Origin of the sequence: Sporosarcina sp. P32b (assembly GCF_002743335.1) — a bacterium.
Taxonomy (GTDB): domain Bacteria; phylum Bacillota; class Bacilli; order Bacillales_A; family Planococcaceae; genus Sporosarcina.
The window spans coordinates 1-57,671 of the sequence record NZ_PDZB01000011.1 but is presented as its reverse complement, the minus strand read 5'-3'; the positions used below and the strand labels follow the sequence as shown (position 1 = coordinate 57,671).

At 39.1% G+C, this 57,671-nt stretch carries 57 protein-coding genes and 2 riboswitches (1 of these 59 running past the window's edge); of the genes, 21 read left to right on the top strand and 36 right to left on the bottom strand.

The features are described 5' to 3' along the window. The 4 genes from CSV64_RS09395 to CSV64_RS09380 all read right to left on the bottom strand — a co-directional run. Positions 1-1,070, bottom strand: partial view of an MFS transporter gene (locus CSV64_RS09395; RefSeq protein ID WP_099634368.1) — the 5' portion only. 103 nt of this gene lie to the left of the window's left edge; the window shows 1,070 of its 1,173 coding nt (coding positions 1-1,070); the start codon lies at positions 1,068-1,070; the stop codon falls past the left edge of the window. A 94-nt stretch (positions 1,071-1,164) separates the two neighbouring features. Then, a complete protein-coding gene (gene msrA, locus CSV64_RS09390) occupies positions 1,165-1,830 on the bottom strand; it encodes a peptide-methionine (S)-S-oxide reductase MsrA (protein ID WP_099634367.1) in 666 nt (221 codons plus the stop codon). A 92-nt stretch (positions 1,831-1,922) separates the two neighbouring features. Continuing rightward, positions 1,923-2,477, bottom strand: a complete 555-nt coding sequence (locus CSV64_RS09385; protein ID WP_099634366.1) for a GNAT family N-acetyltransferase — start codon at positions 2,475-2,477, stop codon at positions 1,923-1,925. Between the two features lie 49 nt (positions 2,478-2,526). Beyond that, entirely contained in the window at positions 2,527-3,165 is a 639-nt protein-coding gene (locus CSV64_RS09380) for a pentapeptide repeat-containing protein (RefSeq protein ID WP_099634365.1), read from the bottom strand. An 82-nt stretch (positions 3,166-3,247) separates the two neighbouring features. Here CSV64_RS09380 and CSV64_RS09375 point away from each other — a divergent pair, with 82 nt between their 5' ends. Beyond that, positions 3,248-3,736 carry a DinB family protein gene (locus CSV64_RS09375; RefSeq protein WP_099634364.1) on the top strand — a complete coding sequence of 163 codons (489 nt, stop codon included), beginning with the start codon at positions 3,248-3,250 and terminating at the stop codon, positions 3,734-3,736. Between the two features lie 45 nt (positions 3,737-3,781). On the opposite strand, the gene ytvA is transcribed toward CSV64_RS09375, so the two are convergent. The 6 genes from ytvA to CSV64_RS09345 all read right to left on the bottom strand — a co-directional run bounded on the left by ytvA (position 3,782) and on the right by CSV64_RS09345 (position 10,587). Further along, the gene (ytvA, locus tag CSV64_RS09370) at positions 3,782-4,564 is read right to left on the bottom strand and encodes a YtvA family blue-light photoreceptor (protein WP_099634363.1); all 783 of its coding nucleotides are present in this window, start codon (positions 4,562-4,564) and stop codon (positions 3,782-3,784) included. Positions 4,565-4,707: 143 nt separating this feature from the next. Next, complete coding sequence (locus tag CSV64_RS09365; RefSeq protein ID WP_099634362.1) at positions 4,708-5,640, bottom strand: ABC transporter ATP-binding protein; 933 nt, start codon at positions 5,638-5,640, stop codon at positions 4,708-4,710. Beyond that, positions 5,640-6,704 (bottom strand): ABC transporter ATP-binding protein, encoded by a 1,065-nt coding sequence (locus tag CSV64_RS09360; protein WP_099634361.1) that lies wholly within the window; start codon positions 6,702-6,704, stop codon positions 5,640-5,642. Before CSV64_RS09360 ends, CSV64_RS09365 begins: the two co-directional genes overlap by 1 nt. Before the next feature lie 15 nt (positions 6,705-6,719). Further along, positions 6,720-7,745: an oligopeptide ABC transporter permease gene (gene opp3C, locus CSV64_RS09355; protein WP_099634360.1), complete on the bottom strand. Its 1,026-nt coding sequence runs from the start codon at positions 7,743-7,745 to the stop codon at positions 6,720-6,722. Continuing rightward, positions 7,745-8,677, bottom strand: coding sequence for an oligopeptide ABC transporter permease (opp3b, locus tag CSV64_RS09350; RefSeq protein WP_099634359.1), 933 nt, complete (start codon positions 8,675-8,677; stop codon positions 7,745-7,747). Before opp3b ends, opp3C begins: the two co-directional genes overlap by 1 nt. 170 nt (positions 8,678-8,847) lie before the next feature. After that, a complete protein-coding gene (locus CSV64_RS09345) occupies positions 8,848-10,587 on the bottom strand; it encodes a peptide ABC transporter substrate-binding protein (protein WP_099634358.1) in 1,740 nt (579 codons plus the stop codon). A gap of 190 nt (positions 10,588-10,777) precedes the next feature. Between CSV64_RS09345 and CSV64_RS09340 the strand changes: the two genes are divergently transcribed. Beyond that, positions 10,778-11,122, top strand: coding sequence for a DUF3899 domain-containing protein (locus CSV64_RS09340; RefSeq protein WP_099634357.1), 345 nt, complete (start codon positions 10,778-10,780; stop codon positions 11,120-11,122). Positions 11,123-11,230: 108 nt separating this feature from the next. On the opposite strand, the gene CSV64_RS09335 is transcribed toward CSV64_RS09340, so the two are convergent. After that, the gene (locus tag CSV64_RS09335; protein WP_099634356.1) at positions 11,231-11,785 is read right to left on the bottom strand and encodes a YusW family protein; all 555 of its coding nucleotides are present in this window, start codon (positions 11,783-11,785) and stop codon (positions 11,231-11,233) included. Between the two features lie 115 nt (positions 11,786-11,900). On the opposite strand from CSV64_RS09335, the gene CSV64_RS09330 reads away from it, so the two are divergent. Continuing rightward, entirely contained in the window at positions 11,901-12,800 is a 900-nt protein-coding gene (locus CSV64_RS09330) for a catalase (protein ID WP_099634355.1), read from the top strand. A 317-nt stretch (positions 12,801-13,117) separates the two neighbouring features. Continuing rightward, on the top strand, positions 13,118-14,524 hold the full coding sequence (locus CSV64_RS09325; protein ID WP_099634354.1) for a purine-cytosine permease family protein: 1,407 nt from the start codon (positions 13,118-13,120) through the stop codon (positions 14,522-14,524). A gap of 71 nt (positions 14,525-14,595) precedes the next feature. Here the strand turns inward: CSV64_RS09325 and CSV64_RS09320 are convergent, their stop codons facing one another. From CSV64_RS09320 to CSV64_RS09305, 4 genes are all read right to left on the bottom strand, one after another. Beyond that, positions 14,596-16,020 carry a glycosyltransferase family 2 protein gene (locus tag CSV64_RS09320; RefSeq protein WP_099634353.1) on the bottom strand — a complete coding sequence of 475 codons (1,425 nt, stop codon included), beginning with the start codon at positions 16,018-16,020 and terminating at the stop codon, positions 14,596-14,598. Between the two features lie 4 nt (positions 16,021-16,024). Next, the gene (locus tag CSV64_RS09315; RefSeq protein ID WP_099634352.1) at positions 16,025-17,062 is read right to left on the bottom strand and encodes a HEAT repeat domain-containing protein; all 1,038 of its coding nucleotides are present in this window, start codon (positions 17,060-17,062) and stop codon (positions 16,025-16,027) included. Beyond that, the gene (locus CSV64_RS09310; RefSeq protein ID WP_158233029.1) at positions 17,055-17,900 is read right to left on the bottom strand and encodes a response regulator; all 846 of its coding nucleotides are present in this window, start codon (positions 17,898-17,900) and stop codon (positions 17,055-17,057) included. Before CSV64_RS09310 ends, CSV64_RS09315 begins: the two co-directional genes overlap by 8 nt. A gap of 206 nt (positions 17,901-18,106) precedes the next feature. Beyond that, positions 18,107-19,192 (bottom strand): hypothetical protein, encoded by a 1,086-nt coding sequence (locus tag CSV64_RS09305; RefSeq protein ID WP_143565200.1) that lies wholly within the window; start codon positions 19,190-19,192, stop codon positions 18,107-18,109. Positions 19,193-19,409: 217 nt separating this feature from the next. Between CSV64_RS09305 and CSV64_RS09300 the strand changes: the two genes are divergently transcribed. Further along, positions 19,410-20,294, top strand: a complete 885-nt coding sequence (locus CSV64_RS09300) for an amidase (RefSeq protein ID WP_099634349.1) — start codon at positions 19,410-19,412, stop codon at positions 20,292-20,294. Between the two features lie 73 nt (positions 20,295-20,367). Here CSV64_RS09300 and CSV64_RS09295 read toward each other — a convergent pair whose 3' ends face one another. Continuing rightward, positions 20,368-20,880 (bottom strand): flavin reductase family protein, encoded by a 513-nt coding sequence (locus CSV64_RS09295; RefSeq protein WP_099634348.1) that lies wholly within the window; start codon positions 20,878-20,880, stop codon positions 20,368-20,370. 292 nt (positions 20,881-21,172) lie between these two features. Here CSV64_RS09295 and CSV64_RS09290 point away from each other — a divergent pair, with 292 nt between their 5' ends. The 3 genes from CSV64_RS09290 (at position 21,173) to CSV64_RS09280 (ending at position 24,281) form a co-directional block, all read left to right on the top strand. Continuing rightward, on the top strand, positions 21,173-21,475 hold the full coding sequence (locus tag CSV64_RS09290) for a hypothetical protein (protein WP_099634347.1): 303 nt from the start codon (positions 21,173-21,175) through the stop codon (positions 21,473-21,475). A gap of 209 nt (positions 21,476-21,684) precedes the next feature. After that, complete coding sequence (locus CSV64_RS09285) at positions 21,685-22,518, top strand: gluconate 2-dehydrogenase subunit 3 family protein (RefSeq protein ID WP_233190434.1); 834 nt, start codon at positions 21,685-21,687, stop codon at positions 22,516-22,518. Positions 22,519-22,535: 17 nt separating this feature from the next. Beyond that, positions 22,536-24,281 (top strand): GMC family oxidoreductase, encoded by a 1,746-nt coding sequence (locus CSV64_RS09280; RefSeq protein ID WP_099634345.1) that lies wholly within the window; start codon positions 22,536-22,538, stop codon positions 24,279-24,281. Between the two features lie 94 nt (positions 24,282-24,375). Here the strand turns inward: CSV64_RS09280 and CSV64_RS09275 are convergent, their stop codons facing one another. After that, positions 24,376-25,812: an NAD(P)H-binding protein gene (locus CSV64_RS09275; RefSeq protein ID WP_099634344.1), complete on the bottom strand. Its 1,437-nt coding sequence runs from the start codon at positions 25,810-25,812 to the stop codon at positions 24,376-24,378. Positions 25,813-26,011: 199 nt separating this feature from the next. Between CSV64_RS09275 and CSV64_RS09270 the strand changes: the two genes are divergently transcribed. From CSV64_RS09270 to CSV64_RS09255, 4 genes are all read left to right on the top strand, one after another. Further along, positions 26,012-26,572, top strand: coding sequence for a TetR/AcrR family transcriptional regulator (locus tag CSV64_RS09270; protein WP_099634343.1), 561 nt, complete (start codon positions 26,012-26,014; stop codon positions 26,570-26,572). A 60-nt stretch (positions 26,573-26,632) separates the two neighbouring features. Continuing rightward, the gene (locus tag CSV64_RS09265) at positions 26,633-27,097 is read left to right on the top strand and encodes a GNAT family N-acetyltransferase (protein WP_099634342.1); all 465 of its coding nucleotides are present in this window, start codon (positions 26,633-26,635) and stop codon (positions 27,095-27,097) included. Then, positions 27,094-28,440 (top strand): MATE family efflux transporter, encoded by a 1,347-nt coding sequence (locus CSV64_RS09260; protein ID WP_099634341.1) that lies wholly within the window; start codon positions 27,094-27,096, stop codon positions 28,438-28,440. The genes CSV64_RS09265 and CSV64_RS09260 overlap by 4 nt, the downstream gene beginning before the upstream one ends. Positions 28,441-28,537: 97 nt before the next feature. Next, a riboswitch (cobalamin riboswitch) is annotated at positions 28,538-28,728 on the top strand. Positions 28,729-28,980: 252 nt separating this feature from the next. Then, positions 28,981-29,202, top strand: coding sequence for a hypothetical protein (locus tag CSV64_RS09255; protein ID WP_099634340.1), 222 nt, complete (start codon positions 28,981-28,983; stop codon positions 29,200-29,202). Between the two features lie 50 nt (positions 29,203-29,252). Here the strand turns inward: CSV64_RS09255 and CSV64_RS09250 are convergent, their stop codons facing one another. The 8 genes from CSV64_RS09250 to CSV64_RS09215 all read right to left on the bottom strand — a co-directional run bounded on the left by CSV64_RS09250 (position 29,253) and on the right by CSV64_RS09215 (position 38,926). Beyond that, on the bottom strand, positions 29,253-31,196 hold the full coding sequence (locus CSV64_RS09250; protein ID WP_099634339.1) for an ABC transporter permease: 1,944 nt from the start codon (positions 31,194-31,196) through the stop codon (positions 29,253-29,255). Next, positions 31,186-31,947 carry an ABC transporter ATP-binding protein gene (locus CSV64_RS09245; RefSeq protein WP_099634338.1) on the bottom strand — a complete coding sequence of 254 codons (762 nt, stop codon included), beginning with the start codon at positions 31,945-31,947 and terminating at the stop codon, positions 31,186-31,188. The genes CSV64_RS09250 and CSV64_RS09245 overlap by 11 nt, the downstream gene beginning before the upstream one ends. A 103-nt stretch (positions 31,948-32,050) precedes the next feature. Beyond that, positions 32,051-33,055 carry a sensor histidine kinase gene (locus CSV64_RS09240; protein WP_099634337.1) on the bottom strand — a complete coding sequence of 335 codons (1,005 nt, stop codon included), beginning with the start codon at positions 33,053-33,055 and terminating at the stop codon, positions 32,051-32,053. Then, positions 33,052-33,741 (bottom strand): response regulator transcription factor, encoded by a 690-nt coding sequence (locus CSV64_RS09235; RefSeq protein ID WP_099634405.1) that lies wholly within the window; start codon positions 33,739-33,741, stop codon positions 33,052-33,054. Before CSV64_RS09235 ends, CSV64_RS09240 begins: the two co-directional genes overlap by 4 nt. A gap of 106 nt (positions 33,742-33,847) precedes the next feature. Then, on the bottom strand, positions 33,848-34,627 hold the full coding sequence (locus CSV64_RS09230; protein ID WP_099634336.1) for a YqhG family protein: 780 nt from the start codon (positions 34,625-34,627) through the stop codon (positions 33,848-33,850). Between the two features lie 13 nt (positions 34,628-34,640). Continuing rightward, positions 34,641-36,173, bottom strand: a complete 1,533-nt coding sequence (locus CSV64_RS09225; RefSeq protein ID WP_099634335.1) for a DEAD/DEAH box helicase — start codon at positions 36,171-36,173, stop codon at positions 34,641-34,643. A 107-nt stretch (positions 36,174-36,280) separates the two neighbouring features. Further along, positions 36,281-37,726, bottom strand: coding sequence for a vWA domain-containing protein (locus CSV64_RS09220; RefSeq protein ID WP_099634334.1), 1,446 nt, complete (start codon positions 37,724-37,726; stop codon positions 36,281-36,283). A gap of 15 nt (positions 37,727-37,741) precedes the next feature. Beyond that, a complete protein-coding gene (locus CSV64_RS09215; protein ID WP_099634333.1) occupies positions 37,742-38,926 on the bottom strand; it encodes an AAA family ATPase in 1,185 nt (394 codons plus the stop codon). A 360-nt stretch (positions 38,927-39,286) separates the two neighbouring features. Between CSV64_RS09215 and CSV64_RS09210 the strand changes: the two genes are divergently transcribed. Next, positions 39,287-39,568, top strand: coding sequence for an amphi-Trp domain-containing protein (locus tag CSV64_RS09210; RefSeq protein WP_099634332.1), 282 nt, complete (start codon positions 39,287-39,289; stop codon positions 39,566-39,568). A gap of 71 nt (positions 39,569-39,639) precedes the next feature. On the opposite strand, the gene nadX is transcribed toward CSV64_RS09210, so the two are convergent. Beyond that, positions 39,640-40,422 carry an aspartate dehydrogenase gene (gene nadX, locus CSV64_RS09205; RefSeq protein WP_099634331.1) on the bottom strand — a complete coding sequence of 261 codons (783 nt, stop codon included), beginning with the start codon at positions 40,420-40,422 and terminating at the stop codon, positions 39,640-39,642. 144 nt (positions 40,423-40,566) lie between these two features. Between nadX and CSV64_RS09200 the strand changes: the two genes are divergently transcribed. The 3 genes from CSV64_RS09200 to CSV64_RS09190 all read left to right on the top strand — a co-directional run bounded on the left by CSV64_RS09200 (position 40,567) and on the right by CSV64_RS09190 (position 42,914). After that, positions 40,567-41,343 carry a DUF2935 domain-containing protein gene (locus tag CSV64_RS09200; RefSeq protein WP_099634330.1) on the top strand — a complete coding sequence of 259 codons (777 nt, stop codon included), beginning with the start codon at positions 40,567-40,569 and terminating at the stop codon, positions 41,341-41,343. Positions 41,344-41,464: 121 nt separating this feature from the next. Then, positions 41,465-41,974, top strand: coding sequence for a sigma-70 family RNA polymerase sigma factor (locus tag CSV64_RS09195; protein WP_099634329.1), 510 nt, complete (start codon positions 41,465-41,467; stop codon positions 41,972-41,974). Next, positions 41,967-42,914 carry a hypothetical protein gene (locus CSV64_RS09190; RefSeq protein WP_099634328.1) on the top strand — a complete coding sequence of 316 codons (948 nt, stop codon included), beginning with the start codon at positions 41,967-41,969 and terminating at the stop codon, positions 42,912-42,914. The genes CSV64_RS09195 and CSV64_RS09190 overlap by 8 nt, the downstream gene beginning before the upstream one ends. 102 nt (positions 42,915-43,016) lie before the next feature. On the opposite strand, the gene CSV64_RS09185 is transcribed toward CSV64_RS09190, so the two are convergent. Both CSV64_RS09185 and CSV64_RS09180 read right to left on the bottom strand, forming a co-directional pair. After that, complete coding sequence (locus tag CSV64_RS09185) at positions 43,017-43,430, bottom strand: universal stress protein (RefSeq protein ID WP_099634327.1); 414 nt, start codon at positions 43,428-43,430, stop codon at positions 43,017-43,019. A gap of 13 nt (positions 43,431-43,443) precedes the next feature. Beyond that, positions 43,444-44,853 carry a SulP family inorganic anion transporter gene (locus CSV64_RS09180; protein WP_099634326.1) on the bottom strand — a complete coding sequence of 470 codons (1,410 nt, stop codon included), beginning with the start codon at positions 44,851-44,853 and terminating at the stop codon, positions 43,444-43,446. A gap of 105 nt (positions 44,854-44,958) precedes the next feature. Here CSV64_RS09180 and CSV64_RS09175 point away from each other — a divergent pair, with 105 nt between their 5' ends. Beyond that, positions 44,959-45,516, top strand: coding sequence for a recombinase family protein (locus CSV64_RS09175; RefSeq protein ID WP_099634325.1), 558 nt, complete (start codon positions 44,959-44,961; stop codon positions 45,514-45,516). A gap of 220 nt (positions 45,517-45,736) precedes the next feature. On the opposite strand, the gene CSV64_RS09170 is transcribed toward CSV64_RS09175, so the two are convergent. Both CSV64_RS09170 and CSV64_RS09165 read right to left on the bottom strand, forming a co-directional pair. Beyond that, the gene (locus CSV64_RS09170; RefSeq protein WP_099634324.1) at positions 45,737-47,245 is read right to left on the bottom strand and encodes a multicopper oxidase family protein; all 1,509 of its coding nucleotides are present in this window, start codon (positions 47,243-47,245) and stop codon (positions 45,737-45,739) included. Positions 47,246-47,449: 204 nt separating this feature from the next. After that, positions 47,450-48,022 carry an exonuclease domain-containing protein gene (locus CSV64_RS09165; protein ID WP_099634323.1) on the bottom strand — a complete coding sequence of 191 codons (573 nt, stop codon included), beginning with the start codon at positions 48,020-48,022 and terminating at the stop codon, positions 47,450-47,452. 187 nt (positions 48,023-48,209) lie between these two features. Continuing rightward, positions 48,210-48,321: riboswitch (TPP riboswitch) on the top strand. An 82-nt stretch (positions 48,322-48,403) separates the two neighbouring features. Here CSV64_RS09165 and CSV64_RS09160 point away from each other — a divergent pair. The 3 genes from CSV64_RS09160 to CSV64_RS09150 are packed head-to-tail and all read left to right on the top strand — an operon-like array spanning position 48,404 to position 51,209. Further along, positions 48,404-48,973: an ECF transporter S component gene (locus CSV64_RS09160; RefSeq protein WP_099634322.1), complete on the top strand. Its 570-nt coding sequence runs from the start codon at positions 48,404-48,406 to the stop codon at positions 48,971-48,973. Positions 48,974-48,994: 21 nt separating this feature from the next. Next, a complete protein-coding gene (locus tag CSV64_RS09155; RefSeq protein WP_099634321.1) occupies positions 48,995-50,461 on the top strand; it encodes an ABC transporter ATP-binding protein in 1,467 nt (488 codons plus the stop codon). Then, positions 50,439-51,209 carry an energy-coupling factor transporter transmembrane component T family protein gene (locus CSV64_RS09150; RefSeq protein WP_099634320.1) on the top strand — a complete coding sequence of 257 codons (771 nt, stop codon included), beginning with the start codon at positions 50,439-50,441 and terminating at the stop codon, positions 51,207-51,209. The genes CSV64_RS09155 and CSV64_RS09150 overlap by 23 nt, the downstream gene beginning before the upstream one ends. A 72-nt stretch (positions 51,210-51,281) precedes the next feature. On the opposite strand, the gene CSV64_RS09145 is transcribed toward CSV64_RS09150, so the two are convergent. The 5 genes from CSV64_RS09145 to CSV64_RS09125 all read right to left on the bottom strand — a co-directional run bounded on the left by CSV64_RS09145 (position 51,282) and on the right by CSV64_RS09125 (position 54,557). Beyond that, positions 51,282-51,716 carry a DUF6526 family protein gene (locus CSV64_RS09145; protein ID WP_099634319.1) on the bottom strand — a complete coding sequence of 145 codons (435 nt, stop codon included), beginning with the start codon at positions 51,714-51,716 and terminating at the stop codon, positions 51,282-51,284. Between the two features lie 187 nt (positions 51,717-51,903). Continuing rightward, the gene (locus CSV64_RS09140) at positions 51,904-52,314 is read right to left on the bottom strand and encodes a universal stress protein (RefSeq protein ID WP_099634318.1); all 411 of its coding nucleotides are present in this window, start codon (positions 52,312-52,314) and stop codon (positions 51,904-51,906) included. Between the two features lie 267 nt (positions 52,315-52,581). Next, positions 52,582-52,995 carry a universal stress protein gene (locus tag CSV64_RS09135; protein WP_099634317.1) on the bottom strand — a complete coding sequence of 138 codons (414 nt, stop codon included), beginning with the start codon at positions 52,993-52,995 and terminating at the stop codon, positions 52,582-52,584. A 186-nt stretch (positions 52,996-53,181) separates the two neighbouring features. Beyond that, positions 53,182-53,733 carry a biotin transporter BioY gene (locus CSV64_RS09130; protein WP_099634316.1) on the bottom strand — a complete coding sequence of 184 codons (552 nt, stop codon included), beginning with the start codon at positions 53,731-53,733 and terminating at the stop codon, positions 53,182-53,184. A gap of 296 nt (positions 53,734-54,029) precedes the next feature. Further along, entirely contained in the window at positions 54,030-54,557 is a 528-nt protein-coding gene (locus CSV64_RS09125; RefSeq protein ID WP_255397638.1) for a TetR/AcrR family transcriptional regulator, read from the bottom strand. A 473-nt stretch (positions 54,558-55,030) separates the two neighbouring features. Between CSV64_RS09125 and CSV64_RS09120 the strand changes: the two genes are divergently transcribed. After that, positions 55,031-56,284 (top strand): dicarboxylate/amino acid:cation symporter, encoded by a 1,254-nt coding sequence (locus tag CSV64_RS09120; RefSeq protein WP_099634314.1) that lies wholly within the window; start codon positions 55,031-55,033, stop codon positions 56,282-56,284. Positions 56,285-56,352: 68 nt separating this feature from the next. On the opposite strand, the gene CSV64_RS09115 is transcribed toward CSV64_RS09120, so the two are convergent. After that, a complete protein-coding gene (locus CSV64_RS09115) occupies positions 56,353-57,456 on the bottom strand; it encodes a threonine synthase (RefSeq protein WP_099634313.1) in 1,104 nt (367 codons plus the stop codon). Between the last annotated feature and the right edge of the window lie 215 nt (positions 57,457-57,671).

The window sequence follows — 57,671 nt, the reverse complement described above, 5'->3', positions numbered from 1 at the left end:
TCAACATCAAATAAGGCACCACCGATGATTGGACCGAATACATTTCCAATACTCGTGAACATCGAGTTCATGCCACCGACAAATCCTTGTTCATTTCCCGCGATTTTCGATAAATAGGAAGTTGCTGCCGGTCGTATCAAGTCAAACCCTACGAAAATAATCATGGTAACAGCCAGGACGGAAAAATAACTTTGCACGAACGTTGTCAGAAAAACTAAAATGGACGAAAAGACTAAACAGAAAAAGATTAGACGTTTCTCCCCTATCGTTCTCGCAAGCTTGTCGAATAACATTACTTGAGCAACTGCTCCGAGCAAGCCGCCCCCTGTAATGATGATCGCAATATCTTTCGGCGTGAATCCAAACTTATGATCAACGAACAAACTGAAAATCGATTCAAATGAAGCGAGTCCGAAAGATAAAATCAATATAATAATAAAAACGATAAAATAATGACGTGCAAAAATACGCTTCAATCCAGGTTTAGTTGTATCCTCCGCTACCGCTTCTTGATAACGTTCCGGTTCATGCAATGCAATAAGGGAAAAGATCGCCGCAATCAAAGCCAGTCCTCCTGCAAAGAAGAAAGGAACCCGTGTACCGTATGTTGCTAAAAATCCGCCCACCCCTGGACCTAATATAAATCCTGTAGATATGGCAGCAGACATAAAGCCTAATGCCTTAGAGCGAGTTTCCATCGTTGTAATATCTGCAATAAAGGCAGTAACAGCTGGCATAATGAAAGCCGCACTAATTCCACCTAAAATTCGGGATGCAAATAGGACGGGCAACGTTTGTCCAATACCAAATAAAAATTCGGAAGAACTAAAAATGATTAATCCAACGACAATCATCTTTTTTCGACCAAATGTATCTACCCATCTCCCTGAAAATGGTGAAACAAACAACTGGGCCATCGCAAATGTTGCGACCATATAGCCAACTACCGTCCCCGATATATGTAATTCATTCATTAATCTTGGCATGACAGGTATAACTAATCCAATTCCCAAAAACGCAATTAGTAAATTGGTTAGTAGCAAACCTAACGTGATAGTTTCCTTTTTCATCTACTCTCTCCTACGCTCATTCTAAGTTGATATTGGAATATCATAGCAACCACTGTATAAAGTTACAAGAAGAATTGATTCAGTATTCACTGCTTCACCATTTTAATCTCATGAACTTTTCAATGAGTTGTTGCTGGGCATTTTCCTGTAATGGCCAGCTTTTAATTTCAGTCACGATTTGATCACGTGTGCCAAATCCTTTGACGAATCCATTTAATCTCGCTGCAAATGTCGAATGGATCAGTGACTCTTCAGAAGGATACAAGGAATGCAACTTCTCCAAGACATTCGGATAACGCCTCAAATAATATTTCTGATGGCGGTCTTCAGCTAGTGTGAAATGACTTAATGGTGTGATTTCGGTTTCAATTGGTTCACCAAGCTCTTTCTCCATTTCACCCTTTACTAAATCTATTATCTGTTTTTGTTGCTGGTTATGATAACGCAACGAAGAAACATATTGTTGCCCTCTATATTGATCACGATTTGGATAGTGGTTACGCCAAAAATATTGTAGTATTTCTCCATAAGAAATATTTGTCGGATCATAATCGATTTCGACAGTTTCAGTATGATCTTCCATCGTCTTGTATGTTGGTGCAGCCGTTGTCCCACCTGTGTAACCTACTCGTGTTCTTATAACGCCTGACAAGCTACCAAAACGTGCTTCAGGACCCCAAAAACATCCCATTCCAAATGTCGCAGTTTCCAATCTTCTGTTCTTCGTTAGCTCTTTATCAATTTCAATAGTAGTTAGCATAACGATTCACCCCTTTATGTTAATTGTACTATAACCAAAATATGATGATAAAAAACAGAGTCCATTTTAAAAAGGACTCTGCACTAAACGCTTTATGATTTCTCACATTTTTTCCACTCATCTTCTAACATTCCATATACGATTAAATCATGATAATGATCATATAAAAACTCTCCGTCACGAATGACTCCTTCTTTCATAAATCCTAATCGTTCAGGAATTGCCTGACTTCTTATATTGCCCGTAGCACACCGAATTTCTACGCGGTGGAGATCATATTCTTCAAATGCATAGTCAACCAATGAGGATACTACCGCAGTCATAATTCCTTTCCCCTGATAATCTTGAGCAAGCCAATAGCCAATACTCGTTTGCCTATTTGTATAGTTTACTGTATGGAATCCTGCAAAACCTGCCAGATGCCCTTTATACATAATACCCGCCTGGAATCCATCTTCATCAGCGAATTGTTGCAACCAAGAATGAATGATTGGACCATACTGATCCGCTTCCGTCATAGAATCAACCCACGGTAACCACTCACGTAAGTGTTCCCTTGATCCATTCACAACAGCAAATAATTCTTCTGCGTCTTTCTGTCCCACTAGTTTTAATGAAATATCCTCTGTTACTTGAAGCATAAACATAGCATAGCTCCTTTAATTGAAGTTATTTTTAGCACCTAGTCTATTTGCTTTATTCATCCCGAATATCTAATCCCAACATGGAAGCGAATTGAATTGCTTGTAAAGAAGATACGACACAACCATCCAATTCTTTCATAGATACTGTCATGCTCTCAAATTCTGAAGTTTTGATCTCCACTCCTTTTAGAGGTGTCTCATCAAAACTTGCAGAGTCCAAATTACATTTTAGGAAATATGTATGTTTCAGTTTACAATCGAAGAAATCTGCATCTCTCACTTGGCAGTTCTCGAAACTCACTCTTTCCCATCTTGCATGAACAAATGCAGAAAGGTTGCAAATACACTCCTCAAATAACACATCCGTAAATCGGGCATTTGTGAAATTGACACCAAGCATTTTACAATTATGAAAACTCACTCGGTGAATACTTATACCCGTCAAGTCTGCATTGGAAAAATCACAGTTTTCAAATCGAACATCTGTACCAAATAGCTCTGGTAGAAAAGCACCTTGAAAACTGGAATTCTTAATGAGCATGCTTGTTAATTGTGCACGTTCTATTGTTTGCCCATCTATTCGTGAATCAATAATACTTGCATTTTGTAGGAATGGATCCTCCTCGTGTAGTAAGTCTTGTAACTGTACCGTCGTTAAACGGTTGGGTATTTTAGGTTGATTTATTTTCATTTTTTCAAACTCCTATTCTTCAAGCTTTTTCAAAAGATTTATTGACTAACGAGTGGTATTATAATAAAAAGGGGTGACCATTATGGAAATTAATGATCAAGCACGTAAAGAGCTTTTAGCACAAGTAGAATACCTAACAGATGAAGTGATTAATAGACAACCCGCTGAAGACAGGTGGTCCATTAAACAAATTTTACAGCATTTATATTTAATGGAAGGTAGCGTTGCTAAAACTATTCAGATTAAGCTTGCTGCCGAAGACCAAAACATTACGATAGATAAGCCAATTCAACTCACTGTTGATCGTTCTAATAAAATAGAGGCACCCGATTTTGTGACACCAACTTTAGAATATTCTACTCTCCATGACTTGAAAAGCAAGCTCACAGCTACCCACTCGACTTTACACGATGTAGCTGAAAACGCAACGGAAGATCAATTAGCAGTAAAGTCTTATCCGCACCCTGTTTTTGGCGAAATGAGTCTTACACAATGGATTCCCTTTGTCGGCTATCATGAACAACGCCATATTGAACAAATAAAAGAAGTAAAACAACAACTCGGTATCTGATAAAGACCTCTACCATAACCTTTCGTTATGGTAGAGGTCTTTTCTCTATCGCTGAATATGGAAAATGGCTTGCTGTATACTTGAGAAGGTTTTTAATACTTGCTGAGGATCTTTAGCTGTTGCTAATTTATGTGCAAGAACCGGTGTGATGCCAGTAATATAAAGCTGACAACCCATAAGCTTCAGCACTTGCTGTATCTCTAGCAATCGATCAATAGAAGTTCCTTGTTGCCAATATAAACCTGTTATATCAATCATCACATGATCTACTTCATTTGAGTGAACGTAATCACTCAGTTTCGTAATCAATAGATTAAATCGTTCTTCCGTCATTTGACCAATTAATGAAACAGCCGCCAAATTATCATAAATTCTCATGATAGGTAACATTAATTGTTCTATTTCATAATCTTTCGTATGCAACTCTTCTATTTGTCTGTATTGTACTGAAACATCAGTTTGCGTACCAATACAATATGGTACATTATCAATTATAATTGGACGAAGATTAAGTCGATTCCAAAATAGGGTACCGTCTTTTTTATAATTTTTCAATACAATCGTCAAAGGCACTCTTTCTGAAACAGCCCTTCTGATCTTTGATACTGTAGTTGGATCTGTGTCTTTACCTTGAAGAAATCTACAATTACGTCCAAGTATTTCTTCTTGAGTATACCCTGTCAACGTTTCGAAAGTTTTGTTAGCAAAAATTATCGGATTATCCTCTTTTGAAGCATCTGTTACTAAAGCTCCCACTCTACTTCCATTAATAATCTCTTCCATCAATTGTCTTTGAACTGCTTGTGTTAATTTCTTGATTTCAATCACACCCTATCAATTCGAATGGTCTCTATTATTCCAATAGTAGCACAATATTCAATGTAACATACAAAACATCAGGACAACTATTGGAATTAATTTGATAGAAAAGAAAATCCCTCTGACACATACATAGTCAGAGGGATATCATCTTATACCCGTGCAGCTTGCATCTCAGCGAATTCTTTCTCTGAACATAATACAAAGTGTTCAGGAGCAACTTCACGAAACTCAACTTTTTCATCCGATCCATATTGATGGTCTTTTGGATTATATGGATGGCGTACTCGGGAACGTTCATAAATTGGATCTGGTAGTGGAATCGCTGACAGCAACGATTTTGTATAAGCATGCATTGGATTTCTATATAATTCATCCGCAGGAGCCATTTCCACCAGTTTACCAAAGTACATCACGCCAATACGATCGGAAATGTATTTAACCATCGATAAATCATGAGCGATGAATAAATACGTCAGTCCTTTTTCTTCCTGTAGTTCTTTTAATAAGTTGACGACTTGTGCTTGAATAGAAACGTCTAGCGCAGAGATCGGTTCATCTGCAATGATGAACTCAGGGTCTACAGCTAATGCACGTGCAATTCCTATACGCTGACGCTGACCACCTGAGAACTCGTGCGGATAACGCTCAGCATGTTCACGGTTTAAACCAACAGTCTCAAGCAAATCAATTACTCGTTGCTTCCGCTCCGTTTTGCCTTTTACTAGACCATGTATATCTAATCCTTCTGCAATTATATCCAAAACTTTCATCCGTGGATTCAATGAAGCATAAGGATCTTGGAAAATCATTTGCATTTTTCTATTCAATGCGTGATTTTCCTTTTTGCTTTTCGGTGCATGTACATCTACACCATTATAAAGAACTTGACCCGCTGTCGCATCATATAATCGGATCATAGTACGCCCTGTTGTGGATTTACCACAACCTGACTCCCCTACTAAACCGAATGTCTCTCCACGTTTAATAGCAAAGCTAATATCATCAATCGCACGGACTTCAGTAGATTTCCCTGCATTAAAATATTGTTTCAAGTTACGTACTTCAATTAAATTTTCTGACATCACACAGTACCTCCCGTCTGATCCACATAGTACCGGCTACCTTTAAAAGTCTTCATACGTTCAATAACAAGCGCGGGCGGTTCGACCTGTGGTGCTTGTGGGTGCAATAACCATGTCGCCGCATAATGCGTCTCACTCACTTTAAAGAACGGCGCTCGACGTTCCATGTCAATCCTCATTGCATATTCACTCCGCAAAGCGAAAGCATCCCCTTTTGGAGGATTTAATAAATCAGGAGGCGTGCCGGGAATTGCATACAACTTTTGATCTTCTAAATCCATAGATGGCATTGAGCTTAGTAATCCCCATGTATAAGGATGTTGTGGATTATAGAAGATTTCATCCACCGTACCAATTTCGACAATGCGACCACCATACATAACAGCTACTCGATCGGCTACGTTTGCTACTACTCCAAGGTCATGCGTGATAAATATGATAGACGTATCGGTCTTTTTCTGGATGTCTTTCATCAGCTCGAGAATCTGTGCTTGTATTGTTACATCTAGAGCTGTTGTCGGCTCATCTGCAATTAATATTTTAGGATTACATGCAAGCGCAATTGCAATTACGATTCGCTGACGCTGTCCACCAGAAAATTGGTGAGGGTACATCTTGTAACGATTTTCCGCATTCGGTATACCTACCAAATTCAATAGTTCAATTGTCTTCTTGCGTGCCTCCGACTTGTTCAGCTTTTGGTGTTTCAAGATTGGCTCCATGATTTGTCTCCCAATCGTCATAGTTGGGTTTAGAGAAGTCATCGGATCCTGGAAAATCATTGAAATATCTTTCCCGCGAATCTTTTGCATGTTTTTTTCAGGAATTTTTGTTAGATCTTTTCCCTCAAATAAAATTTCACCGTTTTTATATTCAGCACTTGATTCAGGAAGGAGTCGCATAATAGATTTCGTCGTTACGGATTTACCTGAACCCGACTCACCTACGATAGCGAGTGTCTCTCCTTTGTGTAAATCAAAATTCACGCCACGGATTGCTTTCACTTCACCTGCAAATGTGTGGAAGGAAAGCTCGAGGTCTTTTACTTCTAATATTTTTGTCAACTTGCTCTCCTCCTCTTAATCTTTCATTTTAGGATCTAGTGCATCGCGTAGCCCGTCACCTATCAAGTTAAATGCAATCATAAGAACACTGATGACAATGGCTGGGAACAATAGTACGTATGGCTGATTCTCCATCACTTTGTATCCGTCATTGATTAATGTACCCAATGAAGCAGCTGGTGGCTGAAGTCCGATTCCGATAAAGCTTAAGAACGCTTCAAAGAAAATCGCATTTGGAATCGTAAACATCGTATTAATGATAATAATCCCAAGCATGTTTGGCAATAAATGCTTCGTAATGATCTTTCCATCCTTGGCGCCTAGCGTACGTGAAGCCAATACGAATTCCTGTGATTTATATTTTAACGTCTGAGCACGTACAATACGCGACATCCCTATCCAACCCGTTATGGTGATCGCGACAATGATGGCGGTTATTCCAGGGTCCATAATCATGATCATCAAAATAACGACAATCAATGTAGGAATACCGATCAAGATCTCAACAATCCGTTGCATAATATCGTCTGTCCGGCCACCGAAGTATCCGGAGATTCCTCCATATGCAACACCTATAACCATATCAATGGCTGCGGCTACGAATGCGATAAATAAAGATACACGTGTTCCTTCCCATAGTCGTGTAAATAAGTCACGACCGAGACCATCCGTACCGAACCAATAGTATTCATCCACTTTTTTCATTTCGTATAAATCGACTTTCTTCCCTGCCAACTTACCATCCCCATCAAAAAATCCTGTAGCTTCAATTCCAGGTATTTTCGGCGGTAAATTTGCATGCCGTAAGTTTTGCGTGTCACCCGCATGTCCATTTAAGTGTGGACCGATGAGTGCCATGAGTATAACCAATAAAAGAACGACCATACTGACAATAGCTGCTTTATTTTTGCGGAGACCCAACCAGGCATCTTGCCAGAAACTCAAACTCGGTTTCTCTATACGTTCGGAATGATGCGCGTCGATTGTCACTCGCTCAAAATCTTCTGGCGTTAGTTTTTCTTGTTCATTTTCATTGCGCATTATCCCTTACCTCCAGACACGCGGATACGTGGGTCGATAACCCCGTATAAAATATCCACAATAAAAATAACTACAATAAGGAAAGCCGAGAACATTAATGTCGTACCCATAATCGTGGCATGGTCATTCGTCATGATAGACGATACGAATTGCTCACCAATTCCTGGAATCGCAAAAATTTGTTCTACAACAAGTGAACCTGTTACCAAACCAGCTGCAAGTGGTCCGAGAACTGTGATTAAAGGTATTAATGCGTTTCGGAATGCATGTTTGAAAGCAATTTCAAAACCATTAGCACCTTTCGCTTTAGCCAAAACAATATAATCTGAATTCAATACTTCTATCATCTCAGTCCGTATAAAGCGTGCGGATAGGGCGAGTGGCCCCATAGCGAGTGCAAGCGATGGCAGGACACTAGATTTCCAGCCGTCATTCCACAAGCCGACCGGTAATAGATGCCACTCTGAAGCAATCCAATATTGTAGCAATGATGCAAATACAAAGGACGGAATGGAAATACCGAGTATAGCCAAGAAAGTGCTTCCGTAATCCCAAAATGTATTATGCTTTAATGCTGCAAGCATACCAAGCAGGATTCCGACAATCGTCCCAAAGACCATCGCTTGCGCTCCCAAGATTAAAGAAGGTTTCAATCTTTTAGCCAATAAATCGTTAACACTTTTCCCTTTAAATACGAAAGATGTTCCCAAATCACCTTTTGCCAAGTTTTTCATATAGATTGCATATTGCACAGGCTTAGGCTTATCGATTCCATACTTCTTTTCAACAATCGCTTTTTGTGTATCATTCAATTTGTTGTAAGAAGCGATCGGTGAACCTGGCAAAGTTTGCATGAGGAAAAAAGAGGCCGTTGCAATTAAAATCAGCGTTATGAACATATAGACTATGCGTTTTCCAATATACTTAACCACGGTACGTTACACCTCCAAAAGAGTTTCTAACTTGTTTTGCAAGTAACCACTTGACATTTTTCGACAATAAATTAAATATTGCAACTATTTACTGTTACTAAAAAGAGAGTATATGGATATCTCCCCCATATACTCTCCCCTATTAAACTCAACTCTTTACTACGTTACACTTACTTACCTGACATATATGCCCACTTAAAGCTATAGTCTGCGCCAAATGGATGATCTACTAAGCCTTTAAAGTGAGGCTTATGCAAGAAGATCAAACCACGTTGATAAATTGGTGCAATTGCAGCGTCTTCATCAAGTAGAATCTTCTCAGCTTTTGCGAATGCTTCATAGCGTTCTTCCGGCTTAAGAGCTAGTTCGCCTTTTGAATCTTCAATCAATTTATCGTACTCAGGATTAGAGTAAGACATTAAGTTATTCGTACCATCTGTTACAAATAGATCCAAGAATGAAATTGGATCTTGGAAGTCTGGTCCCCAACCTGAAACTTGAATATCATAGTCCTGGTTGCCATCCAAATCCAAACGTACAGAGAATGGTACTTCTTTCAAAGAAATTGAAAGTCCTTCAAGGTTACCTTCTAATTGAGACTTGAAGTACTCGTCCATTTTCTTAGAAAGCTCTGTGTCTCCACCAAGAATTTCAAGATCTAGAGATTCAACACCTAGTTCTTCAAGTCCTTTTTTCCAGTGATCTTGTGCTTCTTCTACGTTGTACTCTAAATGATTACCGCTCAACTCGCGGAAATCTTTTTCGTTTTCATCAAATGCAAAGTTTGTTGGTACTAGGAAGTTTGCAGCTAATGAACCGTTCGCTAGTACTACATCTACCATATCTTCCTTTTCGAAAGATTTAGCAATGGCTTTACGGATGTTCTCATTAGCAAGTGGTGTTTCTTTACCATCACGCTCTTGGTTAAACTTAAAATAGAATACAGACGTTTCTGGTTGAATAACAGCTTCTTCATCATCACGGTACTGCATAGCTAGGTCACCGGAAACTCCAGCACGATCCAACTTGCCATCTTGATAAAGTTTAATTGCTGTTGCAGAGTCTTTAACAACGTTTACATTAATTTCAGTAAGCTTAACGTTTTCTGCATCCCAATAATTTTCATTCTTAACATAAGTCCAGCTGTCACCAGTTCCATCCCATTTAGTTAAAACGAATGGTCCGTTTGAAAGAAGGTTGTCAGAATTTGTTGCAAATGCATCTCCCTTAGAAGCTACGAACTCTTCTTTAAGTGGATAGAAAGTTCCGAATGACATAAGTGACAAGAAGTATGGTACTGGACGCTCAAGTTTTACTTCAAACGTTTTCTCGTCTATAGCTTTAACACCAAGCTCAGATACTTCCATTTTTTCTTCAGAGATTGCTGTAGCATTTTCCACTACACCAGACATCATGAATGGTCCGTAAGGTGAACCAGTAGCGGGATCAATTGCACGCTGCCAAGCATAAACGAAATCGTCAGCTGTAACAGGAGTTTCATCAGCCCACATTGCATCGCGAAGTTTGAATGTATAAGTCAATCCATCTTCACTAACTTCTGCTTCTTCAGCAGCCATTGCAGGTTCTGCAATGTTTTCTTGATTTAAACGGTATAAACCTTCGTTGATGTTATTTAATACATTGAATCCAACCGCATCTTCTACGATTGATGAGTCAACTGATGGAATAGCAGCAGATTCAGCTAAGTGCAATACTTGCTCAGCATCTGGCTCTCCTTCTTCATCTTTAGCATGCTGCTTTTCTTCTGGTTCTTCAGTTGCAGCATCCTTATCCTTGTCGTCCCCGTCTGCTGCTGGCTTGTCTTCATCTTTCGAACCGCCACATGCAGCTAAGAACATACTTAGCACTAATGTTAGTGCCATCAATAAAAGCCACTTATTACTCTTCAAATTGTTGACCTCCCCTTTGGTATTTTTGAAGTACTAGCTTGTTCATTATACAAGAAAAACTTATAGATGTAAACGCTAACATTTATATTATCTTAATTTTAAACTATTGTCGAAGATTCTACACATTCTGACTCCTATCTTGTATGATAGACAGTGGTTACAAATTTTATAATTGAAAAGAAGGATTTCTATGAAACGTAATAGTATTGTATTTCTCATATCCCAATTAGTAATTGTTATTTCTGTCTATTCAGTATACGGTAAAATCTCACTACTCGGCTATATTAACGCTTCCTTTTTCGTTAGTGGATTCCTGTTATTTATTGGTGGGGTTGTGTTTGTTGTCCGGACTGGCTCCTTTGACTTCTTCATGAAGAGCTCGCGTAAAGTGTTTGCTAGAAAGGGTCAAAGGGAGGTAATTGAATCTATGCGTGCTCCATCCGAAGTACTATCTGCGAGTCCTGCTTGGTTTTTCATCGCAGGTATACCCACCTTCATTCTAATGATTGTTGCGCTAGGTTTATACTATCTATAAAAAAATCTCGGCACTTCCTAAAAAGGAAATGCCGAGATTTTTAATTTACTGATATATTTTTTCAGAGGATCTTGAGTCTTTCCTTCTTACCACTTTGGATTACCGTGATTATTTACGATCTTCTACCTCGAGCTTACTACCATCATTGAATTTGATTTCTACTTCGAATTTTTCATAATCCGCTTGAAGGTTAAAAGCTTTTAGTATGCTATCAATTGTTTCTTGTTGTGAGCTGTCTTTTGTCACATCTAGATTTTTAACTTTTGAATAGACATCATCAAATGCTTCCTGACCTTTCAAATAGATTTCATTTAGCTCATCTTCTACTTTTGCTTTAATGGGTTCATTTTCATCTTGTTCAATTTCTGCTTCATACTCTTTGTCTTTTCCGTATGAAACGTCTAATTCGATTTCTTTAAATGAAAGCTTGTCCATTTCGGCTTGCATATCTCCCGTCGCCGAGTTAGCAGAGGAATCTGTTGTAGCATCTGGTACAGCTTCACTTGCGTTTTGATTCGTATCATCAGTAGCCGGCTCTAACGGCTGCTCCACCGGTGGATTCGTTTCAGTAGAATTTTCTTTTTGATCATCGGTTGCATTCGTTCCACACCCTGCCAATGCAAGCGCCATGACTGATACTCCTGTTATTATTAGTCTTTTCATAAAAATGTTCCTCCTAAATAGTCGTATTACTTTTATTGTTACCCTTTTTGCTACTTTCTAATCGGTTAGTTTTATTTAATGAAGGGTATGTTGGTTAGTAAAGGAGTGTTTTCAAATGAATAATCAGAATCCCTTAACTGCTAAAGAAGCAATTGACTCCATTGAATCTGCGTTACATACGGAAAGTACTTTACGCCGTGCGCACGCGACTGGTGTTGCATTTGATGCAACTTTCCAACCAACCGGGGCTGCAATACCTTGGTCAACAGCTGCTCATCTACAGCAAACGGAAGTTTCTGCTGTTGTACGATTTTCTCACAGTTCTACGAGTTCAAAACCAAATGAGCGATTGAATCCAGTTAAAGGTATGGCCGTGCGTTTCCAATTAGCTGATGGTACATTTACCAATCTGACTATGGTCAATGTACCGATCTTCATCAGTAAAACTCCTGAAGCCTTTATTCGTCTAATACAAGCATTTGATTCAAGCAGTACATGGTCACAACGTATAGATGCACTGATCCATGATACAGAGCACAAAGCATTTGCCTCTATTTTAAAAGAACTAAAACCATTCCGTAATTTCGAGTCCCTTCATTACTATTCTATCCATGCGTACTTTTTGAAGAACGATGATTTAGAGAGACAAGCTGTCCGATTTGAATGGCAACCCCTGCCCCAAAATGACTTGGATACTGCCAGCAAATCTATGGAAAATGAACTCATTCAAAGAGTTCAACAAGGACATCCTGTACGTTTTCGATTACTTATGCAATTAGCTGAACAAGGCGATGTAACGAGTGATCCCACTATCGCCTGGCCTAATGACCGAAAGAAAATAGAAGCTGGGATTCTCACACTGAACTCTCTTCGTTCAGATAACGCAGAATCCTTAGTCTTTGATCCAACAGTTACTATAGAAGGAATAGAGTGCAGTGATGATCCGGTATTACTATTCCGCTCCGCTGCGTACGAAGAATCCGCCAAGCGACGGGGAGTTAATAAGGACGATTAACAAATCTTTAGAAAACCTAGAGTGCGCTGTAATAATACTGCATTCCTTTTTACTATTTTCACTAAATAAATTACATTATAAGGGTTAGCACATTTAATTTCTGAAAGTCAGGAAAGTCTATAATCATTTAGAAACTCAAGTTCTTTCTTTGTCACCATTACCAAGTCATAATAAACTTGATTTTTTCGTTATATTTTTGTTAAACTATTAGCGTGTCAATTCAATGGACTAACCAAATTCACCAACCGATATGAATAAGAACGTGCTGGCTTGAACGGCAGAAGGGGTTGACTACTTACTATAAGGAGCTGATGTGTATGACAACAGAAGAAGAAAAAGTACTGGACATTATGGATGAAGATGAAACGGAAAAGGATTACTCCCTAGACCGTGTACCTTTAGAAGACCGTACTAAAAGTTGGCTGAGCATTACGAACATCACGTTCGGAATCGCAACTGCCATCTTTTATTTTCAAATGGGTAGTGTCATGGCGTTGCAATTCGGTGCACCAAACGCTATCGTATCAGCCATTTACGCCATCATTGTAGCTGGTTTGCTTGGTACCGTAATTGCGTACTTATCCGCTAAATCCGGCATGAACGTGAACCTCTTATCACGTGGTGGCGGATTTGGCTATATCGGCTCATCGCTAACGTCATTAATTTACGCTTCGAACTTCATTATGTATTGTGCGTTTGAAGGATTAATTCTAGTATCAGCTGTACACTATTTTACGCCTGACTTTCCTAAGTGGATTTTAATTGTTATTTTCGGAACGCTTGTTATTCCACTTAACTGGTTTGGAATCGAGCAACTGGATAAACTTCAAAAATGGTCCATGCCTGTATTTATGGTATTCCTAGTTGCAGCCATTGTTGTATCGTTCATCAAACCGGCTGTTTATACAGGTTCTGTGTTCTCCTATATGCCCGCAGGTGTCGAGTTCGGAGGTACTGCATTATTGTTCTGTATCGGGATGCACAATGGAATTATGGGATTGACTGCCTTACTCGCTTCAGATTATGCTCGTTTCTTAAAACCATCTGATCGAAAGTTTGGTTCTATTGCAATCGGCTTCATTCCACAGATTTTTTGTTACGGTGTAATGGGTGGACTTGGTATTTGGTTCGGTGTGCGATTCTTGGAGAAAGATCCAGGCGTATACATCGTGTTATTACTAGGCATCGGTGGTGCATTGTTTACGATGCTGACACAGTTGCGAATTAACGTAACCAATATCTATAGTAGCTCCCTATCGCTATCGAATTTCTTTGAGAATGTATTCCGTTTCACTCCTGGGCGTAGATTCTGGGTAGTGATCTCGGCTATAAGTGCTATCTTATTGATGCTCGGTGGAATCGTGGATCATCTAGATACAGTCATGACATTCCAAGGTGTGTTTCTATTTTCGTGGGCTGCTATTCTTGTAACGGATGCACTGGTTGTCAAGAAGTGGCTGAAGATAGGTCCTACTTATTATGTTTCAAGACAGGAATACTTGTATAAATGGAATCCTGTTGGTGTCGCTTCGTTACTAATAGCAAGTACATTTGGAGCGATCGCAGCTTCTGGTTATCTGGGTATATTCCTACAATCTACAGCCGCATTTATCGCCGCTATACTAGCTTCTATATTGACAGTAGTAATCGCTATGTATACAAAAGGTAAATACTATTTAGTACGCGAACCAAATGATATTACTGCAGATGATAGACTAGGGTAATAACTATAGTAATCCCTTAGAAATGTCAAAAACACCTGAAAGATCGTAAAAGTCGATCCTTCAGGTGTTTTCTATTCACTATCTTCAGATAATCCCCTACGTTGAATGCTTCCCCACTCACGTTTACCACGCAGTGCACGTATAATTCCTTCAGCGCGCCAAACGAGAGTTAATGGACGATACCAAAATACTTCAGTCAGCGATAGCATTACGAGACGGAATAGATCTTCTACTTTTGGATACGTGTTACGGCTCCATGCTTCCAATAATACTGATGCCATCGAAAACAAAGATCCATATAGAATAAATAATAATCCTAAAATGCCCGCGAAGATCATATACACCTCTCCCATGAATAGAGAAAGCACAATGTACGCATAGCCAGCTAATTCAATTAATGGCCCAAGCAATTCAATGAATAAGAAATATGGAATCGATATCATGCCTACTGAACCATACTTCGGATTGAACACCATTTTTTTATGTAACCAAAGACTTTCAGCCAGTCCTTGATGCCAACGTCGACGCTGTGTGCGTAGATCCTTAAAGTTATCAGGAGCTTCCGTCCAACAAACAGGATCTGGTGTAAAGACGATTTCTTTATCCTCTTTACGATCCGATATTTCCTCATGGAGCTTAACGACAAGTTCCATGTCCTCGCCTACTGTATTCTTGGCGTAACCACCTACTTGTAACACCCATTTTTTCGAAAAGACACTGAATGCACCCGATATGATTAATACTAGATTATATTTACTAAGCGCCATACGACCCATTAGAAACGCACGCATATACTCCACAATTTGCATCATCACAATAGTCGAGCCCGGTAAGCCTTCTTTGACAACTTGCCCCATCTGAATTTCATAGCCATTGGCAATCCGTACGTTACCGCCTGTCGCAATTACTTCTTTATTAGACTCCATGATAGGTTTCATTACGCGTAATAGTGATGTGCGATCCAATATTGAATCTCCATCAATTGAACAGAAATATGGATACTTTGACACATTGATTCCTACATTTAACGCATCTGCTTTTCCCCCATTCACTTTCGTAATCAAAAGTAAATTGGGGTGCATATCGGATTGATAGATCGTTTCGATCGGCTGTGTCTCAATTTGCTGATTCACTACTTTTCGAATGGGCCTCATATTGAAATGCTCGATCACGATATCTTCCGTGTTATCAGTAGATCCATCATTAACTACAAGTATCTCAAATTCAGGATACTGCAATGCCAACAACGAATAAATATTACCAAGCACACCCTCTTGCTCATTATAAGCAGGGACGATTACGGTCACAGGCTGTGTGTATATGAAATCTACTGCCCCTTCATCCGATAAATCCTTCTGTAACTTTCGTTCTTTTCCTAACTGATTGAATGCAATGATCAACATCGACGTATACGAGAAAATAACAGCCAACATATATACAAGTAATATATAGCCAACAAACGCAAAAAACGAGGAAGTAATTTCAGGTAAGTTCATCTCATTACTCCTTTCCAAACATCTCTTCAGCTACATCCACCGCGAACTCATCAGATGACGTAGTAATGACAGAATAAAGTGCTTGTTGACCATTTTTTAATGATTTCATCGACTTTGCGGCCTGCGCGCGAACTGGATAAGTAGAATCCTTTATCAAGTGTTTGAGTACAGGCAACGCTTCTTCCGTCGGTGCAGAACGAAAAATCTTGGCTGTCATCAAACGTTCTTCCCAAACATCTGAATACGAGAACCCTTCATATAATTTGAGAGCATCTGCCACTTCCAGTTCAGCTATACTCTTTAACGCACGGATACGTAATTCTTGTGCTGGGCTATCTAGACATTCATGTAACAACGGGAGCCAATCGAGATAGTGACGCACACCTACAATCTCAATCAACGTCAATTTCAACATGTCAGGTAATACGGTAAAATCTTCAGCAAGTAAACTAATTTGGGTCTCATCTAATTCCAACAATAATTTTTTATAATCAAACTCACCTAGCGTAACTTTGGGATGGATGAAATGTGCAACAAAATCAGTACGAGAAAACTTTATAATAATCTCATAAAGTAATAGATATTCTGCTTTTGGATAGACTTTCTTTTTCCTCAATATCTTAGAAACCGGTTCAAGCATAAATGTTAAATTGTATAAGCTTATTTTATTGAGCGTATTGATACGCACCCCGCTACTCCGACTAGAGAGGTCCTTATTATAATAATCACTCATATATAACGCTGCAAAAGCATTGATTCTCTCGTTAATTTCATCCGAAGTAAAGTGGTAGCTCAAACGAAAGAACAACTCATCAATCGCTTTGAGTTCTAAAGATCCGTTAGGCTTAAGGTCTTCAATCCGCATACCTTCTCCGAGTAAATATTCATACCAGTCGCCTTTACGATCTTCGATATATTCTTTGATTTTCTTCTTACTTTTCACTTCTTCCATTCTATAAAATACGAGTAAAAAGAACATAGAGAAAAGTAAGACTAGCAACACCATGATGACTAGTAGCAATGAGACTAATAACTTATCCATAATAAATCCGATTCAACACTTTCTTAATTTGTGATTCAAATAAATGCGGATTAAATGGTTTCGTTATATAGTCATCTACACCATTTTCATAAGCGAAAATCATTTCCGCTTCACTCTTTCGCTTCGTCATCATAAATACATGGTATTTCTGCGCATTCGGTAATTCACGTAGTGTGTATAGAACTTCTAAACCGTTTTTTCTCGGAAGAATGTCATTCACTATAACTAAATGAGTGTGCGATGATTGGTACCAGTCAGATTCAATAAAGTATTGGCCGTCATGAAACACTCGAATATCAAGATCAAGTTGTTTTATGTAAACGCGCTCCACTAGTTTCTGTATAACCATCGTGACAATGGGATCTTCGTCAATAATACTCACTCGTACACATTGCCTTTCTAATTTTCTAAATGTGCGATCCTTTACATAAGGTGTATTCCCTGGTAATTGTAATGCACGGTTTACCGAATCATTGCCTACTTGTAATATTTCTTCAAGCGTTGCATCTCCATTACGAATTTCAATTACTGAAACGCCTACTCGATACGAACGAGTTGTTTCTGTTCCGCGTAATCTATCAATAAATACATCTGCCTCCTCTTCTCCGGTATTAGCCATTAAAATTACGTCCGGTTCACCTGTCGGAAAATTGAACAATAAATCAGAGTTACGAATTTGCTCGAGGAGAATCTCCTTAATTTCAGGACTTTCAGGACTTTTGACAAAGACTACGGTGAATACTTGTCGAAAGCGTTTCGTATTCGCCATTTGCCAATAAAAGAGTTGACGAAAGAGTGAAGCATCCAACATATTCAGTTCACTATTTTGGGTTTTCATACACATTACACCTTTCTTCAGCTAATTTATTGTTAGAATTTCTTCACGCAAGTCTTCAAGAATCTGCCGAACATCAGTCATGATGTGATCGTATTCACTGTCATGCCCCAATAATTGAAGTTTTTGTATCCCATGTTCAACAAAACTTCATCGTAATATGCTTAAATGACCGTCAGAATGCTCTACAAGAAAAACCACCTAGGGTTTTATTCTCCAATCTCTTCACCGTTCTTCCTATCATAGGTTTCATCCAAAATCTCTTCCATCATCGGGAAGTAAGTCAACCAGTAGAAAGCTGATACATCTTTGGCAAAGTATTTATATACATTGTGTATCCCTTGCCATTTAACAATTGGATTTTTATCAAAGTCTGCATAATCTCCTGCAAAGTAATACGTATTTTCCTGTCGTTGATGTAATACTGCGGGGAATGTTTCAGGTATGCCAGCCTCTAGTAATACACTGCGCCCCTTTTCAGTTAAGTCAAATTCATAGGTTGCCAATATATTCGTTTGTTCAAACGGCTCTACTACATCAAACCAATAAAGATAATCAGATGAATTCACTTTAGGGAATTTCTCTTTTCCATCCTTCGTTAGTTCAAAATGGGCAGCACTTTTATTTTCCTGTCCATCCAACACAATCACTTTCCCAGACGTGTGGACAAACGCAAGACCCGCACCCGCAAACAACCACTCACTATTCATCTGTTCCCTATACCCTTCAACAAGCCATTGAGGTATTTCTTCATTCGCCAAATCAGTGAAATAGCGACCGATCCAACCTGTCCACGTAATGCCCAGATTTTTTTGCATGATCATGCTCATTTCCCCACTCGTAGGTGATGCAAAGCTATTAAATTCTGCAATCAATGTCGTATTCTCATCTTTACTAGCCATTAATTCGTTCCACTCTAGCAGTTCCATTCCCCCGTATAAAAGTTCAGAACGAGAACCATCAGGTTTATTCTTCAAATCATCACTAAATACACCATACGTATCCGCTACATAAATCATATCGAGTGGTCGAGCGATGAACGGTTCCATAGCTACTTGATCGTAAGGATCAAACCCATAATAATCGAGACCCAAGTCATAAAGCTCACCATCTGGCCGTATAATTTTCTTTCCATTCAATATATGAAATAAACCATTATGCTCACGATAATCTTTTTTTGCAACTGATTTATCTATTACTGCTATATCCATGATTTTCTCTTCTTTAAGAGTCCAATAAATTCTTGGTGACAACACTAGTAGGATCAACAATATGACTATGGTTATTTTTTTCACGAATGACGTCTCTCCCTTACTCCTGTCGATTACCATCTAAATATCCAAATTATAGTATCACTATACCATCTATTATTCTTTCAAACAATTAGTATATATATTTTTTTAGTCTAAATATACTAGTTTTTATGACTAATGTTAGTGTATAATTTTCTAGTAGGTCTTAGTTATTATTAAATCCTATTGGTTCTTACATGATTGAAGAAAGGTGACAACTATGTCAACAAAAGCACGATTAATTTGGATGGCGGCGATTTTATTGGTTCTTTCTAACTTCGTATGGTTAAAGCCCATGTTAACTATGCGCACGGATCAACCAAAAGCCACTTGGTTGTGGCATACATCCCAAATAGTAGATCAATCCGATTCACTCATTAACTTTCTAGATAAAAAGAACGTATCTACGCTATATCTGCAAGTCAATGCAGATATACCCGATGATGCATATCAACAATTTATTAAACAAGCTAGTGAACAGAATATTGAAGTACACGCCCTTGACGGTGCACCCCATTGGGCAACTGACCAATATTCTGTACAAAGCTTCTTCCGTTGGATTGAAAAGTATCAAGCGGTTTCAGAAAAAAATGAACAATTCGCGGGTATTCATTTGGACATCGAACCCTATATATTACCTACATGGGATTCAAGTTTACAAAATACTATTGAGAGCTATCAGCAAAACATACGATTTGCTGCTGGGGAATCCGCTCTTCTCGGATTGCACTTTGGAATCGATATACCGTTTTGGTTTGATACAACCTTCTATACAACCAGCATGGGTGAAGGTGTGCTATCCGAATGGCTAATCGACCAATCAGATAGTATAAATGTCATGGCCTACCGGAACAAGGCTAATGGTCGTAACGGAATGATCAGTTTAGCGCAAAGTGAAATAGATTATGCTAGCGCTGCAGGTAAAAAAGCACGCGTGGCAATAGAAACTAGTAAATCTTCTGAAGGTGACTATTTATCTTTCTTTGGTAAGAATAATGCCTACATGGAGAAACAGTTATGGGAAGTAGAGCAATCATTTAATCACTCTGAAGAATTTAACGGAATCGCTGTTCATTCGTTAGAAAGCTGGATGAAACGTAAGTAATGGCAAATATCGAAGAAAAGCCGTCTCATGAAGAGACGGCTTTTCTATATATAACGACATGAATGCTTCAAATTTAAGCTTTGTCATCTTGTTGATAGAATACAGGTGGCACAGATCCAAACACTCTACGGTGATACAACATAGGCTCTTTATCTTTCTCAACTTGGAGATCAACTACTTCACCAATAATGATAGTGTGGTCTCCGGCTTCAATCGTTTGGAACGTCTTACACTCAAACACGCCGAATGCATCTTCGATAATAGGCAAGCCATTATCCGACATTTCCCATTCGCATGTAGAAAAACGATCTTCTACACGGCTCGCAAATGTACTACAAAGCTCTTTTTGATCTCCTGCAAGTACGTGTACTGCAAATTTACCGCCTTCAGTGAATGCTTTAATAGAAGATACTCTATGATCGATAGACCATAAGAGGAGCATTGGATCCAAGGATACAGAGGCAAACGAGTTTACTGTCAGTCCAACTGGTGTACCATCTTCAGTTACTGCAGTAACCACTGTTACACCAGTGGGGTAATTCCCCATAATTTCTTTGAATAAATTCTGTTGTTCTTCTTTTTTCATGAAACATTCTCTCCTTTATAAATAAGCCAATTTCAGTAATAGATCTAGTCCATCACTTTTGTATTAGGCATGTCTACATCCATCATAGCACTTCCATCGCCTTTCTTCAGTTTTCTCATCTTGTTATATAGTTTTTTTAGTTTATGTATCTGTTCAACTATTTGCTATCTTCTTCGCTAAATCGGTTGTCGGTACTAAAGAATCACTTCTAGATTTATATGTTTACAAAACGCAAATGCGGATATTACTAGTATATGAAAGATTATTAAACATCTAGAGGAGGAAGTTTATAATGGATTTAAACAAACTTAAGAAAAATAATTTATTAAAAGTAGGAGCGGCTGCCATCCTTTCTGTCGGTGTCCTCAGTGCTTGCGGAGACGATGACCCAGTTATCGATGAAAATGATGATGTTGAAGTAGATCAGCCTGCAGATGTAACACCAAACGATGATGTAGATGTCAATGAGCCAGAAGATGGTACAACAGATGATGACGTAGATGTGAATGAACCTGCAGATGATACAACAAACGATGACGTAGATATGGAAGAGCCGGAAGTAGATACAGAAACAGATACTGAAGAGAAAAACTAATGAATTGTAATCTATAATACAAACAGAAAAGCCCCCTGAAATCACATAGTGATTTCAGGGGGCTTTCCTTGTTGCATATTTTCCGTGAACTTTGGCGTTTACCATATGCAAAACTCCATATTATGTATAATCTCCACCCTTTCATCACAACATGACAAGTAGTAGTGCATTAGTAAGTTATGAAAGTCCTATACAAGGAGGAGAACCAAGTGACAGAACCTAAACCGCATGAAGATACACAAAAAGGGATTAGTCGTAGAAATTTCATGAAAAATACCGGCTTAGTGGCTGGTGGTCTAGTTGGTGGATCATTATTCGGTGGTCTGCTAACTAACCAGCTACAAAAACCAGGCGCACCTATTAACTCAGAAACAGAAGGAAGTCACCTTTTAGAAGCACGTACATTCTTTAGTAATAGTGAAGACTTTCTTATCCTTTCCGCTGCTACTGAAAGGTTATTTCCTACAGACGATTTAGGCCCAGGCGCTATTGAATTAGGTGTCCCCTACTTTATCGACCGACAGCTTGCTGGCGAATGGGGCATGAATGCAAAAGAATATATGAAAGGGCCATTTTTGCAGATAGGGGCGGTAGATGCATATGAAAGCCAAGCAGACTCGACCCAAGATCAAGGCCCAAATGCTGAAACGCAAGTACCTACACCAGCCTTTAGATATCAGACTCCTATGACAAGAGGAGATATTTTCTTGGAAGGCGTACAAGCATTAGAACAAACCGCTCAGGAGAAATTCGAAACAAACTTCCGGAAGTTGGAGCCGCAACAGCAAGATGAGATTTTACAGATGTTCGACGATGGAAAAGCGAAGATGAACGGTGTCGCTTCTACTACGTTCTTTAATCTATTATTACAAACAACCATTGAAGGTGCTTATGCTGACCCTGTCTATGGCGGGAACCGCAATATGGAAGGCTGGAGGATGAAGGAATTCCCTGGTCCACGTATGAGTTATACAGCGGATATAGAAAAAGAAGACTTCATCGTAATGAAGCCTGAAAGCTTACGAAATTACCAAGGTCACTAAAAACAGGAGGAACTCATATGGCGAAAAAATTAAAAAAGGTAGATGTAGTTGTAGTAGGAAGCGGTTGGGCGGGTGGAGTAGTTTCTGCAGAGCTAGCCAAGGCCGGTTATCAGGTAGTAACGCTTGAACGGGGTAAAAAACAAGATCGACAAGACTATGTAGGAGTTAAAGATGAATTACGTTATACGGATCGGTACGAGATGATGCAAAACTTATCTCCTGAAACGATTACTTCACGCGTGAAAATCGAAGACACCGCTCTCCCTGTCCGGACAAGAGCAGAAATGATGGCTGGGACCGATTTAGGTGGAGGTAGTGTGCACTGGGCAGGTGCTACATACCGCTGGAGAGCTATCGATTTCGAATTACGTTCTAAGACCATTGAACGGTATGGTAAAGAGAAAATACCTGAAGGCATGACGATTCAAGACTGGGGTATTACGTATGATGAAATGGAACCTTATTACGATAAGTGGGAGAAAACCGCTGGAATTTCAGGTGAGCCCGATCCACTTGGTGACAAGCGTTCAAGTGATTACCCTAACCCACCTATGCTAGCATCACCGGCAGTAAAATTATTTAAAGAAACGACAGAGAGAATGGGTTATCATCCCTTCCAAGTTGCTGCCGGTAACTTATCACGAGCGTATACCAATCCAGACGGCGAAAAATTAAATGCTTGTATGTTCTGCTCATATTGTACGATGTACGGCTGTGATTTCACGGCTAAATCAGATCCATTGGCTACAGTTATTCCAACTGCACGCAAAACTGGAAACTGCGAAATCCGGACCAATTCTTTAGTACGTCGTGTTCTGCATAAAGATGGTAAAGCAACCGGGGTTATGTTTACTGATACACGTACAGGAATTGAATATGAACAACCAGCGGACGTTGTCGTATTGGGGGCATTTTCCTTCACTAACAATCGTTTGTTAATGCTCTCTAAAATCGGAACACAGTATGATCCAACAACACGCAAAGGAACAATCGGCCGTAACTTTAATGGACAATTCAATATCACATTCCTTGGAGCTCGAGGGTACTTTGAAAAGAAAAAGTTCAATCTCTACATGGGCGCAGGTGCTCTTGGTGGTACTATGAGTGACTTTGCGGGTGATAACTTTGATCACTCTAATGTAGACTTCATAAACGGCGGCGGTATCGAAATGCGTCAATACGGTGATGGGGCTATTTCTACGAACCACGTCCCAAGCGGCACACCAAAATGGGGACCTGAGTTCAAGAAAAACTCAATCCATTATGCGAATCGTTCGCTAGTCGCATGGTATACACCTGCTGTTATGTCATGGTGGCATAACTACGTAGATTTGGATCCAACATACAAAGATGAATACGGAGATCCCCTATTACGTATAACGAATCGTTACACGGATCACGATCGAAATATGGCGAAATTCGGAATCGAGAAATGTAGTGAAATCATGAAAGAAATGGGTGCCGATATCATTGACGAGGATGAAGTGCCTGAAGAGTTCGATCATATCTATTCAGGTGGTCACTACGCAGGCGGAATTATTATGGGGGCGGATCCTGAAACATCTGCAGTGAATAACTATCTTCAAATGTGGGAGATGGACAACTTATTCGTAGTAGGTGGTTCCGCATTTCCTCAATTCGGTGGACATCATCCGACTTCAACTATTGGCGCATTGGCATATCGGGCAGCAGAAGGTGTAGAGAAGTATTTAAATAATGGCGGTCAGCTTGCAGAAGCGAAGCAAAAGACTTTAAACGCCTAACAAAACATCTGGTTCTATCGTCTATTTATGTACTTATTGAATTCAAATAATCAAAAATCCAGATTCGCAGTGCAACACTGCGAATCTGGATTTTTTATCGTACATTAGAAGCGACAATTCCTAATCGATCACGTTCAATTGCACCCAACTTATACATATGTTGACGGAAACAAGACATGACAAACGCGTGCATGTTGGCTTGTGTAACGTAATAAACAAACCATGGAATGGAAGGGAGATAATCATGAATGGCAATGATTACTTCATTTGACCCCGGAATTTTTCGAAACTCCATTCTGCCACGTTCATTGGAATCAGGATCCATTAATAATCCACCCGTTATATAGTAAAGCGAGCGATCTTTTGTACTACGATCAGCAGAATAACTAAGTTCTAATAGTGTTCGATCGCCTAGGAAACCGATGCGACAGTTTAATTGGTCGTCTACTTCCGTCTTGACCCAAGGATTAAGGAAAGTAGAAAGCCACTTAACGTAATAACGTGCAGTCTCATCAGCTGTCCAGCTATGAGGCAACGCGATTCGTTGTACAGATCGTACATCCTGTTTAAGCGGCCCCATTGGTGATTTCTTTTTCGGTGTTTCTTTTTCTTTCTTTTCTGCTTCAAGCGCTTCTCTTGCCGCTTGAATAAATGGAATTTCACCGTCACTAATACCTTCCATATAATGTTTCGGACTCACAACCATTGGATGTTTTAAGCTTTCCACCAATGGATAGACAATTTCTTTCGGTGTTTGTGTCACCAGACGCAACCAAAGCCTTGATAGACTTAGCGAGAAGAATGGAACATCCAACATTCGTGAAGATTTTCCTGCTACTTCTGCAGTTTTTTCCATCATAACTTTATACGTCATAACCTCGGGACCACCTATATCGATAGATCGTTGCGCAGGTTCAAAGTCTAGTATTAATGAGCTTAATGATTTCATCACATCATCCAGTGCGACCGGCTGTGTATCGGAACGTGTCCATTTAGGTAAAACCATTATAGGAAGCCGTCTAACTAGCTTCGACAAAATCGGAAAAGAAGAACCTTTCGGACCGACAATTAGCCCTGCACGTAATGCAGTGACAGGAACGTTATACGAGCGTAGAATACGTTCCACTTCTAAGCGGCTCTTCAAATGCCGTGATAAATCTTTTTCATCTTCATCTGGAATAATCCCACCCAAATAGACAATCTGCTTAATCCCTTGTTTTTTTGCCGCCTGTGCAAAATTATCTGCCAATATTACATCCATATCTTCGAAAGTTCCTTGAGATAATTTCGCTGATTTCAGCATGGAATGAACGAGATAAACCGCGACATCAGCACCAGCTAAACTCTTCTCCGCATCTTTCATAGAAAATAGATCACAAGAACGCCATTCTATATCTTCCGTATTCTGCCTCTGATCACCATTTCGTGACAGACCAATCACTTTAGCTTTTCCTTTAAGTTTTTTCAATAGATTATTGCCGATATAACCACTTGCGCCAGCTACAGCTACAACCAATTTCCTTTCACCCATACAATCTCACCCTCTCTTGTACGTATACAGTAAAACTACCCATTCCAAGAGTTTTATAAGCCTATATATTTAATTAATACTACTTTTAAGCAGTAGTCTTTGCTTTTTTCATTAAAAGTATTTATAATAAAATGAACGATGAAAACTATATTTGTTTTTAAAGTTTTACTTGATATGTATAAAGATAGGGGTACGATAAATGAAAGCACGTATTATGAAAGCTTTCCTCGAAGAAATTCATGAGAAAAGTATGAAGTTCACAATGGATGATCTAGCGAAAAGACTGGGCATCAGTAAACGAACGTTATACGAAAATTTTTCTTCAAAAACGGAAATTTTAGATGCGATTATTGACTCGACATTACAAGAGTTTGATGAAAAAACCGATATCATCATGAAAGACACTGAACTACAACTTGTAGATAAGATCAAGAAAGTCATTACAGTTATCCCAAAGTATAATGATTTTTATAACTGGCAAATCCTCGATCAGATGAAAAAAACACATCCCGTACAATGGGAACGCGTCCACTCTGCACTTCATGAATGGGATGAACTGCGCGAATTAATTGAACAAGGTATTCATGAAGGTATTATTGCCGATCAAAATGTAGAGTTACTAATGAAATTGATTATAGATGCAACGAACTCCACTCTTGATCGAAAGTTTTTCTACGAAAATCGCATGACCGTAACCGAAGCACTGGATTCTATTGTGGACATCCTGTTGTTTGGATTTATTAAGAAAAGTGACGACTAAAAAACTAATAAAACACTAAAAGTTTTTCTGTTTTACAAAATATGAAAGCGAGATGGAATTATGAGCCTCCACGCATGTGAGGTAACGAATGAAAATTGGCAAGATGTTGCCTATTTATCCGTACACGAAAACCAAAAGAACTTTATTGAAAGCAATTCATTTTCACTAGCACAATCTCAATTTGAACCAGAATGGAAATCCATTGGATTATATGATGGAGAAGAATTAGTCGGCTATGCGATGCATGGACGTGAAGCAGATGGCAATGTATGGCTTGATCGTTTTATGATAGATCAGCATCATCAAGGTAAAGGTTATGCCAGCAGATTTCTTAAACTCCTACTTACCAGAATGGAAGAAAAGTATCAATGCGACAAGATATATTTAAGTATTTATCCAAGTAATAAAGCCGCACAGCATTTATACGAAAAATTCGGTTTTAAGTTAAATGGAAAAATTGATGATGTAGGTGAATTCCCTTGCCTCATCATGGAACTTGATCTTCAAAGGAGTCCTTTGCAATGAATTCATCTTCACCCAAATTCAATCAATTGGATACTGAGCCAGTAGGACGTATCTTTTTACGTTACCTAATACCTTCAACTGTCGGTATGTTACTAATGGCAATCAATATTGTGGCGGACGGCATCATGGTTGGTAATCGATTGGGTGCAGAAGCATTAGCGGGAGTCGGAATTTCGGCTCCCGTTTATACTATCTTTTTTGCTATTTCTTTATGGATTGGTATAGGTGCCGCCACAAAATACTCCATGGCGATGGGTGCCAAAGATATTCAGAAGGCTCGTTCGATTTTCACACATGCGATTCTTTCTATATTCTTTTTCACCGTTATACTAGGCTTGACCGCCTTTATTTTTAGAGATCCGCTAGCGTACGCACTAGGAGCGAATACGACCACTTTCCCTTATGTATCGGAATACTTATTTGTGATTTTACTGTTTGGCTTTATCTTTACTGTAGAGAACACATTTAGTATTTTCGTACGGAACGACGGAGCACCAAATCTTTCAATGGCGGGGCTAATTGTGACTTCTGTCGTGAACATCATCTTGAATTATGTGTTCTTATTCATTTTAGATTACGGCGTTGCCGGTGCTGCAATTGCTACAATTATCGCTTCTTTTTTGGGCATGCTAGTACTGGTCACCCATTTCTTTAAGAAGAATAATAACTTGAAACTGATTCGTTTAAAGTTCAATAAAAAGTTGTTTTTAGCAATCCTATTTGTCGGATTCCCGAGCTTTCTATCTGAGTTAGGGATTTCTTTCTTTACCATTACACATAATATTGCGTTTGAACGGATGGCTGGTACAGAAGGTGTTGCAGCATTCTCTATTTTGAACTATGTGCACAGTGTCATGCTAATGCTATTCTTAGGAATGGGTGGTGCAATTCAGCCACTAATCAGTTATTATCAAGGCTCTGGCAACCGAGAAAGAATGAAGGAAACCGTAAAAAAGGCCACCCTTACTGTAGTCATCGCGGGTGCTGTGTTTTTCCTCGTTGGCCAGTTTGCAGCGGGCCCTATTGTATCGATTTTCGGAGACTTCCCACAAGCCGTCAGAGATTTGGCCACTACCGGAATTAATTTATTCTTCATTGCTTATTTATTCACAGGTACAAACTTCGTGATGATGACGTATTATCAGTCAGTCGGCAATGTACGGATGGCCACTTGGATCACCGCTTCTCGCGAAATTATCATTATGTTGATTTTCTTGATGATCTTACCACGCTTCTTTGGGCTAAATGGTATTTGGCTATCTATCCCTGCGTCTGAGTTTATTGTATTTGTTGGAGTATATTTATATCAACGAAACGCGACTCGTCATTCGCTGAGTGGGTAACATGATTACAGACAAAAGTTATAGTGCAGATCCTATATGGATACTGCGCTATTTTGTTCCTTTCATAAATAATAGTGATATACTGAAAGAGCAACTGAATATCGTGTTAGAGATAGGTGCGTTTATTTTTCTTAAACGCTTAAAAGGGAAATCGGTGAAAAACCGATGCTGTCCCGCAACTGTGAGTTGGAGTATAATTCGTTACCACTGTTTCACCGCAAGGGAAATGGGAAGGTGAATTATACGTTGAAGACGAGCCAGGAGACCTGCCTAGATCAGTACACACCAATACCCTACGCGGATAGGAGGTGTCAAGTGCGGCTTATGAACAATCATACACAAGCCGACGTACGAAAAAACGGGATCAGGACATTCATTAGGTGGCTTCGATACAGCTTCTATCGATCCACTATATATGAATATCCGACTGAACCGTTTAATTCGTCATGGCTTCCCACTTAACATCCTTCCAGGTATTTACCGGACGGATGTTTTTTCATGTCAACGAACCAATACAAAACACGATGAGGAGAATGAACTATGCACAATCAAACAATTGATGACTTTACAAACTTATTAAAGGATACACTGATGTCGGATCGAGTAAGCACTCACTCTACCCCCCTTCCCATACTAGTAAAAGATGTAAAGAAACAAATATCCGAAGATTCCACTAATAACTCTGCAGAAAAAGCTAGACAATTGGCTAATTTAGATAAAGCATATCAAATCGTAGTAGCTGAATTAGTAGGTAGTAACTAATTTATAGTAAAACACCCCTGACTTTGATTTGTGTCAGGGGTGTTCTTGTGTTATAGAGATTCTTTAATGACACGCTTATAATTCAATACGGAAAGCAAACCAAATATAGAATAAAGTGCTGTGTAGATGAACATCACAATAATCGTTGGTGTCAGCATTTCAGTACCAAATAAGAACCAGCCGGATTTCACAGCAAAATAGCTGTGAAAAAGACCGACGATTAATGGAATACCGAAGTTAAATAGCTGTTTTCGTTGAACCCCTTTAAGTAAATCTGTCTGTGTAAAGCCGAGTTTACGAAGAATGGTGTAGTTGGATTTTTCATCTTCACTTTCATCCATCTGTTTAAAGTATAGTATGCACCCAGACGTTACAAGGAAAGCGAGGCCAAGGAACCCGACGATGAACATGATCATGCCCGCAGCTTGCATTTGTTCAATTCTTTCTTCAACCTTCGATTCATGCCCTGCCCAGTCGTTTATCCCCAATTCATTAAATAATTCATTTGCTTTTTCCACATCATTTTCATTGTCAATATCCACCCCATGATACTCTGTAAATTCGGATGTAATAGAAGGATCTTTGTCTTTATTCATTACCTGGAATACTTGATCATCCACTACCGCGACAACGAAAGCATAGGTCACACGCGTTGGGAGAACTGCTACCCTTTCCGTCCCTTTTAGTGTCAGATCATACAAATGCTCTTTACCTTGAAATTCGACTTGCTGATTCGCTTGGAATTTCATGAAGTTTTCCGTCAAACTATCGGAGTTGACGAAGAGCACTTCCTGTTCTGCTACGTCTATCTCCGACAATCCTTCATCACTAATGACGATCATTTCTGTATCGGTATAACTCACATCTGGACTATCCCCAACCGGAATAGATAGAACTCTCGATAAATCAACAGGTGTAGTCAATAGATCAATAGCTGTCTCTGTAAAGACGATGCCTTTACTTTCAAGTGCCTGTGTAAACTCCATTGCACGTGTTTTATCAGGAATGGTAAAGTCAGCAGGAATAGTTCGCTCTACTGATTTCTCTACTGAATAATACGAGATATAACTTAACGAAAGTAATGCTATAGATAGCGCAGATAAAGATGTAATAATCATTAATAGAAAAGAATTCGATTTCATTCGAAACATAATCGAAGAGAGCGATAGTACGTCGTTAACGTTCAAATATCCTCCTTTACGATTACGAATCAGGTTAAAGATAAAGCTGACCGATCCTTTATAAAATAAATACGTTCCTACAATCACAGAAGCGAGTATGACAATCATCACTAGAAATAGCTGATTCACGAGGAACACACTACTAAATAATCGGGCTGATAAATAATAGCCAACTATTATGAGGAGAATACCGAACACACCGATGACCGCTTGAAATACTGTCATCTTTTTCACTCGCTGCTGCGTCACAGTAGTCACACGGAACAAAGACAATATACTTTGTCGTTTAATAAATATCGCATTCATAATCAAAATCAATACAAAGATTGCCGCAAATACGACCAATGTCTGAAATAATGCCTCTGAAGAGAAACGCAAAGTCGCAACATCCATTACACCAGTGACCTTAAATAGAATCAGCATGAGTAATCGGGACATTGAAAACCCTAAAAATATCCCTACAACGAGAGAACCGATGTATAACACAAAATTCTCGACACTTAAAATACGAAAAACAGTTCCTTTCGTCATCCCGATCAATTGGAATAATCCAATTTCCTTACTGCGGCGTTTAATGAATAGATTGTTAGCATATAGCAAAAATACAGATACGATAACAATCAAAAAAACTGAACCTGATTTAATTGCTGCAGCACCTTTCACTCCTCCAGTTGCATCGTCCAATGCTGGATCAAACTGCAAAGTTACGAATGAAAAGTACAAGCCTACGCTAAAAACCAAAGCAAAGATATACACATAATAATGCTTTAGATTTTTCTTGATATTGCGGAAGATTAACTGGTTAAGCGTCATATTGCACACCACCCAGAACACCTTGTGTTTTGATAATATCATTGAAAAATTCGTTTCGTGTTTGGGCTCCTTTATTCAGTTGCGTATAAATTTGTCCGTCTTTGATAAACACGACACGCTCACTAAAGCTTGCGGCAAGTGGGTCATGAGTGACCATCACAATAGAGGCATTTCGCTTCGTGTTGAGATCACTTAGTTTGTTTAACAAATCAGATGCCGCCTTTGAATCAAGAGCGCCTGTTGGTTCATCCGCAAAAATGATGCTTGGATCATGAATAAATGCTCGGGCAGCAGATGTCCTTTGCTTTTGTCCACCTGATATTTCGTTCGGATATTTCGTAGCAATTTCTGAAATCCCTAATTCTTCTGCCACAGCAAGAAACTTTTCATTGGCTAGTTTTCTAGAAACTTTCTGCACCGATAAGGGAAGCAGTATGTTTTCTTTTACTGTTAACGTATCGAGTAGGTTATAGTCCTGAAAGATAAAGCCTAGATGCCGTTTTCGAAATTCGGCCATTTGCTTTTCTTTCATGTCGTTGAGGTTCTGCCCTTCTATACTGATTGTTCCCTGGCTAACGCGATCAATGGATGAAAGAACGTTCAGCAGAGTCGTTTTCCCCGAACCCGATGCTCCCATGATACTAACGAATTCACCTTTTTCTACTTCAAGATTTAACGCACGTAATACTTCCTGTTTATTGAATTTATTGCCGTATGTTTTATAGATTTTCGTTGCTTGTAAAATAACCATATTTATCACTCCTTGTTTATTCTATTTTAATCAATGTACGGATTTTTCTCCTGCCTTTAATATGACAAGTAGAAAAAGCATGTGACGATACTGTCACATGCTTTTACAAACGCGCTATACGAATCATTTCGTTTTCTTTTGCAAAGATCAAAGAGAACCGCGTAGTTTCTCCTACTGTTGACTCTACTTTAATCTTAATCAAGAGAGATTCCGCAACTTGTTTTGCTAAGTACAGTCCCATTCCTGTGGCAGAATGATTTTGATGGTTTGTTGTTCCAGTAAAGCCTTTATCGAAAACGCGTGATAAGTCCCTTAAAGCAATGCCCTGCCCAAAATCTTCGATCGTTAACGTGGTGATACCATCCTTGCTAGCACTCCCGATACGTATGTCCGAATCCTCACTATATTTCACTGCATTCATCAGCAATTGCCTTAGAATGAAGCCGAGCCACTTTGCATCGGACAGCACGTCTACTGTTTCCAATGATACATCAAAACCGATTCGCTTTTGCATACACCATTGCTTTAATGATTTTATCTCCTGAAATAGCAACTTCTGCACATCTGTCTTTTCGATATATAAATCATTCTGGATGAACGGGATACGCTTTTGATGTAGTTGCTGGTCGAGTAACAAATGGATGCGAAGCCACTCATACATCAACTGTGAGCGTAGCGCAGGATCTTCGGTGCGTTCGATCATTAATTGTAGCGTCGTCAGTGGTGTTTTCACTTCATGTATCCAATTTAACATGTCATCTTTCTCTTGCTCTAAACTAATTTGTAATTCATCCAATTGATTTTTAAACACTTGAATTTGATTGGAAACTCTTTCGGAAGTAATAGCTTCGAAAGGACTGTTAGCTTCAGGTATTGCAGTTAGATCGAATGATGGTTCTAACGATTCTAAGTGTTTATAATACCTCGTTTCTTTTCCATAACGCATGACTATAAATATAATGAAAGATAAACAGGAAATGAATGCTATATAGACCGTAGACAAAAATGGAACACTTGTGTCTAAGTAACCCATTGCTAGCACGAGCAATTGCAAGAAGATGAAGAACACGATCCAACTAACACGTTCTCTTATAAATTTCCGGATCATAATTGCTTTTCCTTCGCCATATACCCTTGCCCTACTTTTGTTTCAATGACATCTACCAAGCCGATCTCTGCGATCCGTTTACGTAAACGATTGACATTGACTGTCAGCGTATTATCGCTGACAAAACGTTCATCATCCCAAAGACTTGTAATGATTTTTTCCCTTGATACAATTTCATTCTTTCTTTCTATTAATATTTTTAAAATATATATCTCATTCTTCGTCAACTCAATAGTTCCGTTCTCATTGGTAAGCGTACCTTTCACAAAATCGACAGTTGTATCACACCAAGTTTTTATTTCTAACACTTGATCGGTATTGTAATTATAGACACGCCGTAAGATAGCTTGGACCTTTGCGATCAGTACATCGAAATGAAATGGCTTTTGAACGAAATCATCAGCTCCGAGTTGCATCGACATCACCATATCAGTCGGGTGATCCCGTGAAGATAGAAAGATAATCGGGACATTCGAATGCGTTCGAATCATCCGACACCAATGAAATCCATCGAATTTCGGCAATTGGATATCGATGATTACAAGATCTGGCTTGATTTCCGTAAATTCTTGCACTACATTTGCAAAATCCTCAATTCCGGCCACTGAGTAAGACCATTGCGTTAAACGTTCTTTTATTTCCTCAAATAATGTTTGATCATCTTCGATTAGCATAATTGTAAACAATGAACTCACCACACTTTTCTTGATTGCTATTAGTTTATCCTATAAACAGTCAGATTCAAAACAGCGCGTAAGTGAAAGTAGATTCACTTGCGCGCTGTTTTGATTTCTATTTTAAATAAAATAACCCACCATTCACAACATCCACCGTAATCCGTGGCTTAAAACGTTCTTCCATTGCCCGCTTTTCCATCTCATAACACTCAGGTTTCGGTTCCTGCCCTTCATAGAAATAATCTAATACCGCCTGGTCTTTCCTCCATCTCTTTTCTGCTTCCTCCACCCATGTTAGATCTTCACCTTCAATCACTTTTGTGATCACAGCATCCAATCGATCAAGCGCGCGGACAGGTGTAATGATAAAAGGTAAATGAAATACTTGTTCAGACGATTGGTCGGACAAATCTCGCATGCCAATAGTTTCCTGGAACTCTTTTACAACTGCCCCTGTCATCAAATTGATACCTATTGAATATAAGATCTCCTTCGTTTGATGACTGGTGAATGACACTTTATAATTGACACCAACCCATGGTGTCAGAATCTGCTGCTCGTTGTTAGCCCCTACACGCTCATACAGTTTTACAAACTGTCCCATTTCTTTCGTTACTTGAAATAATTGATGCAATCGCGGGGACCCAAGATGGATTACTTCCCCCTTCATCCCATTTTGCAGTTGCTTCATATCTGTAATTAACGTAAGCTGCGCGGGATTCGGTATCTCATTAACACTTTCTATATACCTCCAATAAAAAGGTCGGTTCATGATTCTTTTATCCATATCAATTGTTAGTTGCACGGTTAGATAATGTTCATTTCCATGAAGTATTTCACAGTCATTCTCCGTAAAGAATCTGTGAAGGTACGTATGGATCTCAGTCGAATGCATAAATTCTCCTCCTTCACACAGACCGTTCTTTCATTTCCAAAATATCATCTAGTTCCCCTACTACTTGTTCAAATGTCTCAATCTTTCCTTGCAACACTTTCATCACATGGTCATCAATCGTCTCTTTCACAGCTAAATTATAAATCTGTACATCGTGCTCCTGCCCTAATCGATGCACACGTCCAATCCGCTGTTCCAACTTCATCGGATTCCACGGAAGATCGTAATTGATGACGTGATGGCAGAATTGAAGGTTGATTCCCTCTGCTCCGGACTCTGTCGCAATTAGTACTTGCGCTTGTTGCTTGAATAAATGCTTGATCCATTCCCGGCTACTTTTGCTTAACTTTCCGTTAAAAATGACATTTGATATACCATTCGCATACAGATAATCACTTAAATACAGCTGTGTCATCCGATACTCAGTAAAAATAATTACCTTGTCATTCGCTTGTAAAATCAGTTCTGTTGCCTTTTTAGCTTTTGAATGAATCGATAATTTCTCTAGTTGTTCAATGACCTTTTCCACATGTGTGATTTCTTCTACTTGCTTACATTCTGGCAATAACTTCATCAATGTACCGATTGTCGCCTCGGGGCTGCTGCACATTTCTCTTTGTAATGTCATCGTGGAAAAAGCATCTGAAAATACCGGGGATATTTCTTTCAGATTGGATACAGCAGTGTAGGCTTGTCTTTCATAGTCCGTGAATGTGATAGGAACCGTATGAACTTTCCGTGTGGACCATTCCACACCCGTGTCCTGTCGTCTGTTACGTACCATAACTTGGCTGACTAGTTCCTTCAAATAACTATCTCGTTCTTCATCACGGTTTTTTGCAGAGAACACGGAAGAAAACTCTTCATAGTTTCCTAAATGACCTTGTTTAAGTAGCGTCACTAAATAAAACAATTCAAACGTATCATTTTGAATCGGTGTGGCTGTAAGCAATAAACAAAATTTCTTCTTCAAACTTTGTACGAACTCATAACTAATCGTCTGATGATTTTTTAATTTATGCGCTTCATCTACAATAATTAAATCATAATCTTGTGCAAAGATTTTTTCCTTATGTGGACTGCGTTTGGCAGTATCCATACTCATTACTACTACATCCACATAATCGAGCGCATAATTCTTTTTGTACAACAGCGCAGGGATGTGGAATTTCGTGTACAATTCTTCCACCCATTGATTGACGAGAGAGGCGGGTACTAGTATCAGTACTTTTTTCACAAGTCCTCTGAGCAAGTATTCTTTAATGATTAGACCTGCTTCAATGGTTTTCCCAAGCCCTACCTCATCCGCTAAAATCGCTTTACCGTTCATCTGTTCAATTACTCGTTCAGCTGCTTTTATTTGATGGGGTAACGGTTTAACGTTCGGTAAGTAAGCAAGTGACTGCAATCCAGTAAAATCAGTAATTAAGTTATTTTTCGTGATGTCATAGCTCATGCTATACAGCACGGAATTATTCCATGGTTCATGGTTTTCAAGTCGTTGAATAAACCCTTCCTTCCAAGAAGACGATCTTTCAATTAGCATTCCAATCACCTCAACTAGCTTGTATGTTTTGATTAGAATACCCAAAAAAGATCATATTATGATAAACAAAAAAGACCCTTCGCAATTGAAGGGTTTAGGTATTGCATTTAGTAGGTTTCAAAAGCGATAAAGCTTCCTTCGTCATCAAAATCAGTTACATGAATTACACGGTCTGAGAATGATTCAGCGACGGCCGTATCTTTCCCTATTGCTAAGGTCAGTACATTGAATTCCCTTTGTTTTTTCTTATCGTTGAATTCGGTTAGGAAACTCTCGCTAATTTCATCTTCTCCATCACTAACGAAAATGACATCTGCATGTTTGAAAGTACTGTCTTCTATTACTTCGAGGGCTCCTTGCAGTGACAGTGTAAAGTCTGTTCCCCCACCCAAATACGTTCTAGCTAGTCGAGCAAGTTCATTTGAAGTGATTTTGCCTTTACGAAATACTTCTTTTTGAATGGTCGTAGAAAATAATAGAACGCATAGATCCCGGCGTTGTTTTTTTGCGATTGATAGAAGCGCCAAGATGAACCCTTTTGACTGGGTATCAAGCAGCTTCATACTTCCAGATTGGTCAAGGCAAAAAACAATCGGACCTTTGCCAAGATTTTCTCGCTTCTTCTGTTCAAACTGCATCGTGTTTCCTTCCGCAAAGCGGCGCAAGAAATCCTTTTTCGTCGAGTCATTTGAATAGAGTCCTAATTCTATCGGCAAGAGGCGTTCCATTTCTTTTCCAATTGTTACGCCACGCCTCTCGATCGCTTCCACATAGCTCGTCTTCTGTTTTTCACGTGCTACTTCTTGAAAACGACCAGCCCACTCTGCAATTTCTTGCATTTTAGGATCCATCGCTACTTGATCCGCCACTGCAAGTTGTTCACGCAATGGAACTTTCTTCAACTCTGCGTCTCCTTTACCTGCACTGCTCCCACCCATCAGAGAAATCAGGCTGTCTTTTACTTTGATCGACTCTTCCACCGCTTCATCGATCGCTTGCAAAAATCGTTCGCCATTCGTTTCAAGTGTGAATTCTAGCTGATCGTTTAACTTGTCCGTAGCCTCGGCTAGTTCCTGGACAGGTCCTTCTTCTAATTCCTCTTGTTGTTCATCCAACCGCTCAATCGGCACGTCTTCTTGTAGCGCTTCTACCGCTTCCATACACTTCAGCAACTCTTCATCTAAAGCTTTTGCTTCAGCTAACCACAGATTGATCTTCTCAACCATTTTCACGGTACACACAGTCGCGGCCAGATCGTCCAAACGAGTAAAGTTTCTATATTCTTCAAAGTTTTCATCTTTCATTAGCTTTTCTACAATGGTCTTGTTCGGTTTTAAGGCTGGATCTATTCGCTCTACTATAATTCTTGGTTTCATTTTATATAGTGATGCCCAAACATCGCCAAGCAACGCTTCTATAGTTGGCAATTGCCCTTTTTCCCTAACCTTTTGTAAACCATCTGACATCTCGAACAGTTCTTTAAAACGTCTTTTATCAAATGCATCTGTATTCAGTACGGAGCGATGATCTCTAATTATTTTACTTCTTTTCATCGAATATCACTCCTTTTACATTCTAAAAAAGACTCCATGTTGCTCGCCATTTTCATCTTTCTTTTCATTCGTATCACTATAGTAAGCAGTATCCATTCGACTACTTTCCACTTCATTCTTTAAGGTCATAATTACTTTTTGGACATGATCCACTTCAGCAGATCGACTACTATTTTGCTCTTTTAAATCATTTAATTCCTTCGATAATACAGTGATTTTCTGGACCGCTTCCATGCCTGCTTCTGTTGACTGATCACGTACTGCCGAATCATAGATTTCATTCGCTTCATTTTCAATTGTAGAAAGCCTTTGTGCTACACCATCTTGTGAATGTCTACGGACAATCGTGCACACAGTTTCTTTTTGATCCAACGTCTCCCACAGTGCATTTTCAAGAATCACCATATCATCTGTCTGAACCGATTCTCTTTGATAGAGTAAAGCTCTCGCCTGCAAGATGCCCAAAGATTGCTTGAATCGACGATCAGAAGGTTGAATTCCTTCGTCTTGAAGTTCTCTTCGAATGGTAGACAATGTCTCATATACCTCATCCGGAATATGCACCTTATTAGTCATAATTTGAAGTTGCACTAAGTCGTCCAAATGCATCGTTGGAATTTCAACATGTTCGCCTTCATCCTTCATCATCGATACAAAGTTTGATTCATCCGCGATGAAATTAATTTCGAATCGTAATAAGAATCGGTCAAATAAAGCTTCAAGCCCTTCTCCTTCTTCGGGATATTCATTTGAAGCACCAATGACCGACATTAATGGTGCTTTTATGGGTTGTCCATCATTATAAAATAGTCTTTCGTTAATTAAAGTCAATAAACTGTTTAATATTGCAGAGTTTGCTTTAAAAATTTCATCCAAAAACACCAAATGTGCTTCTGGCATTTTAGTAGCGGTATTGCGCTTATATACGCCTTCTTCTAAGTCTTTTAGCGACAGCGGTCCGAATACTTCTTCGGGGGTACTGAATCTTGTCAGCAACCATTGAAAATACGACGTGCCATTAACAATTTTCGCAAGTTCTACGGATAAAGCAGATTTGGCGGTCCCAGCTGGCCCTATCATTAACATATGTTGTTTAGAAAGGAGGGCTACTAATATTCCTTCTACTTCGTTTTCACGTTCAAAGAACTTGGCATTCAATGCTTTTTTTATATCATGCAACTTTTTTATATTCGTATCCATATAGACATCCCCTCAATTAATAATAACGAATCATTGTTCTTTTTATATAACAGTGTGACTGTAATATGAAGATTTTAACCGCCTAGACGTAATTCTTTCATTGTTCATGTAATAACGAACCTTCTATTTCCGTCTAACTTTTCACCTACAGTCAGAAATCTAGTGTTAGTAATTATTTACAGTAACCTATTTACTTCTCTTACCCCTTTTAACCCTTATCAACTCACCACTTTATTACTTTTCCCAATATATTTTCCTAATACTATGCAAGGCTTAAAACACTAGTTAACGTACTTCGTGACGATTGTTCATTATGGTATAGTTAATTGAATACCTACTAATCGAGGAGGTGGATGTAAGATGTGGAATGAAAATAAAAGTACTTCTGTTGTCTTAGTAGATCACGAAGAAAAAATGTCACTCATCCAGGCAGCTGAATTTCTTGAAACACTTGCAAAAAAGTTGAAAGAGGATGGTACTTTTACATTGACACACGATGGGAAAAATCATGGTGTAACACCTGCTTCTGAAGTAGAACTCGAAATTAAATTGGAAAAAGAAAACGATAAGTATAAGTTCGAAGTGGAAATTGAGTGGCGAGACGGAAAAAGTATAAATAATTCCGGTATCTCGATTAGTTAAAATATAGTCATAACAAAAGGCTACCCTGTGATGGGCAGCCTTTTGTTTGTAAAAAAACCTCAATTCTTAATTCAGCTACCTACGGTAATCGCGTTTCCTCTATTCTGTAAAGTGGAAACTATACTCAATGCCGCAAGATAGCTTGTTTTAGGGTTGTTTGGCATTGGCTCATTTTCAATTAATAAATTCATTTTGCCAAAATCACCTTCTGCTTCAATAGTATGTGTGTTTCGTTGAACATTTGGATCTGCTATTACGCGTACTACTGTTTTATCTGCACCAAGTCCTGCAATTGATAATAGTAATGCGACATTGACGTTTTTAGGAAACTTTTCAATCGCATCTATTGCTACGCCATCAAACATGCATTCTTCTACATTCTTTACTTCAAGTCCTAGTGATTGGTAGGACTTCCTAGTCGTAATGCGTACTTCCTTTAATCCGCCTAGAGAATTTGCTGATTGTAGAAGATCCAGTCCCCCAATCGCTCCTGAAGGCAAATAAATATGTTGCTGATTCTTCCGTGCCACTTCTTTCATTTCATTCAAATACTCCACATCTTTAAATGCCCCGATACTGCTCAATATCAGGTCTTTCTTATTCTCCAGTACTTCTTCCATATGCTCCATCGCAACTCCAATCGTTGCAGCTTCCACGACTACATCCATAGGAGAATGAATGAACTCCTGAAAGTCTGTATAGAACTTTGCACTGTACTGTGATTCCAGCCTTGGCCCCACCTCTTGGTTACGTCCGAATATCGAGACAATTTCAGCTTCCACTTTGCCGTTCTTATTAATACTTTCTAATAGATACTGCGCAATATTGCCAGTTCCAATTATACCTATTTTCATATGACAACACCTCTTTCTTCAGTATATACACTCTTCCAAGAAATAGATGGCTTTCTACTACAATACCCTGTCTATACATAATCCACACAAGAAAGGAATAGGATGGTATGGATATGAGATAGGTAAATTAGGGGGTATGTACAAATGGCTGGTTATACGGATAATTATGAACGGGATACGTACGGTATTATCGATTTTTGGGTGCGCAATAACTTTGAGCATGGGGAGTTTTTCGATCGAGAAATTAGTCACCATGAGTTGGAACTAGCTCGCGCCAATCAGCAAATGGTCGACCGCATGGGGAAAATATTTAAAAAGACTGAATCCAAAACTGGTGATATCGGGTTGATTATCGACGAGGCAAAGAGCTCTACAAAAGAGTTCGCTGACCTACTAATTCATACGATGGATCGCGCATTGCATTGCGACGTCATCATTTCAACTCCTACTTCTCTTCTTGATCATATGATTCGAGAAGCTGAAGAAGCAGAGCGTGTGTTCAAATTAATTGAAACGAATTCTTACATCACGCCAGCTGACGCGACACTGCATGAGAGCAACTTCTGGCTTCGTCAAATGCTTGACCACCTTATATTTATTAGTCATTACGTGGACGCTTCCAATTATGAATTGCATGATCAAGTACGTGCAATGACAAGGAAGTTTGAAAACCTTCTATTACAAGCTCAAGCTTTGAAGACCATCATTCGCAGACCACGGAATGAAGTATCACCTGTGTTGAATACATTCAATCAAATGGTGATAAAAGAAGCAAAAGCACTGGAAGCTTTTAAGTTGGAATTAAGTGAACTGATCAAAGCTTGTGCCGCGGTTACGACTGCTCCGCCCGATTTGTTAGAACATATTGCGAGAGAAGCCCATCATCTGTGGAAAAATCTCGAAGATCAGGTCGTAAACTAATTTTCATGAAAACATGACGAGAATTTCTCGTCGTGTTTTTTCGTTTTTCACATAAAACTTTAGCGGATTAAAACTTTTTCTATTTGAGCTTCGTTATAGTAATAGAGAGGCGGTGGTGGATATGAATTCGGCGGAACTGGAGCATGTAATGGATACGTATGGGGAACATTTATTGAAAATGGTCTACTTCTATTTACGTGACCGTGAACTGGCGAAGGATATCGTCCAGGAGGTCTTCATCTCATTTTACGAGAAAACGAATTATCAAGAACAAGGAAAGTTACGTGCTTACTTAACAAAATTAACAGTGAACCGCTGTAAAGATCATTTGCGAAGCTGGTCTTTCCGACATTTGAAATTTAATAAAGAATGGGCAGAAACTATACATACTGAACATGATCGATTGATTCTACAGGAAGAAAAGTCTGCGATTGCTTCTGCTATATTGGCATTACCTATAAAGTATCGAGAAATTATACTGTTTTATTATTACGAAGAACTAACTATGCGAGAGGTTGCTGCGTTTCTTGATCTATCGGAAAACACCGTAAAAACGAGAATGACCAAAGCACGTATTTTGTTAAAAGATAAACTGTCAGCTGATTATTGGGAGGTGCTTTCCATTGAATAAGGTAAAAAAAAGTTTAGACGCTGCGGCGGGAGACGTTTTCAATGATAAGGAAGAATTAAAGCAACGAGTCCTTTACGGTGGACGTAAACCAAAACGAAGAAATCCTTTTCCTATTGTTGCCTCTGCTATCGTTTTAGTTGCTATAGTATTGATCACGTTCAATATCTTACAAAACGGTTCTACTAGCACTAATGGTAGTACATATAAAACAGACGAGACATTATATGATCTCATGCTTCAAAGCGAACGGCTTGATCAGGGTGACTCTGATGAATTACGGTACAGAGTCTTTCAAAGTATTCTAGAGATTGATTCTGTTATAGACTATGCAGCTTCCCAGGGCTACAAAGAAGACAGAGAGGAAATTGATACAATTATTAATGAGCAACAGCAGTCATTTTTTAATGATTTTACCGAAGTTCAATTAAAAAGCGTTGAAAAAGCACAGATGGACAACTTTGGCTATTCTTATGATCAATATTTCAAAGTGATTCTGACATACACTCAGCGTCATACAAATGTAATGAACTGGTTGCAACGAAATAAACCTAATGATGAAACAACCCAACGACAAATACTAGACGCTTTCCAAAAAGAGCATCAACAAGTCATCACAGCGTTCATGGAGAAGAAATCTATTCCAGATTTAATGGAAAAGTTTCGAACCCAGACGTTAGATGGCGTGGTAGCATCTGCAGATCAGGGACAAGTATTGCTTGTGTTAGGGCTTGAACCAAAAGATTATGAGGGTCTATCTACGGATGAAATAATAGATCTAGCTTACGAATCGGCCTGGTTCAACTTCAGCGAATCCTTTGATGACATTCAACCTGATATGCATATTGAAGTTACTTTTGATCCACTTTCATACGCAATCACCCAGCGAGAGCGTCCAACAAGATTCCATGACATAATCAAATGGAATGAATATGAAAAATAAAAAAAGCGCTAGTACGGTTTTATGAACTGAACCCCAAATGGTAGACACTTTTAAAAAAGCGACTCCATTTGGGGTTCAGTTCAATACGTGAACAATCTCTTTTTATTTTACCACCGTTACTGGACAGTCTACATGTTTCATCACTTTATGACTGACACTACCTAAAACCATTTCCTGAAATGAATTTAAACCACGGCTACCGATAACTAGTTTGTCGATTTTCTTCTCATTTACATAGTTGATTATTTCCTGGCTAGGATTCCCTTTGAGTATGATGACTTTCGCATCCACAGCCGATTCCTTTGCCATAGCTAAAATCGGATGCATTTTTTGTTCGCGTTTCAATGCTAGGCTTTCAGGACTTTGTGATAACAGTCTTTCATCTTTCGCCTTGCTAAGATCCTGTACATAAATAATCTCTAACGTAACTTTTGGCAAGTATTCTGCTAGCATAATCGCGTGCTTTGCGGCGCGCATCGCATTTTCAGACCCATCAATTGCTACAGCAATTTTCATATCGTTCACTCCCTTACAATAATTTTTCATATAATTGTTCACTTGAAGAATTTAACCCACGAATCGTGACCGCAATCCCCTTACTTTCGAGCTTAGTGATCACTTTTAAAATCGCACCTACTGCTGATTCATCCCACAGCTGACTATTTTCAAAATCAATGATAATTTGTTTGTCATTTATATCATCAAATGCCTGAATAAACTTCGTCGTAGAAGCAAAAAATAAAGGACCTTGTATTTTATATATACCCTCTTCATTCGTTACCGAGACACGTGATATCTTCGCAACGAAGAATAATGCACTAAGGATAACTCCAATCACTACGCCTATCGCTAAGTTATGCGTGTATAAAATAATCACTACAGTAATCAGCATAACAATCGATTCTGAACGTGGTGCAGATCGAAGAAATTTAAACGATCCCCAGTTGAAAGTCGTTGCCGCCACCATAACCATAACACCAGCAAGAACAGGCATCGGAATTTTAACGACCAAGTCCCCTAATACAATAATCAAAAACATTAAAAATGCTCCAGCAGTCAATGTAGATAGACGACCTCTACCACCTGATTTAACATTGATAACGGATTGTCCTATTAACGCACAACCTGCCATTCCACCGAAAAATCCAGTGATGAAATTGGCAATACCTTGTCCGCGTGCTTCACGGTTTTTATTACTCGGTGTGTCCGTCATATCATCGAGCACTTGCGAAGTCAGCAACGACTCGAGTAACCCAACAATCGACAGCGCCAATGAATACGGCAGAATAATTTTCAGTGTTTCAAAGTTCAATGGGATATCAGGGAAAAAGAATGTTGGCAATGAACTCGGCATCGTCCCTAAATCACCGATTGACTGCAGTTTCACTCCGCTAAACAACGCAATAGCCGTCATGACAACAATCGCAACAAGTGGAGCAGGTATTGCTGTAAAGAATCGCGGCACCGCATACACCAAAATCAATGTAGCGATCGCAAATACATACGTCATCGTACCCGAACCGACTAGATAAGGTAGCTGTGTAATAAAAATCATAATTCCTAATGCATTTACGAATCCTAGCATGACCGAATTCGGTATGAAGCGCATTAAATTCGCTACTCCTAGTGAACCTAAAATTAATTGAATAATACCCGTTAAGATAGTCGCTGCCAGTACGTACTCTAGGCCATGATCCGCCATTAAACTAACAAGCACTAGCGCCATTGCACCTGTAGCAGCTGATATCAATCCAGGACGGCCTCCAACGAATGCAGTAATAACGGCAATAGTAAATGATGCATATAGCGCTACACGCGGATCGACCCCAACGATAAACGCAAAAGCCAATGCTTCTGGTATGAGCGCTAGTCCGACGACTATACCTGCCAATATATCAGCACGCACATTACCAAACCATTGCTGTTGTAAAGTTTGCATATTGTTCCCCTCTCGTGATGTAAAAAGTTCATCCATGGTAGAATGTAAACAGCATATCATTTTCAGTCCCATAAGTGAATAGTTTTGGGAAGTAAGGAGTAAAAAATGAAATATGGATATACCCGTCCAATTGTAGGTGATCAGCAAGCTACTGAGCAGTTAGCGGATCTTGCCACAGACATGGTTTATATAGAGTCTCACGGACTAGCTAAAAAAAGAGTGGAGCTTGAACGTCTACTAATGGATGTCCAAAGAGGAGACACATTGTACGTACAAAACATTGAAGTGCTAGCTGACTCGCTTCAACAGCTCTGGGATATTTTACGCTTAGCAGAACGCGATCAACTCATTATTTATTTTGTGGACGAACAGCTAACTAATCATACTATGCAATCTACCACATTGCTTCAAAACGTAGAGTTTTTCGCAAAACTGCAAACCACTTTTCTCAGTCATTCCTCTACATTTTCCTTACAAGTTGCGAAACAACAAGGTAAAGCAATTGGACGTCCACGAAAGTCTGATGATAACTTACAACGCGCATTTGAAATGTATGATAGTAAAAATTTCACTTTATTTGATATCAAAGAAGAAACAGGTATTAGTAAATCCACACTCTATCGCTATTTGGATGAGAGAGCAGCTCCGTATGATAAGCAGTAGTTTTCCATCTGGTTAATTTTCTTTATCTATAGTTTTAGTATCATTTGCTCAGATAGCAGTAGTATCAAGCATTAAAATGGTTTTGTATAATCAATTCATTCTTATAGTTTTCCTTATTAGAATTCCCTTCTGATGAAATCAATTTGCACTTGCGCTATTTCATAAAAAACGTAAGATAGCCAGTGAAATGAACATTTCACTGGCTATCTCCCCAATTATTTTATTTCACTTCTATTTGTCCCATCATTCCGTTGTCTTCATGCTCTAAAATATGACAATGGAACATATACACACCTTTATGCTTAAACTGGATGGCGATTTTCACTTTTTCTCCAGGATGAACAGCAATACTATCCTTCCATCCTCGTTCATTCTCTCGAGGTTCTACTCCATCTCTTGAAAGAATTTTAAACTGTGCGCCATGAATATGGAATGGGTGAATCATACCACCCATCATATCTTTCTTATTATAGATCTCCCATACTTCTGTCACGCCTTGCTTTTGAGTAAAATCTATTCTGTTTGGATCGAATTTCTTTCCGTTTATTTCAACATGTTCCATCATCCCGAAAAGCTCTATATTCTTCGTTACCGGCATGTTTTTTTCTTCGTCCGTTACGGCAAAATCATTTAGTCGCTCTGTTGTTTGTGTATCTTCTACTTCTTGATCCAATACATCAAACGGTAAAAGGATGGAGCCATCTTCATTAATTAAAGACAGACTATCTGTAGACTTAAGTTGTGAGAAATCAATAATTATCTCTGCCCGCTCGGATGGCGTCAAAGTTACTTCATTCAATTTGACGGGTTTATTCAAGAAACCGCCATCTGTCGCGATTTGAACAAATGATTCACCTGTATTCAATTTGAACGTGAAATTCCTCGCGTTTGATCCATTTAGTAATCGAAGACGCACTTGTTCCTTACCTACTGTTAATACAGGATTTACCGTACCATTGACCAATAATGTATCCCCTATCGTCCCATCTTCGTTCATGACCGATTTATAATCTAATTGACCTTGCTCATCGAAAACTCGATCTTGGAAAACTAAAGGTATATCATTTTTTCCGTATTCTTTAGGAATTTCTAATTTCGCTGAATTAGAATCCTCAATATATATCAACCCTGCAAGTCCTTTGTATACTTGTTCGGATGTCTTGCCCTCTGGGTGTGGATGAAACCATAACGTAGCTGCCTCTTGTGTCACTTCAAATTCTATTAGTTCTTTTTCACCTGGTTTAAGTGTTTTATGCGGTCCACCATCTGCTTCACCAGAAACTTCTAAACCATGCCAATGAAATGTTGTTTCTTCATCTAATTCATTTATTGTGTGGATTTTTAGCGTTTCACCTTTTTTAAACTGAAGAACTGGCCCTAATAGGTCACCATTATAACCCAATGTTTCTGTAGTAACTCCATCAAATATTTCTACCTTACCTGTTTGCGCTTTGATAGTATATTCAGTTCGATCTGTCGCATCACTAGTTAGCAATGGTGGGATATTTAATTCATTTTCACCTGTCGAGTCTTTTAAACTCACTACATTGTCATGGCTCATATGTCCGTTTCCCATTGTAGAGTCATCCGTCATGTGATGATTTCCTTCGTTACTATTTTGATTCATCATGTGTCGATTGTTCTGATCATTCGATTGCGCATCGTCACTACAACCACTGATTAATAATGCGCTCATTATAAACATAACGGTTTGAATTTTTTTACTCATTTATAAATCTCCTTTGTCTATTGATTTCAAGATTAGTATAGCAATAACATATGGAAAAACTATGCACGAGTGACGCATTATAATTGATTTGCTTCTGCCATTTTTTATAGAAAAATGCCTAAAGGCTACTGAAGTGATTGTGAAAACTAGTCATCAATAAAAAAAGATGCCAAGGAAGTACTTCCCGGACATCTTTCACCACTATTAAAATCTTGTTTTAGCTGGTTTCTTCATCGGCGCTTTATTGATCAAATAGGAGATGAATGTATCATCCGCCAGATGAGGATTGGACGAGTTCAACAATACCGCAAGATTCTTTGCATCGTCTAGCGCTCTGTGAGCATTATGCACTTGAATTCGGTGCGCTCTCAGCAATTGTTGCAGTTTACCATTCTCAAAGCCGTAATTTTTCCATTTGATTTGTCGGACGGAGCAATACCAATCCATGTCGAGCGTTTCAGGCAATAGTCGACTGACGAATCCCCTATCAAATGATGCGTTATGTGCTACTATACCATCTGCTTGATCTAGTATTTTCAGGATTCTATCCATATCCAGCGACTTCCCTCTTACCATTTGATCGGTAATGCCCGTGAGATTCGTAATGGTCGAAGAGATCGAATAGAACGGTTCTTGGAACTCGCAATACTCATCAGCCACCCGAACAATACGATTATTATCGTACTCACCAAGCATCACGCCTAACTCGATTACTTCACTCGCCTCGGCACTCATACCTGTCGTCTCCACGTCAATAAACGCGATAAGTTTTGTCATGTACAAACTCCTTTTACACTCTATTTACATTGTATTTTGAATTTAATTATAATCATCTCTATCCTTTTAGTATATCAGGATTTCAATACTATATGTTCAATTTAAACTGCTGCCAATTTAGTAAACGTGTAGTAATTTCATAAGTTGCCACACAATTCAACGTGTTGTATACTAGGATTGCTTACATAATTGTCCGTACGGGTGCTTGAGAGAATCAGGCTGAGATAGCAGGTTAATCCACTGCTGACCGTTAATCTGATCTGGGTAATGCCAGCGTAGAGAGCGTGATCGATGGAATTATACAGGAATCTCTTTCCTTCCTCGGCCGTCTGCTCTTCAGACGGCTTTTTTGTATGAAAAAATAAGAGGGAGTGGAAGAGTATGAAGAAGTTAAAGTTTACCGATTTATTGATCACTATCATGATCGGTGTGGTGTTTGGAGTGTTAATGAAGTTTTGGGATGATTTATATACGGTCGTCAAACCGATCATACCTGTTGCGCGTCAACTGCTTTACGGTATGTGGTTTATGGTAGGGCCATTTGCCTTTTTATTATTGCGAAAGCCAGGTACTGCATTCATCGCAAGTATAGCAGGAGCTTCATTGTCTGCGTTTGCTGGTCATGGTATTGAAGTATTGATGTATGGATTTGCACAGGGACTTGCTGCTGAATTACTGTTTGCTGCATTCCGTTATAAACGCTATTCCATTATGATCGCTGGGTTAGCAGGTATCGCTTCATGTCTTGCAAGTTTCGGACTCGATTTAATTTATGGATATGCAGCACTCGAAACATGGGCACTCATTGTGAAATACGGACTACGTGCTATTAGCGCGTTCATCTTCACAGGTATTTTCGCTGTATATATTGTAAGAGCGCTAGAAGCTACAGGCGTGACATCGTTAATTCGACCTGTTGATAAGAAAGAATATACGTTGCTTGATCAGTAAACGCGGAGGAATGATCTTACTATGAATAACATCAGCGTTACCGATTTACGATTAAAGTTTCCAGGAGAAGATGGTTTGCTCTTTAAAGACCTCTCCTTCTCTGTTCGGCCTGGTGAAAAAGTTCTCATGCTCGGCCCTAGTGGTTCGGGGAAATCTACTTTACTCCAAGTATTAAGCGGCATTATACCAAACTCTATCGAACTGCCATTGAAAGTAAAAGACATTCAGTTGCCTGACTCGTGGGGATTCGTTTTCCAAGACCCGGATACACAGTTCTGTATGACCTATGTCGATGAAGAACTCGCATTCGTTTTGGAGAATCTTCAAGTTCCACGTGAAGAAATGACTCTTCGTATTGAAGAGGTATTGAAACGTGTAGACTTACATGTAAAAGACCCTCATACGCCTATCAATGAAATGTCTCAAGGTATGAAGCAGCGTTTAGCATTGGCTTCTGTTTTACTGCTGGAACCTGACGTGCTATTTTTGGATGAACCATCTGCCTTACTAGATCCGGAAGGCACGCAACAGATTTGGACTTCTATTAAAGAAGCGACCGCTGATAAAACCGTGATTATTGTAGAACATAAAATTGATTTGATTGCTGACTGGGTTGATCGCGTGGTGCTGTTTAATGATCATGGGGTTATGATAGCAGATGGGTCGCCTGCAGAGATCTTCGCAAACTTCCAGCAAGAACTGAAACGCTATGGCATTTGGTATCCGGGTGTTTGGGAAGAATATAAAACGTCCAAAGCATTTCAATCGATGACGAAAAATCGTCAAGCAGTTGCATCTCAAGAGAAAATTCAGATTCAAGATTTTCACGGCTATCGTGGTCAAGCGGAGAAGATTTCTGTCAAACAGGCGACCGTACAGGCTGGTGACTGGATTACGATTGTTGGAGAAAATGGTTCTGGTAAAAGCACATTGCTTCTATCTCTCATGCAACTACTTCGGACTAACGGTGTCTATGAAGTAAACGGCGTGCCAATTATATGGAAAAAGAAGAAACGACAACTTCCTAAAGGTCTATCGCTCGTCTTTCAAAACCCCGAGCTGCAATTTGTGACGAACTCTATTACGGAAGAGTTAACCGTATCTTTGCACGGTATGCCAAAAGCAGATGCCGAACATTATGCGAAGGAACTCATACGCTCATTTAACTTACCATATTCTGTTTCACGTCACCCTTATCAGCTATCGACGGGTCAAAAGCGGCGTTTGAGTGTAGCAACTGCTCTTACTCCTCATACGGATATCTTGTTACTTGATGAGCCTACTTTCGGACAGGATGCACGAAACACTTTCGCCATTCTCGAGAAGTTAGAACAACTGCGCACCGAAGGCATGACCATTTTGATGGTTACGCATGATACGGAAATTGTAGTGAACTTTGCCACAGCTATTTGGACTGTAGTGGACGGCGTACTACATACGGCTAATGTGGCAGGAGGTGCGAAGAATGTTCAATTGGTTCACACCTAAACGCAAGACCTGGTTATTTCGGGTCAATCCCGCGCTAAAATTCATTGTGTTTTTTGCGTTCTTGATTATTACGCTTGTGAATCAAAGTTTGCCTTTTGCTATCTCACAAGCAGTTTTATACGGAATATTGTTTTATGTATTTAGCGGCTATTCACTGAAGAAACTTTCATTACTCTCAATTCCGTTAGTCATTTCTTTCCTGTCCACTGGGTTGACAATGTTGTTGTTCGGTAAGGGTGAAGCAGTATTATGGCAATGGGGATTATTCAAGATTTCCGAAGAAAGCATTCAACATGCGCTTTTGCTTGGAAGTAAGTCCCTTTCATTCGGCTTCGTCGGCTTTACGTTTATCTTAACAATCCAACCCGTACTATTCTTTTATGCGATGATGCAGCAGTTTCGTCTGCCGTCCAAATATGCGTATAGTTTCATTGCAGCTTTTCGTTTAATTCCCGCTGTAACTGAGGAACTACAAATTCGCAGGAACGCGTTGAAAGTACGGAATATCCAGTTTTCAAAAGGGGTTAAAGGGTTGTATGAACGTTTGCAATCCTATACCGTTCCTCTATTTGCCCAAAGTATACGTCGCGCACAACGCATTGCAGTTGCGATGGAAGCGAAGCAATATCAGATGGGGGCTGCGAGGACGTATTATTATCCTACACAGTATAATACAATAGATAGGGTGTTTTTACTTGTCATGATATGTTGTTTATGTTCAGCTTTTTTACTATCAGTTTACCGATAATCAACACATAAAGTATGTAACCATATAAAGAGAGAGCACAGATCTAGTTCAGATCTTGTGCTCTCTTTTTCATTACACCCGCTGATGATCTGCTCTCCATGACTTCACGGATTTCTTTATTTCATCAGGTGACAGCCCTTCAACTACTGCTCGATCCGCAAGCTCCACGAGCTCTTCATCTGAAGCAAATCGCAATGCAATCAATTGTGACTTCGTCAATTTTGTAGCTAAACGGTTACCTGTCAGCATAAAGTAGCGAAGCTGTTCTTCTGTGACGATTAATCGATCTTGCAAAGACAATGCATAAATACGTGCGAGCATTCCTGGAATAATAGCGAGAACGGTAACAGCAAATAATAGCAGAATCTGTATTGAGAAACCGTATTTTACAAATTGATAAATTCCATAGATTGCTGTTGTCAAAAGCAATACAAAGCTTAAAGGCAACCAAATATAGTGTTGCAATGGCATTACACGTGTATGATTTTCATACGATTGTTCTTTCATTCTTGTCACCCCTTATATACCGATAGGGGTATTATATCTTATTTAGTGCAAGATGTGTGCGTAATTGCTTTTCATTAGGACAACCGTTTCAATATGAGTCACGGAGCCTTCCTGCTATGTTAACCTAACTCAAAAAACTGCCATAGCTATCTTAACGATACGCTATGGCAGTTTTGTTTTATAGTATTTATTTAATTATCGTGACAGAGCTGTTCACATGTTTGATTACTTTTTGACTGACGCTACCCATGACTAAATTTTTAAGTAATCTTAAACCACGACTACTAAGAATGAGATGATCAATTTCATTAGTGTTTACATGCTTAATGATTTGCTGATGCGGATTTCCTTGAAGAACTGTAACTTCTGCTACTATTCCCTTATCCTTTACTAACTTCAATGCAGATTGCAACTTTTTCTTTTGATACTTATCAAGACTATTAGGACTTTGTTTTAATAATCGCTCATCTTCTTTATTGAAGTCGATTACATGGATCAATTCCAGTTTCGCCCCAGAAAATTGTTGCATTAACATAATCGCATAATCTGTTGCCCGTAATGAATTATCTGAGCCATCTACCGCCACAGCAATCTTCATGATAAAACCTCCTAAAACTACTTTCTTCAATTTTATAATTGAGATTTTCTTTCAGCTTCTGTCACCAACATAACATTCCATTCTCAAGTTCTATACCCTCTTCACGGATCATGTAGTCCAATACTAAGTAGCTATTCTAACAATCCAAAACCATTCTACCAAGTACTTAACGAAAATCCAACTATCTGCTTCTTATAAAACAGTAAATCCTATTTAAATTAAAATCGCCATAAAAGCCTAGTACACCAGACTATATGACGACTTCATTTATTTGACGATGGTTACTGGACAATTTGCTTGCTCCATAACACTGCGACTTACACTACCGAGCGCCAATTCTTGCATCATGTTCATTCCACGGCTACCAAGTACCAAGTGTTCAACATCGTCCGTTTGCAGATGATTAATGATTTCTTGATCTGGATTCCCTCGCAACAGCGTGATAGTGGTTCTAACTCCCGCTTTTTCCGCCAACTCGACTACTGGTCTTACAATTCGATCTTGATACAACGATAAACTTTTAAGGTTTTGCAACAGGAGTTGTTCATCCTCCACTTTGTTATAGTCGGTTACAGAAATCACTTCAAGCTCTGCGTCTTGTCTATTCCCTAAAAGCGTCAGCGCATATTTCGCTGCACGAAAAGCATGTTCTGAACCATCTATAGCTACAGCAATTTTCATACTAACAGCCCCTCCCAGTATTTAAAATACTTATTATTAGTAGTATATATCAGAACGCTAGAGTATTCAGTGTTCCAACTGCTCTTCTTATCCGATTAATATGAAAACACAAAGAACTAACCCATCTACAAAAAAACGTTAACTCATAGTATATGAATTAACGTTTTTACATGATTTAAAATTAAATTATGCGAGCAATAAGCGGTTGGCGAGCAATCTGCCTCGAACCATAATTCCAGCCCACGCTGCAAGAAAAGCTTTGATGAATCCCCCGATTAAGAACGGAACAAAGCCTGCCATGATAGCAGCTGTCCAAGAAAGTTCCGCGATAAACTTTAGCCATACTGTACCAAACGCTAACGCAACGAACATTCCAAGTATATTGGCGATAATCGCATTGGGTAGTTTGAAACTTGTCCGCTCCATATAATAACCCGTAATGAATGCGGTTGGAATAAAGCCAATCAAAAATCCGCCAGTCGGTCCAAAGATTACACCTAATCCCGAAGACATACCTGAGAATACTGGCATTCCTACCGCTCCCATCGCTAAATATACTAATACAGAGATCGTTCCATAACGTGAACCTAAAATAGTTGCAGCTAAACCGACTGCAAGTGTTTGTCCTGTGATCGGAACTAGTGGAAGTGGAATTGTTAGCTGTGCCATAATGCCGATAATGGCCGCGAATAACGCGGTTACAATCATCATTTTTAATTTATTTCTCGAGTCCATCATTTCTTTAATCCCCTTTGAGTAAACCATTATCCAAGTAGTGTTGACATTGATTTTATAGTATATAAATAGTTGTGTCAATCCTATGTGATAGTTTGTTTACTCAAAGAGTACATTAAAAATACAGTAGCTATTTAGTTATTACTCCGGTAGAAGTCTACTATCGTATAGTATATTTGTGAATTTACTTCAACATCCGTAGAAACCCTAATTCAGTATAGGCTACAACATATTTTGAAGGTCTTCGAAAGATCAAAATGCATTAACTCTACAAGAGAGCTTATCCTCCAATTCACCAGTTATTTTTTCAACCCATGTAAAAATAACTGTGTGATCTCTTCAGCCAGTTCATCTGGTGTATGAGAGCCTGGCCAAAGTTTAGTAATCGCTAGGTATTCAATCGCTCCAACTAGGGCTGCAGCGACCACATCGAAATTTACAGTAGTATGAAAGTAACCAAGTCTTGCTTCTTCCGTAAGATTATTTTCTATTTGTGCAGTCATTTGCGCTTTAATAGTAGTTGCTTCTTCCGAAACGACGAAACCAATCCGGGCAACTTCTTCATTTTGCTGGAAGAGTTCAAAAACAGCCCGTAATCCATAAGCGATTCGCTCGGATACTCCTTCTTCTGCCACATCTGCAGGAAGTTTACTTTGTGCTACATGATGATATAGTTTTTCTTTAAATACATCGACTAATTCCTGGAATACAGCTTCTTTGCTTTTAAAATATAAGTAGAATGTTGGCTGTGTAACATTTGCCTCTTTCACGATTTCACTAATTTTGGTTTTATGAAAACCATGTAGAGCAAATTGCATTGCCGAAATTTCTAAAAGTAATTTACGACTTTTTTCGCCATCTGCTCCTACTTGCCGTCCTCTTTTCTTCAGTTAAAACACTTCCAATCATAATATAAAAAAATATCAATAGATACGTTAATTGTACAGTGAGATTCACAAAAAACCAAACAATACATTGAATTTTAAAAGCAATTAATCTATTTGCTCAGCCTCTAATTATGCAGTTTGAAATGTTTAAGGTATTAACTATTATCATTCCGTTCATAACATATTACTAGCTATAATTATTACTCATAAAAAATCGTTTCTCCTACGAATTATTTAATTAGAATAACGACAACGACTACTCTACTATTCTCTATTTCTCTTTACCTATTTTATAATCCGTCAAGCATATACCTAATTATGTTGACTTTCTTCGAAATATATCGAATAATATTAAGTAAGCGCTTTCATGTTTATGCGTATAGTTGAATATATTATGTTAAGGAGGGAACTGTATGAAGTTGGCCAGAAATATTATTATTGCACTTATTGCTGGGGTAGTTGTTGGTTTAGTATTAAATATTTTCACGCCTGGTATTTTCACACAAGCTGACGCATTTCTATTTAAACCACTCGGTACCATCTTCTTGAATCTAATGAAGATGCTAGTTGTGCCCGTGGTATTCATTTCAATCGTCCTCGGAACGGTTGGAATTGGTGATCCAAAGAAATTAGGGAGAATCGGTGGCAAAACAATCGGGTTTTTCTTAATTACAACTGCTATTGCTTTGGTTATCGCAATATCTCTTGGTCTATTATTAAAGCCTGGTGAAGGTGGCAATTTCGAAACAGCTAATGCCACATATGAAGCACAAGAAGCACCACCTGTAGCAGACACGTTATTAGGCATTATTCCCACAAACCCGATTAGTGCTATGGCAGAAGGTAATATGCTTCAGATTATCTTCTTTGCAGCATTAATTGGATTTGGAATGGCAATGATGGGTAGTAAAGTTGAAAGAGTGAAAGAGTTCTTTGAACAAGCGAATGAACTCATTATGTATCTAATTACATTTGTGATGAAGTTCGCACCGTACGGGGCATTCGGTTTAATCGCATCCGCTGTAGGAAGTCAAGGTATGGATGCTCTGAAGGTAATGGGAATGTATATGGGAGTCGTTCTCGGAGCCCTTCTAATCCATACGATTGTTGTCTATGGTGGATCGGTCGCATTCATTGGCAAGAGGAGTCCCATTTGGTTCTTTAAGAACTTCTTTCCTGCCCAAGTTGTCGCATTCAGTACGGCAAGTTCTGCCGCGACACTACCGATTTCAATGAAAACCGCTCAAGAGAAGTTGAAAGTACCCGAATCTATCAGTTCGTTCACTCAATCGCTTGGGGCTACAATTAATATGGACGGCACAGCCATTATGCAAGGGGCAGCTGTCATATTCATTGCACAAGCTTATGGTATCGAATTAACTATGGCACAGTTACTCACTGTTGTTTTAACTGCAGTATTGGCTAGTATTGGAACAGCTGCTGTACCAGGCGCAGGCCTAATCATGCTAGCAATGGTTCTAACGTCAGTCGGTCTGCCGGTTGAAGGAATCGCACTTGTTCTCGGAGTAGATCGCCTACTTGATATGGTGCGCACAGCTGTCAACATTACTGGTGACGCTGCATGTGCCGTTGTCGTTGCGAAATCAGAAGGTGTGTTAGGCGAGCCAGATGTTGAAGAAATTCAAGGAGAAACGGAAATCGCATAATTCCCAATAATACCTGTACGGAAAACCATCGTGTTTACTAAACATGACCGCTTTCCGTGCAGGATTTTTCATGTCGGGGACTTGATTCCCGCTCCGCACAGCGGAATGACAATGACTTCATTTTTAGAATTCGCATACCTTATATATCCAGCATAATTAACGGCTGAAGTGATTTCTACATAGAACCCTTTCGCTGCAAGCATTGCACGGGCTACTATAATTTCATCTTCCGAAACAGTAATGAACGAACCTTTTGTGTCCTTGATGGCTTCAAGTATTTGTTTGGATCTGGCTGGTGAAGCAATGGCAATACCTTCCGCAAGAGTTCCTTCATTCACGATCCGCTTTCCTTTGAGATCTTGACCTTCGAATGCTTTTGAAAGTGGTGCACAATTCTCAGCTTGAATAGCGATGATCTTCGGCATTTGGTCAATTTTCTTCGCTTCAAGTAACTCTCTAAACCCATAGTAGGCGCCTAATAATAAGGTGCCATTTCCAACTGGAATTAGTAAGGTGTCAGGTGCTTTTCCCAATTGTTCATAGATTTCAAATGCATACGTCTTTGTACCTTCGTAAAAAAATGGATTGTAGACATGGCTTGCATAATACACTTGCTCTTCTTCCACTGCAGTTTGAGCCGCGGTCGCCACATCTTCCCTAGTTCCTCTCACTGTTTTAATACTTGCGCCATGCGCTTCAATTTGCGCCATCTTTTTAGGCGATGTATCCGCACTCACATACACATCACAGTCTATCCCTGCTCTGGCACTGTATGCAGCGATGGCTGTTCCCGCGTTACCACTGCTATCTGCAATCATTTTTTTGGCCCCCAACCGTTTTGCCAGTGTCACAAGTACCGCTGCACCTCGATCTTTAAAAGATAATGTCGGCATCATAAAATCTACCTTGATATAAGTGTTAGGCTCTAATTCATCTAATTGTAGTAAAGGTGTTTGACCTTCCCCAAGTGTAATTGAACGCCAACCACTTAGATATTCTCCACCTAGCATTGAAGAAACATATCTCCAAATAGATCTTTGACTCGTCCAACTACTACAGGTTGTGTCCGATTCCGGCTGTACTAAATCTAGCAGACCGCCACATTCACACTTCCAGCGTCTTGCCTCAATAGGATAAACATTCTTACATTCCGAACAGCTATATAGTGTCATACTCGTGATCTCCTTTATGCAGTTATAATTTACTTATAAATAGGTTTTTATATATATTTATTGGATAAACTGAATATATGGGAGCATTCCTGTTAGAAGCTTTTTCGGGGACTTGAACACAAAGAGCCCTCTTGGTATGATGCGGGGTGTCAAATCTGCACGAATTGACCCCTAATTTACATACCAAGGAGGACTCACAATGAATTTTACGCAAA

Bases quoted from the DNA above. Each gene is read 5' to 3' on its own strand.
- msrA (WP_099634367.1), bottom strand. From the start codon at position 1,830: ATGCTAACTACTATTGAAATTGATAAAGAGCTAACGAAGAACAGAAGA.
- CSV64_RS09385 (WP_099634366.1), bottom strand. From the start codon at position 2,477: ATGTTTATGCTTCAAGTAACAGAGGATATTTCATTAAAACTAGTGGGA.
- CSV64_RS09380 (WP_099634365.1), bottom strand. From the start codon at position 3,165: ATGAAAATAAATCAACCTAAAATACCCAACCGTTTAACGACGGTACAG.
- CSV64_RS09375 (WP_099634364.1), top strand. From the start codon at position 3,248: ATGGAAATTAATGATCAAGCACGTAAAGAGCTTTTAGCACAAGTAGAA.
- CSV64_RS09365 (WP_099634362.1), bottom strand. From the start codon at position 5,640: ATGTCAGAAAATTTAATTGAAGTACGTAACTTGAAACAATATTTTAAT.
- opp3C (WP_099634360.1), bottom strand. From the start codon at position 7,745: ATGCGCAATGAAAATGAACAAGAAAAACTAACGCCAGAAGATTTTGAG.
- CSV64_RS09340 (WP_099634357.1), top strand. From the start codon at position 10,778: ATGAAACGTAATAGTATTGTATTTCTCATATCCCAATTAGTAATTGTT.
- CSV64_RS09335 (WP_099634356.1), bottom strand. From the start codon at position 11,785: ATGAAAAGACTAATAATAACAGGAGTATCAGTCATGGCGCTTGCATTG.
- CSV64_RS09330 (WP_099634355.1), top strand. From the start codon at position 11,901: ATGAATAATCAGAATCCCTTAACTGCTAAAGAAGCAATTGACTCCATT.
- CSV64_RS09325 (WP_099634354.1), top strand. From the start codon at position 13,118: ATGACAACAGAAGAAGAAAAAGTACTGGACATTATGGATGAAGATGAA.
- CSV64_RS09320 (WP_099634353.1), bottom strand. From the start codon at position 16,020: ATGAACTTACCTGAAATTACTTCCTCGTTTTTTGCGTTTGTTGGCTAT.
- CSV64_RS09315 (WP_099634352.1), bottom strand. From the start codon at position 17,062: ATGGATAAGTTATTAGTCTCATTGCTACTAGTCATCATGGTGTTGCTA.
- CSV64_RS09310 (WP_158233029.1), bottom strand. From the start codon at position 17,900: ATGAAAACCCAAAATAGTGAACTGAATATGTTGGATGCTTCACTCTTT.
- CSV64_RS09300 (WP_099634349.1), top strand. From the start codon at position 19,410: ATGTCAACAAAAGCACGATTAATTTGGATGGCGGCGATTTTATTGGTT.
- CSV64_RS09295 (WP_099634348.1), bottom strand. From the start codon at position 20,880: ATGAAAAAAGAAGAACAACAGAATTTATTCAAAGAAATTATGGGGAAT.
- CSV64_RS09290 (WP_099634347.1), top strand. From the start codon at position 21,173: ATGGATTTAAACAAACTTAAGAAAAATAATTTATTAAAAGTAGGAGCG.
- CSV64_RS09280 (WP_099634345.1), top strand. From the start codon at position 22,536: ATGGCGAAAAAATTAAAAAAGGTAGATGTAGTTGTAGTAGGAAGCGGT.
- CSV64_RS09275 (WP_099634344.1), bottom strand. From the start codon at position 25,812: ATGGGTGAAAGGAAATTGGTTGTAGCTGTAGCTGGCGCAAGTGGTTAT.
- CSV64_RS09270 (WP_099634343.1), top strand. From the start codon at position 26,012: ATGAAAGCACGTATTATGAAAGCTTTCCTCGAAGAAATTCATGAGAAA.
- CSV64_RS09265 (WP_099634342.1), top strand. From the start codon at position 26,633: ATGAGCCTCCACGCATGTGAGGTAACGAATGAAAATTGGCAAGATGTT.
- CSV64_RS09260 (WP_099634341.1), top strand. From the start codon at position 27,094: ATGAATTCATCTTCACCCAAATTCAATCAATTGGATACTGAGCCAGTA.
- CSV64_RS09255 (WP_099634340.1), top strand. From the start codon at position 28,981: ATGCACAATCAAACAATTGATGACTTTACAAACTTATTAAAGGATACA.
- CSV64_RS09250 (WP_099634339.1), bottom strand. From the start codon at position 31,196: ATGACGCTTAACCAGTTAATCTTCCGCAATATCAAGAAAAATCTAAAG.
- CSV64_RS09245 (WP_099634338.1), bottom strand. From the start codon at position 31,947: ATGGTTATTTTACAAGCAACGAAAATCTATAAAACATACGGCAATAAA.
- CSV64_RS09240 (WP_099634337.1), bottom strand. From the start codon at position 33,055: ATGATCCGGAAATTTATAAGAGAACGTGTTAGTTGGATCGTGTTCTTC.
- CSV64_RS09230 (WP_099634336.1), bottom strand. From the start codon at position 34,627: ATGCATTCGACTGAGATCCATACGTACCTTCACAGATTCTTTACGGAG.
- CSV64_RS09225 (WP_099634335.1), bottom strand. From the start codon at position 36,173: ATGCTAATTGAAAGATCGTCTTCTTGGAAGGAAGGGTTTATTCAACGA.
- CSV64_RS09220 (WP_099634334.1), bottom strand. From the start codon at position 37,726: ATGAAAAGAAGTAAAATAATTAGAGATCATCGCTCCGTACTGAATACA.
- CSV64_RS09215 (WP_099634333.1), bottom strand. From the start codon at position 38,926: ATGGATACGAATATAAAAAAGTTGCATGATATAAAAAAAGCATTGAAT.
- CSV64_RS09210 (WP_099634332.1), top strand. From the start codon at position 39,287: ATGTGGAATGAAAATAAAAGTACTTCTGTTGTCTTAGTAGATCACGAA.
- nadX (WP_099634331.1), bottom strand. From the start codon at position 40,422: ATGAAAATAGGTATAATTGGAACTGGCAATATTGCGCAGTATCTATTA.
- CSV64_RS09200 (WP_099634330.1), top strand. From the start codon at position 40,567: ATGGCTGGTTATACGGATAATTATGAACGGGATACGTACGGTATTATC.
- CSV64_RS09195 (WP_099634329.1), top strand. From the start codon at position 41,465: ATGAATTCGGCGGAACTGGAGCATGTAATGGATACGTATGGGGAACAT.
- CSV64_RS09185 (WP_099634327.1), bottom strand. From the start codon at position 43,430: ATGAAAATTGCTGTAGCAATTGATGGGTCTGAAAATGCGATGCGCGCC.
- CSV64_RS09180 (WP_099634326.1), bottom strand. From the start codon at position 44,853: ATGCAAACTTTACAACAGCAATGGTTTGGTAATGTGCGTGCTGATATA.
- CSV64_RS09175 (WP_099634325.1), top strand. From the start codon at position 44,959: ATGAAATATGGATATACCCGTCCAATTGTAGGTGATCAGCAAGCTACT.
- CSV64_RS09170 (WP_099634324.1), bottom strand. From the start codon at position 47,245: ATGAGTAAAAAAATTCAAACCGTTATGTTTATAATGAGCGCATTATTA.
- CSV64_RS09165 (WP_099634323.1), bottom strand. From the start codon at position 48,022: ATGACAAAACTTATCGCGTTTATTGACGTGGAGACGACAGGTATGAGT.
- CSV64_RS09160 (WP_099634322.1), top strand. From the start codon at position 48,404: ATGAAGAAGTTAAAGTTTACCGATTTATTGATCACTATCATGATCGGT.
- CSV64_RS09155 (WP_099634321.1), top strand. From the start codon at position 48,995: ATGAATAACATCAGCGTTACCGATTTACGATTAAAGTTTCCAGGAGAA.
- CSV64_RS09150 (WP_099634320.1), top strand. From the start codon at position 50,439: ATGTTCAATTGGTTCACACCTAAACGCAAGACCTGGTTATTTCGGGTC.
- CSV64_RS09145 (WP_099634319.1), bottom strand. From the start codon at position 51,716: ATGAAAGAACAATCGTATGAAAATCATACACGTGTAATGCCATTGCAA.
- CSV64_RS09140 (WP_099634318.1), bottom strand. From the start codon at position 52,314: ATGAAGATTGCTGTGGCGGTAGATGGCTCAGATAATTCATTACGGGCA.
- CSV64_RS09135 (WP_099634317.1), bottom strand. From the start codon at position 52,995: ATGAAAATTGCTGTAGCTATAGATGGTTCAGAACATGCTTTTCGTGCA.
- CSV64_RS09130 (WP_099634316.1), bottom strand. From the start codon at position 53,733: ATGATGGACTCGAGAAATAAATTAAAAATGATGATTGTAACCGCGTTA.
- CSV64_RS09120 (WP_099634314.1), top strand. From the start codon at position 55,031: ATGAAGTTGGCCAGAAATATTATTATTGCACTTATTGCTGGGGTAGTT.
- CSV64_RS09115 (WP_099634313.1), bottom strand. From the start codon at position 57,456: ATGACACTATATAGCTGTTCGGAATGTAAGAATGTTTATCCTATTGAG.